The organism is Geobacter argillaceus (assembly GCF_007830735.1).
Classification (GTDB): Bacteria; Desulfobacterota; Desulfuromonadia; order Geobacterales; family DSM-12255; genus Geomobilibacter; species Geomobilibacter argillaceus.
The window spans coordinates 1-57,671 of record NZ_VLLN01000022.1 but is presented as its reverse complement, the minus strand read 5'-3'; the positions used below and the strand labels follow the sequence as shown (position 1 = coordinate 57,671).

Sequence of the window (57,671 nt, the reverse complement as noted above, 5' to 3'; positions counted from 1 at the left end):
GCCGGTGCCGCTCCACTGCAAATGGCCGAATGACTCCGAGCAGCACTGCCCGAGGAGGTCCACCTGGATGGTGGCGTTGATAGCGACCATGTTGTCGATCTGGCCGATGACGTACGGGTCGTTTACGTAGTCCACCGGGTGCATCTCTATCATCGGGTTTTCGTTCATGAATTCGAACACGCGCTTGGTTCCGAGGGCAAAGGTGCCCAGGCTTTTGCCGCGGTTGATCGTCTTGCGGGAGTTGTTCACGGCCCCGGCAATCATCAGGTCGACGATGCCGTTGGAGATCAGCTCGGTGTGGATACCCAGATCCTTTTTCCTGAGCAGCGCCTTGCAGACCGCGTTCGGGACGCCACCCCAGCCGAGCTGCAGGGTGGAGCCGTCGGGGATCATTTCCGCCAGGTAGCCGCCAATCGCCTCTTCCACCGGCGAGATTTCCGGTATTTTTAGCTCCTGGAGCGGCTCGTCGCACTCTATAATATGGTCGACCTCGGAGATATGGATATGGCAGTTGCCGTGGGTGCGTGGTGCCTGGGGGTTCACCTGCACTACCACCTTGCCCGCCTTCTTGACCGCTTCCATGGTGTAGCCGACCGAAAGGCTGCAGGTGAAGAAGCCGTGCTCGTCCATGGGGGAAACCACCGTGCCGGCCACGTCGACGGGCCAGTATTCCCGCAGCAGCCTGGGGACCTCGCTGAAATGGTTGGGGACGAAATCCGCCCAACCCTTTTGGACCGCCTCCCGTGATACGTGGCTGGTGAACCAGGCGTTGACCTTGATGTGCGGCACCGAATCCTCGGTGAAATAGTCCGGGGTGATGTGATGCTGCTGGTTGACGACAACCCCTTCCAGTTCGCGCTTGCGGGCTGCCAATGCCCTTACCAGCAGGGTCGGCTCGCCGACGCCCAGGGGAAAGCAGAGATGGTCGCCGGACTTTACGACTGATGCCGCTTCCCGGGGCGAGCACAACTTCCCTTGATATTCCTTTTCGTAATTGCGAGTGGAGAGCACAACATTCATCGTATAACCTCCTTTTGATGTATTGTTTCGTTCTGTTGTTTTCATTTGATGAAATTCCCGTTCGAGAGGTTGCCTAATGAGCGATAAAGCAATTGGAATACCAAACAATGTTTTTGTATGAAACGAATGCAATGTGAAGATAAATTATGTGTAAATACGCACGAATAGGGTCTGAACGCTGTGCGGTTTAGTACGTTGACGGAAGGGTCTTGGTGTCAACATCTGTTTACGGTTTGAAGGAGGGCGCGCGTCGTTGCTGATCGTAATGGCGCTTGCAAACTGCGCGACAGGGTGGTTTACAGTTGATCTCAAACTGTAAACTAACGTTTACGGTTTGTGTGTTTCAGGTGATGCAAGGGTCTAATAGGTGATATCTGCATTTAAGTGGTATTGCGGTACTTTAATGCCGTTTATAACAACATTTCCTTATTCTACGTAAAATCTGTTTTATTTGTGGCTTGAGAAAGGGGAGGGGGACTGATTCGGTGTGGTGATCACAGGTGGCAGGGGTCACTCCTGCTGCAGATCTTCGCTGGCATGCTTGTTCAGCTTCTTGTAGAGCCCCTGCCTGGATATCCCCAGCAGGTGCGCGGCCTGGAGCTTGTTGCCGGCGCATGCTTCGATGGCCTTCTGGAGGAGCACTCTTTCGAAGTCATCCATGATTTGGCCGATATCTTTCCTGCCGAGGCTGGCGCGAATGAATTCCTCGGTTCCCCGGGCAGAGTCAATGGCTGCATGTTCACCTGTGGGGGGGAACAGCCGGGCAAGCTGGTCGGGCAGATGCGATCTCATGATCAGCGGTCCGATGACCACGTTGAAGGCGCTTTCGATGACGTTGTGCAGTTCGCGGATGTTGCCCGGCCAGTCGTAGCTCTTGAATATCTCCCAGGCCTCGGCAGCGAGCCCCTTCACGTCGAGGCCGAATTCGCCATTGAACTGGTCAATGAAGTTTTTCGTCAGGGCGTTGACGTCCTCCATCCGCTCCCGCAGCGGCGGAATGGTGATGGTGACAACGTTGAGGCGGTAGTACAGGTCTTCGCGGAATTTCCCGTCTCTGACCAACTGTTCCAGGTTGCTGTTGGTGGCCGCCACAACCCTGACGTCCACCGTTTTCGGAGAGCTGCCCCCCAGGAGCGTCAGTTCCTTCTCCTGGAGCACGCGCAGCATCTTGGCCTGCATGTACAGCGGCATGTCGCCGATCTCGTCGAGGAAGATCGTCCCGGTGTGGGCCTGCTCGAACTTGCCGATCTGCCCCCCTTTTTTTGCCCCGGTAAAGGCCCCCTCGGTGTAGCCGAAAAGCTCCGACTCCAGCAGGTGCTCCGGGATGGCTGCGCAGTTGACCTTGACAAACGGGGCATAGCGTCGGCTGCTGGCGGCGTGGATGGCATGGGCGCAGAGCTCCTTGCCGGTCCCGCTCTCCCCCCGCAGGAGCACGTTGGAGTTCTTCTGGGCCACCCGCAGCAGGGTCTCCTTCAACTCGGTCATTTTTCTGCTCTGGCCGATGATACTGTTGACGTCGTACTTGAACAGAGTTTCCTTGCCGGTCAGATTGCGATGCTGGTTCCTCGTCTCATCTGCGGACTGCAGCTGCCTGGCGATAAGGGGGATTTCCCGGATATCCTTGAAGATGATCTTCCCCATGGAGCCGATGACCCTGCCGTCCTTTATGAGCGGGAAGCGGTTGGCGTATACTTGTTTGCCGTTGAAGTAGTGGACGATGCCGATCTCGGGTTTGCCGGTCTCCATGAGGGACGGCATGTGGGAGGGCTGCGAATTCAGATAGGCCTGGTCGACATGTTTGCCGATCATTGCCTGGGGGGTGGTGCCCAGGATCTTGGCAAAGGACTGGTTGACCATGACCACGATGCCGTTACGGTCGACAATGATGATGCCGTCATGATCAAAGTTCATGAAGGCGCTGGTGGAGCGCAGGATTTCGTTCAACTCGTCCGCAGGGAGGTCGGCATTATCGGGGAGCAGCCTGATGAGCGACAGCACGCCACCGACGATCCAGTCCTCTTCCACGATCGGCACGTAGTCGCACGCTATTTTTCTCGTGCCGGCCACGACAACCTGGTTGCTGAAGCTGATGCCGCCCTTCATCAGGTTGGCCAGGTTGCCGAGGTCGAAAAGTTCGCCGATCTTCCGGCCAAGGAGCCCTGCCGGAGGAGTTCCCATCAGGCGGCCGGCCGTTTCGTCCAGGGAAACGATGTCGAGTTCAGTGCCCAGCCGGATAATGCCTGAGCCGCTTGTCTCTTCTTTGGTTGCCATCCGGCCTATCCGGTTATCGCGCGTATCGAGGCGTCGATGCCATCCATCAGGAAGGCGAGTTCTTCCAGGGAGATGGACAGGGGGGGGAAGACGACAATGATGTTGCCCAGCGGCCGGAGAAAGAGGCCGTGCTTCTGTGCCTCCAGGCAGACCCTGACGCCGATCCGCTCCTCCCAGTCGTACGGCTCCCTGGTTTCGCGACTGCGCACCAGCTCGATCCCGCCGACCATGCCGCACATCCTGATATTGCCCACGTGGTCCAGTTCCCGCAGCGGTTCGAGTCTCTGCCGCAGGTAGTCGATCTTGGCTGGGAGCTGCTCCAGGAGCCGGTCGGAGGCAAACAGGTCGAGGCTGGCCAGGGCCGTGGCGCAGGCAATGGGGTTGCCGGTGAAGGTGTGGCCGTGGAAAAAGGTCTTCAGTTCCCGGTACTCACCCAGAAAGGCGTTGTACACCTTTTCGGTCGTCATGGTAGCAGCCAGGGGAAGGTAGCCGGCCGTGATCCCCTTGGACAGGGCCATGATGTCGGGCGTGACCCCCTCCTGCTGGCAGGCGAACATCGTGCCGGTCCGGCCGAAGCCGACCGCCACCTCGTCGGCGATCATCAGGATGTCGTAGCGGTCGCACAGCTCCCGCACTTTCCTTACGAACCCTTCCGGCTGGACGATCATGCCGCCGGCACCCTGAACCAGCGGCTCGATGACCAGGCCGGCGGTCTCGTGGGTGTGGGCTGCCATGAGGCGCTCCAGTTCCTGCAGGCACTGGCGGCCGCAGCGGTCGGCGTCACGCTCGGCGCAGAGCTCGCAGCGGTAGCAGTAGGGGGAGGGGGCCTGGATGGTGGGGAAGAGGAGCGGTCGAAACACTTCGTGATAGATGTCGATGCCGCCGACGCTCATGCAGCCGACCGTGTCGCCGTGGTAGGCGTTCCGGAAGGAGATGTACCGCTGCTTTTCCGGCCGTCCCAGGTGCTGCCAGTACTGGAACGCCATCTTGACCCCGATCTCCACCGCCGTGGAGCCGTTGTCCGAATAGAAGACCCTGGCCAGACCAGGCGGCGCGATATCCACCAGCCGCTTGGCCAGGAGCGCTGCCTTGTCGTTGGTGAGCCCCAGGAGGGTGGAGTGCTCCAACCGGTCCACCTGCTCCTTGATCGCCTCATTGATTTCGCGCCGGCAGTGGCCGTGGACGTTGGTCCAGATGGCTGCCACCCCGTCCAGGTAGCGGTTGCCGTCCGTATCGATGAGCCAGGAGCCTTCTCCTCGTTCGATCACGATCGGGTCGGTTTTTTCCCATTCCTTCATCTGGGTGAACGGGTGCCAGAGGTAGCGGCGGTCGTATTCCTGCAACGTGCGTGTGGTGTCAGACAAGGCCGATCTCCCGTAACAGTATTGGAGTGGTGGGCAGGGCGTCCAGCAGATCGGCCAGGTGGGTGACGATCACCCGCTGATCATCCGCCTCAACCCTTGGCAGCAGGCCGAGCAGCGGCGCGCCACAGAGGGAATCGATCTGATGGGGCGCCGTCGACTCAGCCAGGTCCGGGGCTGCGGGGTAGCCGTTGACCATGACGCCGGCAACCGTGAGGCCCAGCTGACGGGCAACGAAACAGGTGAGGACGGTGTGGTTCACGGTGCCAAGGTTCGGCCTTGCCACCACCAGGAGCGGCAGGGAAAGGCGGTTTGCCAGGTCGGCCACCATCAGGCCGCCGGAAATGGGGGCCATCAGCCCGCCGGCCCCCTCGACGATGACGAAGTCGTGACGTTCGCTAAGGCGTCCGTAGGCCTCGGCAATGACGTTGAAATCGACCCGCACTCCTTCCCGTTCCGCCGCTATTGCCGGGGAGATGGGGGCGCGCAACAAATAGGGCGCGTTATCGCTCTTCACCTCGTCAAGCTCAGCGGCCCAGGCGAGCAGTTCGGCATCGTCGGAGCAGAGCAGGCCGTCCTTTTCGGAACAGCCGCTGGTCACCGGTTTCATGATGCCGACGTTCACCCCGCGCAGGCGCAGAAGCCTGGCCAGGGCTGCAACGACGATGGTCTTTCCTACGCCGGTGTCGGTGCCGGTAATGAAGATTCCCTTGGCCATGTCAGTGGCTGCACCGTTCGATTTCGAGGCCGAGATCCTTCAGCATCTGCCAGTCCGCCTCGGGCGGCCGCCCCGTGGTGGTGAGGTAGTTGCCGATCATGGTGCCGCTGGCGCCGGCCAGGAAGATCCACGACTGGAGGTCCCGCAGGTTGTGCTCGCGGCCGCCGCAGACCGTGATCATCTTGCCCGGCAGGATCAGCCGGTACAGGGCGATGGTGATCAGGCACTCCATGGGGGTGATGTTGCTGGTGCCGGCAAGGCGCGTTCCCTCGATGGGGTTCAGGAAGTTCAGCGGGATCGATTCGGCATCCAGCTCCTTCAGGGTGAAGGCCATTTCAATCCGTTGGCTGGCAGTCTCGCCGAGGCCGAAGATGCCGCCGCAGCAGACGGACATGCCGGCCTGTTTGGCCACCCGCACGGTTTCCACGTCCTGGTTGTACTCGTGGGTGGAGCAGATCTGCGGGAAGAAGCTCCGGGCCGTCTCCAGATTGTGGTGGTAGGTGCCTGCCCCTGCTTCTTTCAATGCTTGGGCGGTTTCCAGGTCGATGATCCCCAGGGAGCAGGAGGGGGTAATGCCGGTTTCGCTCCGGATACGTCTGAGCGCCCGGCAGATCCGCTCAAGTTCCTCACCCTTGCTGATGCTGGTGCCGCTGGTGATGATGCCGTAGCAGGATGAGCCCTCCTCCTCGGCGGCCTTGGCGCAGGCGACGATCTTTTCCTCGTCCACCAGAGGATAGACCGGCGCAGCGGTCTTGTGATGGGCAGACTGGGCGCAGAAGGCGCAGTTTTCCGGACAGCGGCCGGATTTGGCGTTGATAATGGAGCAGAGGTGGACGCTGTTCCCCACAAAATGCTCCTTCACCCTGCTGGCGGCCAGGAACAGGCTGTAGGCGTCCAGTCCGCTGGCGCTGCTCTGGGTAACGGCCTCGGCTTCGCTGATGCTGCCGCCGCCAATGATCCTGTCGGCTATCTCGGTCTGTTGTTTGGTCATAGGTCTCTATTCTCCCGCGTTTTCTTTATCATAGCGGGCAATAGCTTGTCAACTGATGTTGTGCTTATGGTTAACGAGTGATCCACTTCATAGAGTCTTGTTGTTGGTGAACAAGCCGATTATCTTGACAGTATTTTCAGGTGCATGATATACAATCGAGCTTTATCTGCCCCACAAGGCTCTTAAGGAGCCGGGGCGGTGACCATTCAGTCGAGGAGAGAGAGATGCAGGTAAACGTCGAAGAGCTCAGCAGTATCAAGAAGCGGCTTAATTTTGAAATTCCGGCAGACCGCGTGTCTGCGGAGATCGAGAAGGTTTTTGAGAACATCAGAAAGCGTACGGCCATCAAGGGGTTCCGGAAAGGCAAGGCACCGAAGGACCTGGTGGAGAAGAACTTCCGTGAGCAAATGGAAGGGGATGTGGTCAAGAACCTCTTCAACGATGCCTATTTCAAGTACCTGCAGGAGAACAAGATCTATCCTGTTGCCTACCCGGATGTTGATACAGATCAGATTATAGCTGGCCAGCCGTTCAAGTTTTCCGCCACCATTGAAACCTATCCCGAAGTCACGGTGGAGCAGTTCGAGGGACTGGAGATCACCCGGGAGCGCCTGGCCGTCACCGATGAGATGGTTGACAAGCGCATTGCCGAGGTCCAGGAGAACATGGCGCAGCTGAAGCCGCTGGATACGGAGCGGCCGGCAGAGCTGAAAGACTTCGCGACCATTGATTTCGTGGGCTACCTGGATGGCACCCCCTTCGAAAACGGTGCTGCCGAAAACCACCAGTTGCAGCTCGGTTCCGGCAACTTCATTCCCGGGTTCGAGGAGCAGGTTGTCGGGATGGCCGTGAACGAGGAGAAGGAGATTGTCGTCACCTTCCCCGAGGAGTACCACAGCAAGGATCTGGCAGGAAAAGAGGTGACCTTCAAGGTGACCCTGAAGGATATCAAGGTGAAAGAGGTACCGGCCCTGGATGACGAGTTCGCCAGGGAGGTTGGCGAATTCGAGACCATGACCCAGCTCAGGGACAAGGTCTACGAGGTGTTCCTCAAGCAGGAGCAGGACAGGATCGAGGCCGATGTCCGCGACCGGCTGATCAAGGCGTTGATCGAGAAGAACGATTTCGAGATTCCCCAGTCGTTTGTGGACAAGCAGCTGGACAACATGCTGGAGAATTCCAAGCAGCGCCTGGCGGCCCAGCGGATGTCCCTGGAGATGATGGGGATGAACGAGGAGCTGTACCGGATCCAGTTCCGCAGCGTTGCAGAGTCGCAGGTGAAGGGCTCCCTGCTGCTGGACGCCCTGGCCGACAAGCAGGGGATCACCACTGACGAGGCTGAAATAGACGCCAAGCTGCGCGAGATCTCCGGCGGCAACGAGCAGACCTACGAGCGGATGAGCACCTTCTACAAAACCAATAAGCAGGCCATGGACAATCTAACCCACCAACTCAGGGAGGACAAGGCGCTTGAGCTGTTGAAGGGTGCTGCCGTCGTTACCGAAGTTGACCGTCAGGAACCCCGGAAAGAGGAATAACCATGTCAATACTGGTACCGATAGTTGTCGAGCAGACCGGCCGCGGGGAGCGGTCCTACGATATATACTCCCGGCTCCTCAAGGACCGGATCATCTTCTTGAGTGGCGGAATAGACGACCATCTTGCCAATCTGGTGATTGCCCAGATGCTCTTTCTTGAATCAGAAGACCCCGACAAGGATATTCATCTGTACATCAATTCGCCGGGCGGCGTGGTCACGGCCGGCATGGCGATCTACGACACCATGCAGTACATAAAGCCGCACGTGTCAACCATCTGCATCGGCCAGGCCGCTTCCATGGGGGCAATGCTTCTGGCCAGCGGGGAAAAGGGGAAGCGGTTCTCCCTGACCCATTCCCGGATCATGATCCACCAGCCTCTCGGCGGCTTCCAGGGGCAGGCTACGGACATCCATATCCACGCCCAGGAGATTCTTAAGCTGAAGAAAACTCTGAATGGACTCCTGGCGCATCACTCGGGACAACCGGTGGAAAAGGTTGAGGCCGACACTGAGCGCGATTACTTTATGTCTGGCGAAGAAGCCTGCAAGTATGGTATCGTTGACTCAATTGTTTCCCGCAACAACCTGACAGTGACAGGAGGTTCCCGTTGAGCAGACGTGACGACAGATCTGACACCTTGATCTGTTCTTTCTGCGGCAAGAGCCAGGACGAGGTGAAGAAGCTGATTGCCGGGCCGACCGTCTATATTTGTGACGAGTGCATCGAGCTCTGCAACGACATCATCGCCGAGGAGTCCAAGCTGGAAGAGGCTCTGGGGCCGGATGTCCGGCGGCTTCCCAAGCCGAGGGAGATCAAGGAAGTCCTGGATGAATACGTAATAGGCCAGGACCGTGCCAAGAAGACCCTTGCAGTGGCGGTGTACAACCACTACAAGCGTATCGAATTCATGGGCAAGCCGACCGATGTGGAGATGCACAAAAGCAACATCCTCCTGCTCGGTCCGACCGGTTCCGGCAAGACGCTCCTGGCCCAGACCCTGGCGCGCATCCTCAAGGTGCCGTTTGCCATGGCCGATGCCACCAACCTTACCGAAGCCGGCTATGTGGGCGAGGATGTGGAGAATATCATCCTGAACCTGCTGCAGGCATCGGATTATGATGTGGAGCGTGCCCAGAAGGGGATTATCTATATCGACGAGATCGATAAGATCGCCCGCAAGTCCGATTCCCCCTCCATCACCCGCGATGTGTCGGGCGAAGGGGTGCAGCAGGCGCTCCTGAAGATCATCGAGGGGACCGTTGCCAGCGTACCGCCCAAGGGGGGACGCAAACATCCGCAACAGGAATTCCTGAAGGTCGACACTACCAATATCCTCTTCATCTGCGGCGGGGCCTTTGCCGGACTGGACAACCTCATCCAGCAGCGCATCGGCGTCAAGACCCTTGGTTTCGGTGCCGACGTGAAGAAGAAGACGGAAAAGAAAGCCGGCGAACTCCTGACGGAAGTGACCCCGGAGGACCTGCTCAGATTCGGCTTCATTCCCGAGTTCATCGGCCGCCTTCCGGTTCTGGCCACCCTCGAAGAGCTTAACGAAGAGGCGATGGTCCAGATCCTCAAGGAGCCGAAGAACGCACTGGTCAAGCAGTATCAGAAGCTGTTCGATATGGAGCATGTCAAGCTTAAGTTCACGGACGGTTCCCTGGTAGCCATTGCCAAGGAAGCGCTGAAGCGCAAGACCGGCGCCCGCGGACTGCGCTCCATACTGGAAAATACCATGCTCGACATCATGTACGAAGTTCCTTCCCAGACCATGGTCAAGGAAGTTGTCATCAATGAGGACGTGATCGTCCGCAAGGAAAAGCCGATCATCGTTTATGAGCAAATGGCGGAGTCTGCATGAGTAACAAGCCTGTCGTTGAATCAACCACCATAGCAGAAAATCGGAAGGGGGAACCGATCAGGTTCCCTCTTCTGCCATTACGGGACCTGGTTTTGTTCCCCTCCATGGTCGTTCCGCTCTTTGTCGGTCGCGAGCGTTCCGTGCAGGCGATCGAAGCGGCGATGGGGAGCAGCAAGCTGATCTTCATGGCGACCCAGAAGAGCGCCAAGACCGAGGAGCCGAGCGAGGACGATATCTATCGTCATGGCACGATCTGCCAGATCATTCAGGTCCTGAAGCTCCCTGACGGCACGGTGAAGATCCTGGTGGAGGGGAAGTCCCGGGGCAAGATCGACGCCTTCGTGCCCCACCCGGACTATTTTCTGGTAGAGGCCGAGGAGACCGAGGAAAACAACCAGGTAACCCCCACGGTGCGGGCTCTCATGCGTGAACTGCTGTCCGTGTATGAAAACTATGCCTCCCTGACCAAGGCTTCCAACCCGGATCTGCAGACCGCCCTGGCGGCCATGCCCACGCCCGGGGCGCTGGCGGATACCCTGGCGGCCCAGTTGACCATAAAGCTGCCGGACAAACAGAAACTACTCGCTACCGCCGAACCGGCGCGGCGCCTTGAGCGGTTGATCTCCTTTATGACCGCGGAGATCGAAATCCTGGAATTGGAGAAAAAGATACGGGGTCGCGTCAAGAAGCAGATGGAGAAGAACCAGCGAGAGTATTACCTGAATGAGCAGTTGAAGGCCATTCAGAAGGAGCTGGGGAAGAAGGACGAGAGTGCCGAGGAGTACAGGGAACTGGAAGAGCGTATCTCCCGGTTGAACCTCTCCAAGGAGGCCCTTCAGAAGGCGCAGGCAGAGCTGAAAAAACTGCGTCTGATGTCACCTGTTTCCGCTGAGGCGGCAGTTGTTCGCAATTACCTGGATTGGCTCACCTCACTGCCGTGGGGGACCCTGACCGAGGAAAAGAACGATATCCGCCTGGCGAGCCGGGTGCTGGACGAAGACCATTACGGTCTGGACAAGGTGAAGCAGAGGATTCTCGAATACCTGTCGGTCAATACCCTGGTCAAGCGGATCAAGGGGCCGATTCTTTGCCTCGTGGGACCTCCGGGCGTTGGCAAGACCTCTCTGGCGCGTTCCATAGCCCGCTCGACCGGCCGCACGTTCGTCAAGATGTCCCTCGGTGGCATGAGGGACGAGGCCGAAATCCGCGGCCATAGGCGTACTTATGTCGGCGCCATGCCGGGCAAGATCATCCAGAACCTGAAGCGGGCCGGCAGTGACAACCCGGTATTCCTGCTGGACGAGATCGACAAGATGAGCTCCGATTTCCGGGGCGATCCGGCTTCCGCCCTCCTGGAGGTGTTGGACCCGGAGCAGAACGCCACGTTCAGCGATCTGTTCCTGGATACGGACTATAACCTTTCCCAGGTCATGTTCGTCACCACGGCCAACACCCTGCACACCATTCCCCGGCCCCTTTTGGACCGCCTTGAGGTCATTCGCCTGGCCGGGTACACGGAGCTGGAAAAACTGGCCATCGCCAAGCAGTACCTGCTCAAGAAGCAGCTTGAGGCCCATGGGCTTGCCGACCGTGAGATCTCGGTTTCCGACCGGGCCGTGATGGAGATCATCCGCTACTACACCCGGGAGGCCGGGGTGCGCAATCTTGAGCGGGAGATTGCCGGCGTCTGCCGGAAGCTGGCCCATCGGGCGGTGGAAGGCAAGAAGCTGCCAAAACTGCTGCAGCCGCACCATGTGGCCGAGTCCCTCGGTGCCAGGAAGTTCCGTATCGACTCGGTGGAGCAGGGGCAGGCAGTGGGTCTGGTAACCGGCCTGGCCTGGACGGAAACCGGAGGGGAGCTCCTTATCATCGAGGTCTCCGTCCTCCATGGCAAAGGCCAGCTGACCATCACGGGCAAACTCGGCGAGGTGATGCGCGAATCGGTGCAGGCAGCAGTGACCTATGTGCGTTCCCGTGCCCATCTGCTCGGGCTGGACAAGGAGTTTTACCAGAACTCCGATATCCATATCCATGTGCCGGAAGGGGCGATTCCAAAGGACGGCCCATCCGCCGGGATCACCATCGCTTCCGCCATCATCTCCGCCCTGACCGGCTCCCCGGTGTCCCAGGGGATCGCCATGACCGGGGAGATAACGCTTCGCGGCCGGGTGCTGGCGATTGGCGGTCTGAAGGAAAAGCTGATGGCTGCCCGTCGGGGTGGCATCAAGCTGGTGCTCATACCCGAGGAGAACCGCAAGGATCTGGACGAGGTCCCCAAGGAGGTCATGGCCGGTCTCACGGTCACCTGCGTCTCCCACATGGATGAGGTACTGCACAATGCCTTTGGCGGGGTGCCGGTCTGTTCCGGTTCCGTCCGGACCATTACCGGTATCGTTACTGATCATGAACCGGTTACGGCGCATTGATCACTGTTTTCTTGGAAAATAGCTTGACAGCAAGGGAAGACCTTTGATACATAAAGGGTCCTTTTGTTGAACGGATTTATTTCGGTTGACGATAGAGGGGTAGTAGCTCAGTCGGTTAGAGTGCCGGCCTGTCACGCCGGAGGTCGCGGGTTCGAGCCCCGTCTGCCCCGCCATTTAGTTTTAGTAATGGGCGAATAGCTCAGCTGGGAGAGCGCCAGCCTTACAAGCTGGATGTCACAGGTTCGATCCCTGTTTCGCCCACCAAATAATCTCAGCAAAAGAAGGGGGTTAGCCGATCACGGTTAACCTCCTTTCTTTTATACACCCCTCCACGCATACGTTGGTGCAACCTCCGATTCTCGATTTAGGCTGTTCTGCAATACTGAGGTCGGTCTGTCGTGTCCCTTTTTTATTGTCTTCGTACTTTGAATCACTGCAGTCTGTTAATTGTTTTAGGTTAATAAGTATGGTACTGTTTGTACCATGTTTTACGTAGCGTTGCGCATTCTGCTCTACGACAAGGTCCGTTCCCTCATCACACTTCTGGGGGTGGTTTTTGCCGTTGGGCTGATCTTCAATCAACTCGGTATATTTCTCGGGCTGATGGAGACCTCGTCGGTTATAGTTGATCATACTCCCGGTGACATTTGGGTCACCTCCAAGAACAGTAAAAACTTCGATTTTTCCCAGCCGTTTCCGGACTATGTCTACCATCAAACTATTTCCGATGCCGGCATTCAGTCGGCGGAAAAGTTGATTGTTGCCTGGGGGATCATTCGACAGAAGGAGGGGGGGACCGAGCAGGTCGAGGTCGTCGGTTTTAATCCCGATTCGGGCGTTGGAGGCCCGTGGGAACTGGTGTCCGGCGATCTGAAACACCTCAAGAATGGCAATTATGCCATCGTTGACGAATCAGCCATGAAGCGACTTGGCAGAATCCAGGTGGGAGAATATCGTGATGTTCTCTCGCACCGGCTGCAGATTGTCGGCATCTCCCGTGGGGCAAAATCGTTTACCACCGCCCCGATACTCTTCACTTCATTTGAATTGGCACAGCGTTTGGTGACTTATGTCGGGTCGGACAGCACGGTCTTCGTGGTGGCGAAAGTCAAACCGGGTGTTAGTGTCAAGGATGTGGTTACGCGCCTTAAGGCGCGTTTCAAAGGGGTAGATGTATTCGTGGCTGACGATTTCAGCATGAAGACCCGCCGTTACTGGGCCGTTGAAACCGGGGTGGGATTCTCGTTCCTGCTGACCATTATCATCAGTTTCCTGGTGGGGATGCTGATCGTGGGGCAGACCATCTACAATTCCACAATGGAGCATATCAAGGAGTTTGGAACACTCAAGGCGCTGGGCGCCACAAACCGCGAAATCTACAAGATCATTTTTTCACAGGCGATGATCAATGCCTTGGCCGGATATATTGTCAGTCTCATCATTACCCTTGCGTCGGTTAAGATATACGAGGCCGGCGGGATGGTCATGGTTGTAAGGGGTTGGGTGAATTTCCTGGTACTCGGTCTGACGCTCCTCATGTGCTTTGCATCGGCGTTCGTGTCTGTCCGGCGGATCAAGCGTATTGATCCTGCCATTCTGTTCCGGGGTTAGTGATGGCAGACCCAATAATTGTCAGAGATCTGAAAAAGATCTACCGCGAGGGACAGATCGAGGTCATGGCCGTAGATAATATCAGCTTCTCGTTGCGGGAGGGGGAGGTTGTGGGGCTTTTCGGGCCGTCGGGAAGCGGCAAGACGACTCTGCTTTCCATTCTGGGATGCATCCTTCGCGCGACCTCCGGTTCGCTCAAGCTTTACGGTAGCGAGGTGGCCGATCTTCCCGAGGAGAAGCTTCCGGCCATCCGCAAACGCCATATTTCGTTCATTTTCCAGGGGTTCAACCTGTTTCCCGCCCTGACAGCCCATGAAAATGTGCTGCTGGGGCTGAAAATGAAAGGGATGACCGGGGAGGATGCGGACAAACGGGCCAGGGAGATGTTGACCAGGGTGGGGTTGGAACAGCGTATGGGGTTCTTGCCGCGGGACCTGAGCGGTGGGCAGCGGCAACGGGTGGCGGTAGCCAGGGCGCTTGCGGCCGATTCGCCGATTATTCTCGCTGATGAGCCAACCGGAAATTTGGATCAGACAAACGGCCGCAAGGTCATGGAACTGCTGAAAGAGCTGGCGGTCGACAGGAGGCGGTGCGTGGTCGTGGCGACCCACGACAACCGGATCGAGGATCTCTTTGACCGCATACTTTTTATGGAAGATGGTGTAATACACCGGGAACAAGGGCATGGCATGAACCGGTGACTGGTTATTCGCGACCGGGAGGACCGAACGGCGAGCCGGTTATTGCTTTGCCTGATACTCCTCTGTGAGGCTTTATGAAGAACGGACGACTTGGTATAGGTATTATCGGTGCATTGATCTGTGTGGCGGTGCTTATCGCACTTGTAGGCCCAAAATTTTTGGAGAGGAAGCCGGAACCTGTGTCGGTTGGTACCTCCTCTACCGGGCAGACAGTGGGGGTGACCGCCAAGGGGGTTGTGGAGAGCGGCACAGATATCGAACTGAGCAGTCAGGTTAAAGGAACGATCAGGCGCGTTCTGGTGGAAGATGGTGCCACAGTGAAGGCTGGGCAACTTCTTCTGGAGTTCGATACGACGAAGATTGAAGCTCAGCGCCGACAGATGATGGCTGCCCTGGCTGCTGCCGAGGCCAGATATCGTGAAATGAAGGATGGTTACCGCACTGAGGATGTGGCAATGGCCAAAAGCGGCCGGGAGCGGTCGCAGGCGGTTGTGACACAGGCGAAGGACGAGTTTGACCGGCAGCGGCGGCTCTATGACAAAGGGGCCACCACCCTGGTGGAATTGAATAGGGCTGAAGAGCGGCTTCGAGTCGCCGAGGGAGAGCTGGGGAGCGCCGATGCCAACCTGGCAAAATTTCGCTACGGGACCAGGAATGAGGACCGTGGTCAGGCTCGTGCCGAGGTTGAACGTGCCAGGGCAGAACTCAGCTTTGTCGATGGTGTTCTGAAAGACTATCGGGTGTATGCGCCTATTTCGGGTCTGGTTGCCGGGCGCTTCAGGGATGCCGGAGAAGGAGCGGATATCGGCACTCCCTTGCTGCATCTGATCAATCCGGAGACGCTACGTATCCGCGCAGAGCTGGAAGAGACCGATGTGGGACGGGTCAAGGAGGGGCAGAAGGCCGAAGTGACCATGGACGCCTATCGGGGAAAGGTCTTTGCCGGCACGGTCGCCAAGGTTTTTCCGGTTGTCCTCAAAAAGACGCAAAAGAGCTTCGACCCGATGGCGTCGTTTGACATCAACACCCAGAAGATCCATGTGCGGCTGGATAACTACTCGGGGCTCAAGAACGGCATGACTGTTACGGTACGGTTCAAATAGGGCTATGCGGAACAAATTTCTCTCCATACTGTTGTTCTTTGCCATGGCGTTGCCCGCGGAGGGAAGAGTCGTCACCGTGGAGGAGTGTATTCGTCTGGCTTCTGGACAGAGCAGCAGCCTTAAGGCGTATGATGCCCTCTCCAGAGTTGCCGGTGAAGATCTTAAAATATCCCGCACCGGCTTCCTGCCGTCGTTGACGTTCAAGGGCTCCTACTCTCTCTTCGATAAGGCAGACCGGCTGATCATCAACGGCAACACCTTTGCTCCCGGTATACCGGCAAGTGACGTAACTGTTTCCACTGGCGACCGGTATGCCTATTCTTTCGGACTTATTCTGAAGCAACCCCTTTACACTGGCGGCAATCTGATCCACGGCTATCGGCGGGCTGAGCACCATTCCAGGGCCGCTGAGTTTGACACTGCCCGCCAGCGGCGGCTCCTGACACTCCAGGTGCGGCAGAGCTTTAACGAAGTGCTCATAACCGAGAGCCAGGTCAGGGCTGCTGAAAAGGGGATTCGTGCCAGGGAGGAACGGCTCAGGGTGGTGCGTGAAAGGCTGGCTGAGGGGTACGCCGACCGGGAAGAGGTCTTGAGGCAGGAAGCTGAGCTGGCCATGGCCCAAACCAGGTTGATCAGGGCGAAAAGCCGCGGCGAGATCGCCATGAGCCGGTTACGGAAGCTGATCCAGGCCGGGCCGGGCGAAGAGCTTTCGGTTGTTGGATCACCGGTAAAGGTTACCCTTGGTGCCAGCCTCAACGAACTGATGACCTCAGGGTTGGAACAAAGGGAGGACCTGAAAGTTTTGCAGGAACGGGTGGAAACGGCGGATGAGGGGGTGGGAGCGGCCAGGAGCGGTTTTCTGCCTCAGGTATATCTGGAGGGGGGGTATTACCGCCAGAAAGAGACGAACGTTGCCCGGCCGGAACTCTGGCAGGCAACCGTGCAGGCTGAATGGTCGCTCTTCGAATGGGGCCGGACCGCTGCCACGGTACGCAGGGCAACGGCACAGCGCCAGCAGTTGTCGTATTCCCGCGAGGAACTGGCCAGAAACGTACGGCTGGAGATAGAGGAGAGCTGGCGGGAGGTGGCAGAGCAGCAGAGCCTGGTCCTGGCCCAGGAAAAACAGGTCAGGGCCGTTGAGGCTGCCCTGGGAAAATCTGTTGACCGTTTCGGCACCGGTGCGGCCCGTTATGACGAAGCCCTGGCCAACGAAGCAGGCCTCTGGGATGCCTTTGACAGTTACTATCAGGGTGTCGTGTCATTGGGGAATGCGTTGGCGCTCCTTGAGGCAAACACGGCAACCGAGTTGGGGACGTGGACGGTATCGTCACCGCTTTATCAACCCGACTTCGATTATTATGAGAAGCTGATGCAGAAGGAGCTCGACAGTCGGCGACCGGCTCCCCCTGCCGTGGATCCACTGCCGACCTCGCAACACGGTGACAACGCTGAAGATGTATGGTCAGAGCTGGAAACGCGGCTGTTGATGCAGAACCGGCGGGGCGAAGGATTTCTCGTGAGGAGCAGCCATGGACCGTGAACAGTTCCTGCGGGAGGCATTTTCCCGCAACCTGGGGCTACTGAGTGAAGACGACCAGCAGCGACTGCTGGAGGCCCGGGTTGCAGTTGCCGGCGCTGGTGGGGTGGGTGGGCTGCATCTGCTGACCCTGGCGCGGCTCGGTGTCGGAAAATTTAATATCGCCGATTTCGACACCTTTGACACGGTGAATATCAACCGCCAGTACGGCGCCTTTGTCAGCACCCTGGAGAGGCACAAGGGGGAAGTGTTGCAGGGGATGGTCCGGGACATCAACCCCTATGCCGATATCCGTCTCTTTCCTGACGGTGTCTCTCTGGAGAATCTCGATACCTTTCTGGACGACGTGGATGTTTACGTGGACGGGATAGATTTCTTCGAGATCGACATCCGTCGGGCGATTTTCAATCGCTGTCGGGAAATGGGGATTTACGCACTCACTGCCGCTCCGCTAGGATTTGGTGCTACATTGCAGGTTTTTGCCCCGAACGGCATGTCGTTTGACGACTACTTTGCTATCCGCGACGGCATGGATCAGAATGAAAAGGTAGCGGCTTTTGCCGCTGGCCTTGCCCCCCATCCCTATCATCTCAAGTACCTGGATCTGTCCAAGGTTAGCCTGGCCAAAAAGAGGGGCCCGGCCCTGGCACTGGCCATCACGCAGGCCACCACCCTGATTGCTACGGAAGTCGTAAAGATCCTCACCGTCAAGGGGACGGTTCGGCCGGTCCCAGCCTATCTGCAGATTGATCTGTTGAGAAACAAATATACGCAAGGGTATTTATGGCTGGGTGGCAGGAATCCTATCCAGGCCCTGAAGCGGTGGATTATTCTGAAGAAGGTCCGGGCCGCTTCTTGAACCCTTTTTCTGTATTCCTATTTATGAGGGTGCCGCGCTTGTGACACCCTCTTTTTGCAGTGATGTTGCAGAGAGTTGTAAGTGAATTATAATGTGCACAAGGTGAAAATAATGGGATCCACACATCAGTATGACCAGTTCATCAAGCTGATCGGCCTCTCCACCTTTCTGGAAGAACAGGCAAACATGGACGAGAGTCTGGATGAGTTGGTCGCCATGGCAGCCAATATACTCCAATCAACCACCTGTTCCATCATGCTGTTCAAGGAGGACGAGGAGTCTGACGATTTCCGTCTCCGGCTCTTTGCCAAGCACGGTGATCTGCCGCCAAAGGCCTACACGGAGGCGGTAAAGGTGAATGAGGGGATTGCCGGCCGGGTGGCGGCAACGGGACAGGCCTTGCTGGTGCAGGACATCGATCAGACGGAATTCCTTCCGCTGGCGCGCCGGCCGGAGTCAGCCAACAAAAGCTTCATCTGTGTGCCGATCGTCATCAACCGCAAGGTGATAGGCGTACTCAACGTCAGCAATCCGGTCGATGGTCGCTCCTTCGACTACAGCGACCTGAACCTGTCGGTCTTTGTGGCGCTTCTTGTCGGTAAGTCAGTCCAGGTAAATCAGCTTCAGGGACTACTCAAGTCCCGCTTTGCCCAGTTGGCCGTAGCCAGCGAGACTCAGGGCCTGTTGACCGGGGCATTTAATGCCGATTCGCTGGATACGGGCAAGGTGGTGAAGATGGTTGCGAAGACATTCTACCGGGAGATGACCAAGGCCGGGTTCCGTCGGGAACATATCGTTAGTGCGGCGACCGAGATTATTTCTCTGCTGAGCGAGAGCCTTGATCGTCATGAGTTGAGGAATAGGCGAGAGGAGCGGAGGGATATGACGTCGTCTTGATGCCGACGTTCAGTGAGCCGTTTTCGGAATAAACTGCACCGAGGACAACCCATTGAAGTGGTCGTCCTGGGTCCACACGGTTGCTTTCTTTGCGCGTGCACAGGCGAGGATCAGAGCATCGGCCATGGGAAGGCGGTGGTCCAGGCTCAATTTCGCACCGTTCAGTGCCAGTTCCTCGCTGATATCCACTATAAGCCCCTCGCGCATGGCTGCCACGGCAAGAAGTCCGGAGCTTTCACCTCGTTCGCGGGCAATCAGCTTGAAAACCTCGTATAAGACTATTGTTGGAACAATCAGTTGTGCCGTATCGAGGATCGGCTCTTTGAAGGCGTCGGCGTTGGGGCCTCGGGAGAAATATTCAATCCATCCGGAAGAATCCACCAGGTTCACAGCCGGTCCTCTTCCCGATCAAAAGAGGTATCGATTCCCTCGACAAAGCCGATCATATCTGCCAGAGGGCAAACAGGGATCATCTCGATACGGTTGTCGTAGGCAATAATCTGGATTTTCTGGCCGGCAACCAGTGAGAGGGACTCTCGTACCTTTTTCGGGATGACCACCTGGAATTTGCTCGATAACGCAACTGCTTGCATATGTCCTCCATTTGATTATGTGTTTTTACCATAGCATGATCGATGGTTGATATCAACTACAGTGGATGTGTACATGGATGTATTTTGAGGTGCCAGGAGGAACCCTGCTTGTGAATGGCGTAACGCGCTGCACGTTGTTGTGAGTTATCCGTTGAATGTTTGTAGCACGTCACTAACAGGTCGGCGCAGGGAGCGCTGGGTGGGCGGGTCGGCATAGCCGAAGCGGAACAGGATGATCAATGCGTTTGCAGGTGTGATCGGAATAATTTCCTGAAGACGTGCATAGGTATTCTTGAGAAGGCGGTATTGTTGATCAGAAAACCCTTCCTTCCCTCCACGGAGCATCCGGGTCAAAATAAACGGCAGGCCTCCAAACGGGTGTACCGCAACTCCTTGTGCGGTTGCAGTCAGCCAGATACGCTCCATGCAGCGCCCCCCAGCGAAATAATGCTGATTAGACGAGCCATCCATGACCAGGATGCCGAGGGCGGCCGATTTCATCAGCAGGCTGCTGTTCAGTAAGCCGACAAGACGGTTAATGCCGATCAGGTTGAGCGTGCGGAGAAGCGGCCATGAGGACATAAGCCGGAAGAAGAGGCGCTGAAACGGATCGAGTTCCAGGCTGCCAATCGGCAGACCATCGCGGGTTTCCTGCACGTCCCCGTCATTCCAGCGCAGCCAGCGAAAGAGGTTTGCATGGAGTTGTGGGTGGTTGAAGATGATACTGTCGATCTTTGCTGCCAGGAGGAAGAGCTGTTTCATTGAGGTATGATCATCAAACAGATGAAGGGTCGCTCCGGGGACTGTTACTGCCTGCTTAAGCGCCACTGCCGTCGGTTCGTCCAGCTTTTCGTTCCGATAGGGACGTCGGTTGGTACATCGTTGTAAAATTGCATTAAAAAGCTGATCCGTAGTAGTAAGACTTGGGCGGAAGGTGATGCGGGCAACCGGCTTTTCCGGAGAAGGAAATGAGGTAACCTCACACGCAAGGTTAAGGTTGCTTGCAGCGATAACCATATTCTGAACGGCGGCGCCGATGGTGGCGTATGCTGCGGTGTAGCAATAGTCGCCGAAAAACTCGGCCCGCTGTCGGTCGAGATGAATATCGAGCCCGTCATCACGGGTGATGAATTGCCAGGGCTGGCAGTTGTCGACGGTTGGAGCCGTGGTTGCTGCGGTTATGAGTGTATCGATGATTTGTGAAGAGATCATGGGAAGAGTTTAACCCACGAATTGATTTCAGCAATGAAAAAAGGGCACCAGCTGCAGCTGATGCCCTTTTTTGTGAAGAATCGTCGGGTTATGCTTTGCGAGAGCGCTTTCTGCCGAAAAAGCCGAGGCCGATCAGGCCGGCGCCGAGAAGGGCGAAGGTGCCAGGCTCGGGGGTGGCGACTGCGTCAATAGGGTCGCTGCTGACCACATCCCAACCTTTGTAAGTATTGACTAGAGGAGAAGTTCCGTTGTTGATGATTGCAAACGTGTTTTCCATAGACAAATCAGCAAATTGTCCAGAACCATCGAAACGAGTAAAAGAGTTAGTATTAAAGGTGCTGAACATTGTACCGCCAGTAACATCTAGTAACGAAGTTCCACGGCCTTTGATAGCAGGGTAATTGGGGGTAGTTCCAGAATTCCCTCCACCTGTGATAGTTGCTACGAGTGTACTTGCAGGTTGTGTGAAATCACCGCCCGCAACAAAATCTGCGGAGAGCCATAGAGTTCCGGCAGCAGCCAAATCCGAAAAAATGGTGGCAGTCTTGGTCAGATCAAATACAGAAGTTGTTTCAAAAACATAGAGTTTCCCACCGCTGAACGTGGTTTGGGATCCGACTTTTTCACCTACAGCAGATGTTGTAAGCAGGCTATCGAAATAGCCGTAAAGATATTGGCCACCATTTCCTTGAGCCCAAGTGGGAGAGCCGCCCTTTGGAGAGATTGTGTCAAGACTAAATACGCCGGACAATGTTTGGGGAGATGTTGCAGTCGTGGATAGATGGTTCTCATAATTTGTCCAATGGAAGGTTGTCGCGCCAACGGGGACGGGTACAGCCATTGCCGTAGCCGCAGTGGCCATGAGCATGCATGAGGCGAGAAGTGCAATCAGTTTCGTTTTCATTTTTGTCTCCTTTTTTAGTCAATGCTATTTAGGCATTGTTGCCGTAAATGTTGAAGTCAGACTTGTTGTAGCACGAGATATGCCAATGCGTAACGTTTTGAAATGAAAAGAAAAAACTCGGCAGTGCTAACGAGTGCATGGCTAGTGTAAAGAACACCGACACTGATTTGTCAGTTACCAGAATCGCCACTGCTGCGTCTGCAGCACAAAGATTCCTAGGAGCGCATTGGTAATACCGTGACTAACCACACAGAGGGCAATACTCTTGGTCCGGTAGAGGAGCAGGCTGTAGGCCACGCCGGCCATGATTCCGGCGTAGAACTGGTGGTGTTCAAGTCCGAAGAGAAGGGCGCTGATGAGAAAGGATGTCCAGGTAAAGGTCCCGACCGGAACCCTTGTAATGTTGGGATTGATGACGTAGCGCAGGAGAAACGACCGCCAGAAGAGCTCTTCCATGATTGGTGCAACGATTGAGGCGCTTAGCAAACGAATTGCGATCAGGCAATGACGTGTAAAGAAATCCGACAGCACTGTCGGATCGTACCCTGCCGGAGATCCGGAAAGGCCGAGCACCCACGGCATGTTTATCCAGAGAACAAAGACGATAATGCCGACGCCGACACTCAAAAAGGTTTCACTGTACCGCAGGAAATCGCGAAGTCGGATTTCTTCGTATCGTTTCCAGTAACAAGCCAGGAGGAGGCCGACTGTCACGGCCCTGAAAGAGTAGAGGTAGAGAAAGGTTGTGGTCGGGATGTTTAACAACCCTTTGTTCATCAGAAAGCGGAGAGCCTCTTCGCCGCCGATGAAAGTCATGAAAAGGGCAAAGGGGGTGACACGGTATCGTGCGTAGTGGGCCATGATCGCTCGTGGTGTGCATAGGTATTTAATAATTAACAATTGGTAATTATGTGTTCTTGCTTGAGTGTACCAGTAAATAATTTATATCCTGTTTACAAGCCATTTTTTCATTGGTATAATTTTTTACCTGCATTCTGTAGATGCTTTTTTTGTTGCGCGAATCCTCCCGACGCTGTCAATTCAGCAGAAACGGAGTCATGCAGATGTACTTCGATTTCATGAGAATTTCGAAGGACTCCCCGCTTATCGAGGATGTCTATAAACTTCGTTACAAAGTTTATTGCGATGAATGGGGCTTCGAGCGCCCGGAGGATCATTCGGGAAGGCGCGAAGTTGATAAGTACGACCCGTTTTCTTCGCATTTCGGGGCAATTCGCAAGGACTCGGGACAGCTGATCGGCACCATTCGGGTGATCGGCTTCTCTGATCAAGGTTTTCCAATCGAAGAACACAGTACGTTTTCTGTTGATCTCTCGTATCTGGACCGGGCCAAGGTTGGTGAGATATCCCGCCTGGCAGTAAGCAAAGAGTATCGCCGGCGTCTGGCGGACAAGATCATGCTCGACGGACAGGAGTATACGCCGGACCTAGAGCGACGGTTCCAGGAGGAGCGGCGCCGGACCGACCACGATATTGTTCTCGGCTTGTACAGCTGTATTTATCAGGAGTGTCTGGAGACAGGTCTGACTCATTTGTATGCCGTAATGGCAGATGGTCTTCAGTTTCTCCTCCGGCGTGCCGGGGTACTGTTTCAACGAATTGGCCCAACCGTTGAATACCATGGCAAAAGAACCCCTTACCTGTTAACGGTGGATGAAACGATGGACCATATGGCGGGGAAAAATCCTGAACTATACAAGTTATTCCTGGCACGGGCCGCTGAACGCGTATCCGATGGTGCCTCAGGGAGGTCACTGCGTGGTTAAGAAAATTGTTATGGCAATATTGATTGGCTGTCTGCTGGCGGCCTGTTCCGGCAAGACCAAGGAGGATCTGTACGCGGAAGCTCAAAAACAGCTCACCGGTGGGAATCCCAACGGCGCTGTCGTGCTGCTGAAGAACGCCTTGGAGAAGGACCAAAACTATCTGGACGCTCGTTTCCAACTGGCCAAGACTTATGCGGTATTAGGGAAATTTGAGCAGGCGGCGAAAGAACTGAAGAAGGTGCTTGCTCAGAGTCCGGCAAAGAATGAAGCGCGGCTCGAACTGGCCAGGACATATAATTCGTTTGGGAAGCCGGATGACGCTCTCCGGGAAGTTTTGGAGTACCTGAAGACGGCGCCCAATTCCGCGGAAGGGGTGGAAGTCCAGGGGATTGCCCAGTTCCAGAAAAAGAACTACGCCGAGGCTGAGGCGCTGTTCAGGCAGGCTATTGCCGCAGACCCGTCAAGGGTCCAGGCCAAGCTGGAACTGGCATCGGTCAACGCTGTCCAGGGAAAGAGCGATGCGGCGCGGGAACTGCTGACCGAGGCGATTGCCAAGGATTCCCAGAACACTCGTCCCTATTACATGCTGGCTGCAATCGAGGCAGGTAGCGGGAACCCGGACAAAGCCCTTGATGTTTACGGGAAGATCGCTGCCATTAAGCCGTCCGACCCGGTGGCACCGTACAAGGCCGGGCTGATTCGTGTCGAACGGAAGGAACTGGGCAAGGCCGATCAGATAGCGGACCAGTTGTTGAAGCAGTTCCCTAAAAGGGGTGAAGGCCCCCGGCTGAAGGGGATTGTCCTCTATCAAAAGAAGAGCTTCAGCGAGGCGATTACATTCTTGCAGAATTCTGTCAAGTTGCAGCCGACCCTGGAAGGATACTACTATCTGGGACTCAGCCTTTATAACAAAGGCGATCTGGAGACCGCGCTCAGTCAGTTCAGGACCATCCTGGACCGTAGTCCGGAATTTGCCCAGGCCCGCCTGTTGACCGGCATGATTCTGCTCAATCAGAAACGGGTGGATGACTCCATCAAGGAGATCAAACGCGTTATCGAGGCTGATGATCGGAATGCTCTGGCGCATAACCTTCTCGGCAGTGCCTACATGGCCAAGGGGATGTACGATGAGGGGATGCGGGAGCTGAATCGGGCCACGCAGATCGATCCCAGGATCATCGATGCCCATCTGAAGAAGGGCGTTTTCTATCTTAGCAAAGGGAATCAGCAGGCGGGTGAGACGGAACTGGCCACGGCTGTCAAGGTTGCCCCGGAGGTTCTCAATACCCGTTTCCTTCTCGCTTCCTACTACCAGCGACGAGGCGAGCCGGCCAAAGCCCTGTCCACGCTGAAGAGCGGGTTGACCGGTAAACAGGGCGATGCGCCCATTTATAACAGCCTTGCCGGACTCATGTTCAGCCAGCGAAAAACCAAAGAGGGGTTGGAGTATCTCCAGAAGGCCAAGCAGGTCGATCCGGGGCTGTTTGCCACCTACTTCAATCTGGCAACCTATTACGCCGCAACCGGTGAGCATGACAAGGCGCTTGCAGAGTACCAGACGGTACTGCAGAAAGAACCCGCCAATGTCAAGGCCCTGATTGGCACTGCGGCCCTGCTTGAACTGAAGGGGAGAGACAAGGAGGCGCTCGATTATTACACCAAGGCCAAGGAGACACGAAACCCGGTCGGGTTCCTCATACTGGCTAGCTATTATGTTAATAAAAAGGATGTGAAGAAGGCTTTGAACGTGCTTGACGAGGCAATCAAGGCTGACTCTAAAAATGTTGCTGTCCTTGAGATGAAGGGGACATTGCTGGCCAGCGAGAAGAAATTCAGTGATGCGCTCAAGGTGTTCGACGATCTGGACGCTATTGCCCCGGACCGCGGACTGGCGTTGAAGATCAAGACCTATGTGGCGATGAAAGATATACCGAAGGCGATCGAACAGGCGCGCCGGATTGTTACCCTCAAGCCCAATGCGGCTGCCGGCTACCTGGTCATGGCTTCCATCTACGCAAGCCAGAAGGATTATCCGCGGGCCATCACGGAAGTGAAGAACGGCATCCGGGTCGACGGCAAGAACCCCCAGGCGCATCTGGAACTCGGCAACCTGCTGTCAGCTATTCGGAACAATGATGCGGCCATGGCCGCCTATGGCGAGGCGATCAAGGTGCAGCCGAATTTCGTTCCGGCCATTTTCGCCCAGGGGGCCCTCCTCGATTCTGTCGGGAAAAAGAAGGAGGCCGCACAAAAATACCGTGAGACCCTGACAAAGGCAGACAACTACGTGCCGGCGCTTAATAACCTCGCTTTTCTGTACGCCGATGGCTACGGAAGCAAAGACGAAGCGCTGCGTTTGGCCATTACCGCCTATAAGCTCGAGCCGGGCAATGCAGGAATAATGGATACACTTGGCTATGCTTTGTTGAAGTCCGGAAAGAAGGATGACGCGAAGAAGGTACTGGATAAGGCGGTGTCGTTGCTTCCGGACAACCCGACCGTGCGTTATCATCTTGCTCTTGCCCAAAAGGAGACGAATGACCGAGCGGCAGCTTTGAAGAGCGTTCAGAAGGCCCTTACTCTGGGCGATTTCCCCGAAGCCTCTCAGGCGAAGGGGCTGTCTGCCGAATTGAAGCGGTAAACAAGTAGCCATATGAAGTTGATGTTATCGATTCTTATCGGTGGTGATATTTTGCTGGCCTTAGCAGCCATGTATACCTCCCTGTTTGTCAGGTTCGGTTACCATGCGAACGTAGGCAAATATTTTATTTCGAACTATCATATTCCCTTCATTTTGCTCACAACGGTATTGGCGGTTTCCTATCTCATTGAGATCTACACCCCTGGCAAAAATATTAAGAAGAGAGAGCTTTTTGTAAATGTTGTTATTGTTGGAGCCGGATCGTTCATTGGTCTTTCTATTCTCTATTACCTCTTTCCAACAATAATGTTCGACAGAGGTCTGCAAATCCTGACAATATTGTTTTTCGCCGTTTACCAATACACTTGGCACAGTGTTTTCTTTTACAGTCGTAAGCAACAGCGGTTTGCGCAGAAGGTTCTAGTGCTTGGCACGGGCGAACTGGCAGCGAAGCTTCGGGAAATTATTCAAGAATCACGCGGTTATTTTCAGTTGGTCGGATTTGTCCGTTGCGGTAACTTGCTCATCGGCGAGCAAGAGATTCCGGCTGAGCAGATACTTGGTGAAGCTGACTCCTTGCGCGATATTGCGCTTCGGGAGGATGCGGGTATCATCGTCATTGCGCTTTCCGAACGAAGAGGAGTGTTCCCGTTAAGGGATGCACTGAGCTGCAAGCTAAACGGCTCCGAAGTGCTCGATACCCCATCATTCTATGAACTTTCTTGCGGTAAACTGATGCTTGAGCAGATCACACCAAGTTGGTTCATTTTTTCAACGGGGTTCCGTCGCCCCTTATTCATAAATATTATAAAGCGGTTAATCGATCTGTTCCTCGCATTTTGGGGACTGATACTCTCGATTCCGATTTTTCTGATAGTCTCGGTGCTCATCAAACTCGATTCTCCAGGGCCCTTATTCTTTACTCAGATACGTGTCGGCAACAAGGAACACCCGTTCAAGCTGATCAAGTTTCGGACCATGCGCCAAGACGCAGAGTCTGCTTCCGGAGCTGTCTGGGCGACAGAAAATGATCCCAGGGTAACGAAAATTGGTCGGTTTATGCGTAAGACACGGATCGATGAAATCCCTCAGCTTATCAATGTGTTGAAAGGGGAGATGAGTTTTGTCGGTCCCCGCCCGGAGCGACCTGAATTTGTCGAAAAGCTGAAGGCGATCATCCCTTATTACTCCCGCCGTCATTTCATTAAGCCGGGGGTGACCGGATGGGCTCAGGTGCGCTATCCATATGGATCGTCAATCGAGGATGCGGTCGAAAAGCTACGGTATGACCTTTATTATCTGAAAAACTTGTCACCGTTTCTTGATACACTCATTTTTTTTGAAACGATCAAGGTAGTGTTATTTGGGCGGGGGGCGAGGTAAGGAACTAACTGGCTCGGGGTCCGGTAAAACCTGCATAGGGAGTTAAGATGAGACTTAAATTGTTGTTGCTGGCGGTGATGTTGCTTGTTACGTCGGTTCCTGTTTTTGCCGGTGACTACGTCATCGGCGAAGGTGACGGACTGGATGTCTCCGTCTGGGGGATAAAGGAACTTAGTTTTTCGGTAAAGGTCCGCCCTGACGGTAAAATAACGGTGCCTGGCCTTGGTGATGTCATTGCCAGCGGTTTTACGCCGACTGCACTCCAGGCGTCACTTGGAGAAAAACTTAAGGAGCTGGTGAAAAACCCGATAGTGACGGTAACGGTCCGTGAGATTACCAACAGCAAGGTCTATATCTTCGGCGGCGGAATAAAGTCGGGGGTATACGATCTGGCGCGGCGGACCTCTCTTCTTCAACTCCTGTGTTCCATTGGCGAGGTCCGGTCGGCAGACCTGAAACGGGCATATGTGCTGCGCAGTGGCAAGAAGGTCAAGGAGGATTTTCATCGCCTCTTCATTCAGGGGGATGTTGCTGAGGACCTGCTTTTAGAGAACAACGACTCGCTTTTTATCCCCTTGCTCCTTGACAAAAGCGTGTATGTGCTCGGAGCAGTGAATGCCCCAAAGTCAATAGAGTATCGCGAGGGGATGGTTGTCCTTGAGGCGATACTGGAGGCAGGTGGATTCACCAAGTTCGCCAGCCAAAACGAGACCATTATTCGGCGAAAGGAAAAGAATGATGAGGTTTCTCTGCCGGTCAAGGCGAAGGATCTGATCAAAAACGGTGACCTGAGCCAGAACATCAAATTGCGGCCGGGTGATTATATCATTGTTAGTGAAGGTTTGTTTTAATAGTTTGATCATATTGAGGAATTTGCATGAATACTTCTGAAGTTGATTATAAGCGCTATATAAATCTTTTTTTTCGATTCAAACGGCTATTCTTCATAACAGCTCTTCTCATCATGACCGGGGCAGTGGTCGTGTCGTATTTCTGGCCTAAGAAGTTCGAGGCCAAGAGTACCGTATTTATCGAAAAGAATGTGATCAGCGAGTTGGTCAAAGGTATTGCGGTTACCCCTTCCATGGACCAGACCATCAAGGTACTGACCTACGCCATAACCAGCAGACCCCTTCTGGTCAAGGTCATCAATGAACTTGATCTGCTGACCAAGAAAAACAGCGACGCAGAACTGGAAAATTTGTTAAATAAAATTCAGGAAAATATTTTGGTCAAGGTAAAAGATAATAACCTGTTCATTATTTCATTTAACGATAAAAATCCCCGCATTGCCCGGGATTTTGTCAATACACTTGTGCGACTCTATATCGAAGAGAACATTTCATCAAAGCGTGAAGAGTCATACGGCGCCACCAAATTTCTTTCCGAACAGATCGGTGATTTCAAGGCAAAGCTCGAAAAGGCCGATAGCGAGCTCTCAAAATATAAGGTTGAGAAAGGGGGAGTTATTGCCATTGATGAGGCAAAACTCTTCCAGGAGATTAATGTGGCTCAGCAGAAACTGTATGACATACAACTGCGCCGCAAGCATCTGGAAGGACTTAAACCCGTTACGCAGAGGACCTCTGATCCACTTCAGGGGAATCTCATTTCTTTACAGAAGCGTCTGGAGGAGTTGCGTACTCAGTTCACCGACAGCTATCCCGAAATCCTCAAGGTGAAAGGGGAGATCGAGATCCTGAAGGAGCAGCTCAAGTCCCGCAAAGATAACGGAGCTGCTGTCAGCGACCCTCAGGAACTTGGCAAGATTGAAGCCGAACTGGCAGCACTGAGATCAAGCGAAGAGAGCTTAAGGAGGTATGTTGCAACAAATCAGTCTCTGCTGAAGAACATACCATCGGCAAAGGCAAACCTGGAAAAACTTGAGACTGAAAAAAGGAAGCAAAAAGAGTTGTATGATCAACTGATGACCCGTCATGGTCAGTCCGAGATGTCCAAGCAGATGGAAGTTCAGGACAAGTCTACCACATTCCGCATTGTCGATCCTGCCGTAATGCCGATCAAGCCGGCCAGTCCAAACCGTGTGAAGATTATGTTCCTGGGTATCATTGCCGGGATAGCCGGCGGATTGGGTGTTCTACTTCTGCGCGATGTAATTAGTAATACTGTTAAATCGGTAGATGCGATAAAATCGTTTGGTTTTCAGGTGCTGGCGGTCATCCCACGGATGGAGGACCCTGTGGTCATACAGTTGCAGAGGCGAAAAGATTTGCGTTTCTATGTGGTGGTAGCAGGATATTTTTCTTTTCTTCTATGTTTTCTCGCCATAGAGGCTCTCGAACTGGGCTATGTGGATAAAGTGCTCGAAAAAGCAGGTATTGTAGAGCGCGTACGTTGACTTTTTCCGCCTTAAACCATCTAAAAAGGATTACCTAAACTATGAGCAGAATCGAACGGGCGCTTGAAAAAGCATCCCAGATGCGTGGCTCTGGAGGGGTTGCTCCTTCAAATTCACAGCAGCAGCGACAAGGGGCTCCGTCGAATATTATTGAGACCCTGCCGCCCCCCAATCTGCAGATCAAGCTGTCAAATCCGCTTCTTGTCGCCGGCAGCGATCCCTCTTCACCGGCAGCGGAAGAGTACCGTAAACTGAAGTCCATCCTGGTCAAGCTTACTAAGAGTGATGAGTTTCACAACACTATCATGGTGACGAGTTCCGTGGCAGGTGAGGGGAAAACGATAACGTCACTCAACCTGGCCCTCAGCTTGGCGCAGCAGTTTGACCATACCGTATTGCTCATTGACGCCGACCTCCGCAGACCCTCAGTGCACAGGTATCTGGGAATAACCGCCGAGCGTGGGCTTGCCGACTGCCTGAGCGGAGATGCAGAGCTTGGAGATGTGCTGATCAATACCGGCATCGGCAAACTGGTAGTCTTGCCGGCAGGCAAGGATCTGCGAAATCCGGTGGAGCTTTTTACGTCGCAGAAAATGTCGGATCTCCTTATGGAGATAAAGTACCGTTACCCTGATCGCTATATCGTGATCGACACGCCACCAATCCTTCCCTTTGCCGAAACTCGTCACTTAAGCCATTTGGTTGACGGAACAATTTTTGTCGTTAAGGAGGATGGGGCTTCGCTCCAGGGAATCAAAGAGGCACTGGAATCGCTGGGCGGATCCAATGTTTTGGGCATAGTCTATAATGAAGCACGGATCGACCGAATGGACGATCGCTATTATTACTATCGTTCTTACGCTTCTTCCAATAAGCATTGACGAACTGACAGGATATGTACGAGACCTTTTTCAATCTGACCACGAAGCCGTTTGATCTGGTACCAAACCCGGATTTTATCTATTTGAGCAGGGTACACAAGAAGGCCCTGACCTACCTTGATTATGGCGTACGCGAGCGTGCCGGGTTTATCCTTCTGACCGGAGAGGTCGGTTGCGGCAAAACCACACTTATTCGCGAACTGCTGAACATGCATCACGAACACACGGTGATATCCAAGATATTCAATACCAAGGTCGATTCAGAACAGCTGATTGCGATGATCAACGACGACTTCGGTCTGTCGGTGCAGGGGAAAGATCGGATTACCCTATTGCGTGAACTGAACGATTTTCTTATTGATCAGTATGCAGTCGGCAACAGGCCGGTCCTCATTATCGATGAGGCGCAGAATCTTTCCCCCGAACTGCTTGAGGAAGTGCGCATGCTTTCCAACCTGGAGACGGCGCATTTCAAACTTCTTCAGATCATCCTCGTCGGGCAGCCTGAGTTGCGTACGTTTCTTGCCGCTCCAGAACTGCGCCAGCTTCGGCAGCGGATCAGCATCAACTGTCATCTTTCACCGTTGACTCGCATGGAAACTGAACAGTACATCCTCCACCGCCTTGAAGTTGCCGGCAATCGTGATGCTGTAAAGTTCTCACCGGCCACCTTCGATATCATTTATCATTACTGCCGGGGTGTTCCGCGACTGACCAATATTATCTGTGACTTCCTGATGCTTTCCGCCTTTGCCGAAGAGCGCCGGGACATAGATGATGCGATGGCGCAGGAGATAGTCGGTGACCTTGACTTTGACAACTATTACTGGGCACATGGCCAACAAGTGGATCAACAAACTTTAAATACTTCAGCCTGTTTCATTGAGGATGGTACCATCCCGGCGAATTCAGTTACAGGCCTTTTTATGGAAATATCAGAGAAAATCAACCGGTTGGAACAGGATGTCTTTGCTGAACAAAAGAATCAGGCTAAGGAGTTCAATGAACGCCTCACAACCATGCAGAATGCGTTGAAAAGTGTCGTTGTGAAGACTGACGAGGCGTTGAATGTGCTTCTGAAAAAGGTTAACCAGCTAGGAGTTGACGCGGATGCCTCCAAGACTGGTGAACAGTCACCCATTGATGATAAACAGGCAAAGAGCGGTCTGGTGCGCCGTATCTTCGGGAGTTGACTACTATGTTGGTGAAGAACAGTTTTCTGCCGGTTGTCTGGGCTGCATTTTTAGTGGCTGTTCCGAACGTTCATTGTGCCGAATACGAGGTTAGTCCATCAATCGCAGTAACCCAGGAATACACCGACAACCTGTTTGAGACGCCAACTAACCGCGTAACTGAGTCTATCACCCGTATCCAGCCAGGTTTGTCGATTCTGTACAAGGCCCCTCTCTGGGATTGGCAGAGTTCCTATAACTTCGATTACCGTATCTACGACCGCGGAAAAAAGGGTGATGAGACAACCCACGCACTGGCTGCCAACGGCAGTATCCGCTTAATTGAAGAGCTGCTTTTCCTTGATGTCAGCGATACATACAGCAGGGTATCGCTTGATGCCACTCGCGACACGTCACGGGAGAGTCTGTTTGTCAACCAGACGGACCGCAACGTCGCCACGATCTCTCCGCACTTGATTTTGCGTCCCGCAACGGGAGTGTCGATCCGGACCGGCTACCGCTATATCAACACCTGGTATCGTGACCCGGCTGCAAGCCCCAAACAGGATCATGTCGCATTTATTGACACTTCGTACGAGATAACGCCAAAACTCAGCGTGTCGGCTAGTTATGAGTTCACCCGCGAAATCGCCGATCAGTATGAATTCAACCGTCAGGTCGCTTCTGCCGGGCCTAGCTATGAATATGCCGAAAAGTCATTCATTTTTGTCCGGGGAGGCGCTTCCATAATCAAATACGATGCCCGTCCCTCGACCATCGGCCCCTACTGGTCAGCAGGTCTTACCCACACCTTTGACACGGTAATTGCTACCCTCTCCACCGGGGTCAGCTACACCGATGACCCTCTTGGGAATGCCTTTCAAGAAGAATATTATACGGTTTCATTGAAAAAGCAGTTACGAGAACGGGCTTCTGTTGAGCTGACGGGAGACTATACTCAGTTTACCAATACTGTGACTGACATAGCGCAAAACAAACGTTATTCCGGCGCTATCAAAGGTACGTATGAAATTATTCACAATCTACAGGGGAATTTAGGTTTAACCTATGTGCGCTACCACGACCTGCTGCGCGATGGTTTTACCGATAAGTATTTCGTGGATAGTGGCCTAAGTTACACATTTGGCAAGGGATGGTCTACGAGAGCGGCCTACAGTTATCTGGACTATTCATCACAACAGATCGCAACCGATAACAAGTGGGTCAATCGGGTTATCATCGAACTCAAGAAAACGTTCTGAAATGAAGCTGCTCTTCTGGCTCAGCGTAACCATAATAGCCTATGCATATGCAGGATATCCGCTCATGTTGGCACTGTTGCGGATGGTCCGTACGCGACCAGTAAACAAGAGCGACTGGGAGCCAACGGTAACGGTTGTCATTGCTGCACGCAACGAAGAGCAAATCATCGAGAACCGGATCAAGAATATCCTGGGACAAGAGTATCCTGCCGAAAAGATAGAAGTCGTCGTGGTGTCTGACGGCTCGACCGACCGAACCGTTGAAGTCCTCGACTCGCTGGAGTTTGGGAGTGTGAAAGTTGTGGCGCTGGCAAACAGTCAGGGGAAGGCCATGGCTGTCAATGAAGGGGTCCTTCAGGCTGGCGGGGAGATCATCGTCTTTACCGATGTGCGTCAGAAATTTGCCCCCGATGCCATCCGGCAGTTGGTCGCCAACTTCACGGATCAGGAAGTCGGGTGCGTCAGCGGTGAACTTTTTTTCCTGCAGGATGGGGAGAGCTCAGTTGCTGCCGAGATGGGGGCATACTGGAAATACGAAAAGTGGATCCGCAAGGCAGAGGGCCAGACCGGTTCCGTGGTCGGCGCCACCGGCGCAATTTACGCCATCAGACGTGCGCTATACCGGCCCCTTTCCCCCGGGACGCTATTGGATGACGTCATGACGCCGCTTGTCATTGCCCAGAGCCATTTTCGAGTCGTATTCGAAGGAGGATCGCATGCCTTTGATATCGTTTCCAAGGATGTTTCCCAGGAGTGGAAGCGTAAAGTCCGAACACTTGCAGGTAACTGGCAGCTCCTCAGCCTAAGACCGTCGCTCCTGTTCCCGTGGTGTAATCCGCTTTGGTGGCGTTTCCTGAGCCATAAAATCGCCCGGTTGCTGGTTCCGTTCGCCATGATCGGTGCATTGGCAGCGAGTTGTGTACTTGATGGTTTGCTATATCGTATGGCGCTGACAGGCCAGCTTCTGCTGTATGTCGCTGCCGCAGCAGCCGGTACGATGCCACAAATCAGGAAGGTGAAATTGCTCAACCTCTGCTACTTTCTGGTGGTCATGAACCTGGCTGCACTGGTCGGTTTCTGGCGATGGGTTACCGGGCAATCTGCGACCGCATGGAAGGCGGCTCATGCGGGGGGAGCAGTAAAGTGACGGCCATTCCCGTTCTCATGTATCACGCACTGGAGGATGTCGGGCATCCGGCCGGCGCGAAGGACCCTGGCGAACAGCTTTATGTTTTGCAGGTCGTGCAGTTCCGGGAACAGATGGAATACCTTCACGGTGAGGGGTACCGGACTGTCTTGTTGGATGAACTGCGCGAGCTTGCTGAATGGCCGGAAAAGAGGGTGGTTCTGACTTTTGATGACGGGCATGAGTCAAACTACACTTTGGCGCTCCCCATATTGCAGGAGTTCGGCTTCACGGCGCATTTTTTCATTACCACCGACTGGATCGGTACAACGCACTATATGACCGAAGAACAGGTTCGACTGGTGCATACAGCCGGGATGGGGGTCGGAAGTCATGGCGTGACGCATGCTTTTATCAGTGATCTGAGTGAGGTAGATGTCAACTTTGAACTCGATGAATCGCAAAGTGAGTTGACTAGACTTACCGGTCAGTTGATCGAAAGTTTCTCAGCCCCCGGTGGACGGATGAATGATCGTGCCATCGCGGCGGCCAAACAGTGTGGCTATTCGATACTCTGCACTTCGCAGGTCGGACTGCTCAAGTTCGGACGATCAATGGTGAATATCCCGCGTATTACTATCCGTGCGGAAACGTCTTTAAGAGAGTTTGCTGGGCTCGTTGCCGGAGATGCTGCGTTTACTGCTCGCATGGCGCGAAAGGCTCGGTTGCTGGCTGCAGCCAAATCAGTTCTTGGCAACCGCTTGTATGAAAAAATGAGAGCGGTGGTGCTCGGGTGACAGGTTGTTCCCATGATGCTTACAACATCAGGTGATGGGAGTGTGAATGATGGCTGTAAATTTTGGAAATAGATGTGTATTTACACGTTCAGAGGAGCAAGTTTGATCCGCTCGCTTTTTTTAATTGCTGCAGTTGTCCTGATCCTCTTCGTCTTTGTCTTTGATGTCAGGCTTCCATCCATAATCCTCCAGCTTATCGGTGTTGGCGGAGCAATTTTTTACCTGCGTTGCCTGGCCACAGATAATAAGTTCTATATCCTTGCTATAACATTACTTTATCTGCCCATGGCCAAGATCGCCCCTTTTGCAGTGGCAAAAGGAGTAAATTTGACCAATATTTTGGTTCTCTCGCTATTCTACCGTTACTACCTGACGAGCCCAGAAGGAAGGCTTAACGGGGATCGGCGCATGCGGAACATTGTCTATCTCATTTTTGTGTTCATCATCATCGGCCTCGTCCAGGGGCTTATCCGTGCCTATTCACCCTCGAAAGCAGAATTGTTTACCTATACAGTAGAACTGGTTGTCCCCTGGTTGCTCTATCTGGGACTGACCGGTTGCTTTTCGTCCCTGCAGGATGTCAGGCATGCCCTTTTCTTTTCCTGGTGTGGGAGTACTCTTTCTATCCTGAATGGTTTCAATGAGTATCGGGAAAAGCGATGGGCTTCATCTATAGAGAAGAGTAGAGTAAACGGACCATTGCAACAACCGAACATGTATGGCGCCTTTATAGCTTCTCTGCTACCGGTCATGTTTGCCTTTATGCTTTTTTTCGGGGGAAGACTACGAATGGCCTTGCTGGTGGTCATGTTGCTGGCAGTGAAGGTGATGATCGGGACTTTTTCCCGCGGTGCCTATCTCTCCTTTGGCGCGGCAATTTTGACCCAACTTTACTTTAAAGGGAAGATCTTCTTTGTTACTTCACTTTTGATAGGGGGAATGGCCCTGTTTTTTTTCCCGGAAATAATACCTGAATCGGTCACTACCCGTTTGTTTGGTCACACCTTTCAAGGCGGAGATGTAAGTCTAACGGATACCGACAATATTGACCGGTCAGCGGCAAACAGGCTTATTCTGTGGGAAGCTGCTGGCGCAATGATCAAGGAATCTCCTATCTTTGGCAAGGGACTCCTCTCATTTCCAAACATTGTTACCCATTATCTCTCAGATGAGTCAGTTCCTGAACGGGATACCCATAATATGTTCATGAAAATCATGGTCTATATGGGTATACCTGCTCTGTTGGCTTATCTCTACTTTTTCTGGCGAACCTGCCAGAATGCGTACCATATTCTGAAAAATGCAGTGGATCCTCTTCGAAAGAGTATTGCTCTAGGGGCGATCGGTATGTGTGTCTCGCTCCTGGTCTCCAGCATGTTCGGTTCACGTTTGGAAAATACCGAAATGCTCTGTTACTTCATGACCTGCAGCGCGATTATCAGCTTCCTGTCGCAGCACCCGGAGCTAAGCGAATGAAGGTAATGTATCTGATCTGGTCGCTGGGGTACGGCGGCGCCGAGAAAATGCTACTGTCTCTGGCAAGTGAGCACGGCCCTGGTGTCGAGCCACTGGTCTGTTGTCTGGATGACGTGGGGTGCCATGCTCACCACCTTGTTGATCGCGGGATCAAGGTGATTCCTCTGAACAAAAAGCGTGGGTTTGATATTTCAGTACTGGGGAAACTGCGCAACATCGTGCGAGATGAGAGGGTCGATATCATCAACTCCCACCTCTGGTCGGCCAATCTCTATGCCCGGTTATTGAAATGTTTTGTCAGCGTACCGGTTGTGGTGGATGAGCACAACGTCGATCTCTGGAAGAAGTGGTACCATTTTGCTATCGATCGCCTGCTCGCACCCAAAGCAGACGGCTATATTTTTGTTTCCCAAGCGGTACGGGAATTTTACCGGATGAATGTGCCCGGTGCACTGCGCAAACATAAAGTCATCTATAACGGGATTGATCTGACCCCATTCCGGCAGGGGGGTGACATCAGAGGAGATCTTCTGGCGCATTTTTCGGCGCTTGCAGACGCCCGACTGTTGGTAAATGTCGGCAGACTGGTAGAGGCCAAAGATCAGGCTGAACTGGTTCGTATTACGCGAACACTTGTTGATAAAGGCTATAACGTCTATACGCTCATTGTTGGTGACGGTCCACTGCGGGGTGAACTGGAGCGCGAGGTGGCGGCAACCGGAATGCAGAGTCGTGTTTGGCTCACTGGCAGTCGTGATGATGTGCCGCTCATTCTCAAGAGCTGCGATCTGTTTGTCCTCCCCTCACGGTGGGAAGGGTTACCGCTGGTTATTCTTGAAACAATGTGCGCGGGTACACCACCGGTTTTCTATGATGTAGGCGGGACTGCCGAATTTGTCAGAGATGGTGAAGACGGAATCAAGGTTCCGGCTGGCAACACCGAAGCGATACTGGCTGCCTTGGAGCGACTGCTCTCGTCGCAGGGGGAGATCGACCGGTTGGCCGATAATTTTCGCCAGCGGGGGATGGAAGGGTGCGACACAGTTCAGATGGTTCGGGCATACGAAAGGTTGTTTTTCGATATGTTGGAGAGCAATAAGACGGGAGCGAGATGACCACGATAAACAGACAATCACCTGAACCGACAGGCACGAAACATAAAATTGCCTTTATCCTTTCTCGTTTCCCAAGTTACGATGAAACCTTTATCCTGCGTGAACTGCATGCTCTGGCTGATAAACTCGATTTTGTCATCTTTTCCCTGCGCTATGCCGTAACGGGCCAGATTGTTCATGCTCAGGCCAAGGATCTGCTTGGCAATACCCTGTATCTTCCTTATCTGTTTTCGCTGCAGATATTCATTGCCAACCTTGTTATGCTGTTGACCCGACCGTTGCGTTACGTTGCTGCACTGGTTAAGATCATTGCCCGTGACTTGCCGTGCCCGGAGTTTCTGGTTAAGGCCCTGGTGTTTTTCCCCAAGTCCGTAGCTTTTGCCCGTTGGGCAGAGAAGAATCAGATCACCTATCTTCATGCACTCTGGGCCACATACCCTGCCTCCGTTGCCCAAGTTGTCAAAGACCTTACCGGGATTCCGTTCAGCTTCATGGGGCATGCCCATGATATTTACCAGGATACCACCGGACTGGCCGAGAAAATCATGGCCGCTGAATTTGTCAGCACCTGTACCCGGCAAAACAAAGATCACCTTCTGGCCATAGCCCCCAAGGCACCACCTGAAAAGATAGAAATCATTCACCATGGTCTTGATCTGGCCCTGTTTCAATCGCCACCGGGAAAAGGGAATGCGGTGTATCAGATTCTTTCTGTCGGTACTTTGCAAGACTACAAAGGCGTCAACTATCTCGTTGATGCCTTGGCACTACTTAAAACTCGCGGCATTACCTTTCATGGCACCATCATTGGTGATGGCCCGATGGAGCAGGCAATCAAAGCGCAAATTGCCAGACTCGGTCTTACTGACTGTATCACCATGACCGGACCTTTAACCCAGGCAGAGGTTGTGCCCTACTACAGAAAGTCTGATGTTTCAGTCCTTATGGCACAGGCAGAAAAGCACTGGGGGATTCCCAACGTCCTGATAGAATCGCTCGCTGCCCGCACGGCGGTTATTACGACCCGGTTTGGTTCGGTGGAGGAATTGATACGGGACGGTGAAACCGGCATTATTGTCGAGGGGGGAAATGCTGCAGCCCTAGCCGACGCCCTTGCCTGTTATTATAACGATCCGTCGCTGCGGCAGGCGCATGCCGAAACCGGTTGTCAGTTGGTTATGGAAGAATTCGACCTCTCGCGGAATATAGAAGCGTACCGTAAGAGGTTTTGCACGTGAGACGCCAACTCACCCGCACTCTGGCAAAGTTGGTCTATCCGGTTGTCAAATGCGGCAGTGAAATACGGATTCTGTGTTATCACGGAGTTACCGATGATCGCACGTATCTCAATGTGACGCCCGCGGATTTCAATGCGCAAATGTCTTTTCTGGCTGAACATGGGTACCGGACAATCAGTATCTCTGACTTCTTGGGGGCAGTCCACCAGCGTTTTAGTGCCAAGAGCATCATCATCACCTTTGATGACGGGTATGTGGACAATTATGTTTCAGCCTTCCCGATCATGCGAGCCTACGGGTTCACCGGAACGGTATTCTGCACGACTGGCAGCATTGCAAAGCATAACTACTTGACTCATCAACAGATTCTAGAGATGTACTCGCATGGCTGGGAGTTTGGCTCCCACACGGTCAGTCACCCTCATCTTCCGCAAGTGGCAACAGAGCTGAAGCGCTTAGAGCTTGCCGAATCTCGGCAAGCTCTTGCCACCATTATTGACGGTTCAGTTGACTTTTTCTGCTACCCCTATGGTGAGTATGATCAGGAGACGATCAAGCAGTTGGCAGAACTTGGTTATCGCGCTGCCTGTTCGAACCGCCCCGGTGCCAACGGCCTTGCCGCCGTCGAGAATCCATATCTGCTTCGCCGTACCGAAATTGGCGGTTTCGATACACTGGAAGATTTTAGATTGAAACTGGGCGGGGCGTTCGATCTTTTTCACCAGATTCTTCATACGGTGCGGGGGAGACCTTAAGGGAGTTGCTATGAATGTTGCCTTCATAATCGATAAGTTTGATGTCGGAGGAACTCAGCGCCAGCTTATTCTTCTAGCCAACAGTCTTGCAACTCGAAAAGTAGGTAAAGTTATGATGGTCTGCCTGCAACGGGAAGGGGCACTGGCAGTCGAATTATCTCCGGATATTCAGATGGTAAATCTTGGGTTAAAGCGGATCTACGGGACAGAAGCATTTAGCCAGATGCTTTCTTTGCGTAAGCGATTAAAGGAATGGCAGTGTGATGTCATTCATGCTTTTCTGCCGAGCGCCAACATCTTTGGCAGCTTACTTGGTAAATTGAGTGATATCCCGGTCATAGTCTCGCGACGTGATATCGGTATTTATCACAGCAGGCTTTGGCAGTACCTCGAAGAAAAGGTAGCTTATCGTCTGGCAAAATCAATTGTCTGTGTGTCGAATGAAGTAAAGGATATTCTGCTGGCACGTGAGCCCGCACTGAAAAGCAAGACATCGGTTATTCCCAATGCCATAGACATAAACTGTGCAGACGGTTACGCCCAATCAGTGGCTGTGACTCTCCCTGTCAAGGATTACATGGTGGCCGTCGGAAATATCAAACCGGTGAAAGGATATGATTTTTTGATGGAGGCTCTCTCGGGCATGGAAGGTAATGTTGTTGTTATTGGTACCGGCGAGCACCGGAATGCGGGAAAAGAACTTGAACTAATGAGAGAGCTTGCTGAAAAAAATGGTGTAGGAGGCAAAATATATTTCGTTGGGCATAAAGATCCGCCAGAGATTGCAGCGATTGTAAAGAATGCTCGTTTTGCAATTCATCCTTCCTATTCTGAAGGGATGTCCAATGCCATTCTCGAATATATGGTTCACGGTAACACGGTTGTCTGTCGTGATATTCTCGCAAACCGGGAACTGGTAACAGAGGGTGAGAATGGCTACCTGTTTAGAGAATTAGCTGATTTTAAAGATAAAGTTAACCTGCTCTGGCGTAATTCAGAAAAAAGGCTGGAAATGGCAGAAAAAGCACGACGGTTCGTCAGTAATAACCACGGAATAGATAATATTATGAATATGAGTCTGAACAAATATAATGAAGTGGTTGCAGTATAGTTGATGGTTTGAACGGCGGAGGGAATATGGAAGCTAATGAAAGGTCTGTTGATGTAGTAGGGTTACTGCAAAAAGACTATGCGCGACTTACCGAATCAAGCGAAACTTCAAGTTTGTTTAAGATTTATCTCTATACCCTTAGAAACAGTACATTCGGAACGGTATTCATTTATCGTTTTTTGTCGTGCTCGTTAGGCAATAAGCCAAAATTTCATCTGCTACGGCTAGTGTTGAGCATGCTGGTCCCACACCGCAAAGATATAGAATTGAATGTCCAGGCCAGGATCGGTGAAGGCCTTGTTGTCTATCATGGGTCGGGATTGGTGGTAGGTTCTGGAATCAAAGCTGGGAAAAACCTTACTCTGGAACATGGCGTTACCTTAGGGAACCGGATTGGCAGTTCGATAGATGAAGCATTTTCCTGGCCAGTTCTAGGTGATAATTGTTTTATTGGCTGTGGCGCAGCAGTTCTCGGACCTGTACGCCTCGGAAGTAATGCCAAGGTAGGGGCCAATGCAGTGGTCTTGTGTGATGTCCCGGAAAATTGCAGCGCAGTTGGTATACCCGCAAAAATACTGTACCCCAAATAATAGTTCGAAATACAATATGGATACGCATTTACAAAATTTCTTAGGATTTGATTCATTGGTTATGTATCCATGACTGCTTTCAACAAGAAAAAATTTTTTCTGAATTTTTCATCATATGCCTTTGGCAATGGTTTAATTCTAGCGGCGGGTTTATTCTCATTCCCACTGTTTACAAGGACATTGTCGGTATCGGAGTATGGTGCCTTCAGCCTTCTAAATGCCGCTTTGAGTCTTCTTGTATGCCTGTCTAAAGGGGGATTGCAAAACACAATAAACCGGTTCTGGAAGAGCGGAGAAAACAATTCAGATCTGGTTGCAACTTCGTACAGCGGGGCTGTTATCTGTTTCCTTCTGATAACGGTAATTACTCTTCCCGCCTTTTATTTGGGTTGGTTTGGCGCCGAGTATTCTAAATTTACGTTACCAGTTCTGATTGCATGCTATTTGATTGTACTGTTTGAGGTTATTCGTTCTATCAGCAATAATGTATCAATTATTCAGAAAAAGGCTTTTCAGTATTCATGTGTCAATGTGGCACATAAATATTTAAGAATTATATTGCCATTTATTGGAATACTTATCTTTAGTAATAAAATATTTGGCATAGCTGTCGGTTTTTTAATGGGAAGTTTTATAACAATGTCGATCCTGCTCTACCGGCAAGAATTTGGTTTTAGGTTGCGCTACGACAAAAAGCTTCTTACCTCGATTTTTATTTTCGGTTTCCCCTTGATGCTGAATGAGCTTATCGATCAATTATTAAGCTTCTGTGACCGATTCTTTCTTGCGCATTACCTAAATGCCAGCGCCGTCGGCATGTATTCCGCTGCCTATAACCTGTCCAATAATGTTCAGGTTTTACTAATCACATCAATGGGTATGACAACCGCTCCGATTCTTCTGGAGAGATTCAATACTAATGGTTTTGAGGATATGAAGCGCCTTCTGCGACGCTGCATTACTTGGTATTGCCTTTTGGGTGGGGCTGTGATCGCTCTTTTTGCCTCAATCGGCCCTGACCTGCTCGTACTATTGGCATCATCTAAATATCGAGAGGCTGGATCAGTTATGTTGCCGGTTCTGTTAGGTGTCTTCTTTTACGGTATGTATAGCTTGTCGACAAGCACGCTCTTTTTTCGTAATCAAACAAAACTCATACTTTTTATTTGTTTTATTGCAAGCATTATTAATATCTTTTCAAACTGGATACTCGTACCCCGCCACGGAATATTTGGAGCTGCTCTTGCGGCTCTTGTTTCATATCTTTTTTTGGGAGTTGTGGGTATATGGCTTGTCTACAATGGAGAGTGGCGTGAATTTTTCACTTCTGTAACTCGTCTTATACCAGCAGTAATCATGGCATGTGTTCTTAACATGATTTCTATCCCAGGCACACTTTCAAGCATCCTGATCAAAACGGCGCTTGGAGTAATTATTTGGAGCGTAGCAAGTTATCTACAGATATCAGAAATAAGTCAAATGCTTAGTTCTGCTACGACTGTTATCAGAAACAAATGGTTGAATGCAGAGTAAAAGAGCGTTTATACAATACAGAACTTATGGCAGGCTTATAGTCAAATAAATTATAAAATCATTTTAGAATTATATGTGTAGAACCATGGGAAAGTACATTGACTTACAACTAAGGAGAATATTATTTTGGAACAAGATAAGTTCATACAAATAGACTTCAATGAAAAGCAAATTGTACAGGAAAATGAATACGAGTTGCCATGTCATTGGTTACTAACAAGGTGTATAAAGGAAAGATATGAACGTGTCAGTGATATTATTGCCAATATTATATCCAATAATGTGCCTTCAGGTAAGATATTAGAAATAGGATGTGGTGATGGGAAAAGTTTGTATGATTTGTATACTAGATTAGGTAATTCATATAACTATACTGGAATAGATTTTAGCATGAGAGCTGTTATGTTCGCCAAGGCGTTTAATTTAGGAAACGGTTTATCATTTAAACAAGCAATAGCCTCTGAAGCCGAGGCTGCCTTTGAGAGCGAAAAATATGACGTAGTGCTAATGAGAGATGTTATTGAGCATATTAATGATGACGATTTGAAAACAACTATTAATGGCATAAAAAATATGATGAACAATAATAGTATCTTTATTGTAGTTGTCCCAACAACCAATGACCCTATTACACCAAAACATTATATGCACTATACAAAAGATATTTTAAAACAGTCTCTGGAAGGACAAGGATTAAAGTCATTAAAAATAATTGGATTTGTATATCAGCCATTTGCTATTGGTTTTATTTTAAGAAATTTATTCAGGTTTCCTATTTTATGGCGCTTTTATAGATTGTTTTTAAAAGAAGTTGAACCTGGTAAAGCAAAAATGTTAATTGCTTTTTTTAAACTGGCACAAGCATAAGCTAACTACGTATTTATGGTGTCTTGTGAATTATTATAATTGCAGGATTCATGAGGACATAATAGTTCATGAATAATTATTTAAATATTTTAAAGTTATCAATATTAGTGGCATTTGTAATTTGCTTCTGTAATTGTATTCACGCAGATGCAGCAATTATTAAATTGCACGTTGACTCCGGTAACGCCCAACATGTAGATGGGTTTCCCATATCATTTGGAATACCTTTCCCTTTCTCTGCTATTTCTTCTCCAAATAGTTTGCAACTAATCGATGATGCTGGATCAGGCGTCCCTGCCCAATTCAGTGTGCTTAGCAAGTGGACTGATAATTCACTTAAATCGGCACTTATTACTTTCTTTCCCCAAAAATCAGGCAAAACATATAAGGATTACCGTCTTGTTTATGGAAATGACGTTAATTCAGTTAAGTCCAAGCTAAATGATGTAATCAAGGTTGTAGAAAACTATAATCAGATTGTCGTCGACACAGGATTCGCAAAGTTTGTCATAAACAAGGAGCATTTTACATTATTTGAGCAGGTATATACCGCGGCAGGACCGGTACTGGAAGGTCCTGGGGATCTTGTTGTCAAGGACAACAAGACAGGAGGACTATTCCGTTCTTCTCTGCTTGGCCGTAAAGATGGATATAAAGTTACAATTGTTGAAAACGGTCCGCTTCGTTTAGTAGCTAAAATAGAAGGTAAGCTGCGTGGTGAATCTGGGCATAAAACATCAGATGGTGACTCTGACCTATTGTCATACAAAATCTGGCTTTCATTCTACGTTAATACCGGTTTAGTCAATATCAAGTACACTTTTATTGATTCTAAAGCTCGTTCCGGGGATCCAAAGGGGTTCCCGAAGCCTGTTTTATCAATAAAGGACAACCGGTTCATTTTGCCTCTCGCTGCTAAGGACTTGTCATATACCGCAGGAGGCGAAGCAGATGTAAAATATCAAGGGAAAGTTACCGGGAACACGTTTTTGCTGCAAGATGCGGTTAGAACGAAACCTGAGTCGCTGAAAGGGTATGCATATGCTTTTGCCTATGAAGGAGTTGGGAGTGGTGAGCGGGCACAGGGATGGATGGATGTTTCATGGAATAACGGTGGGATAACGGCCGCAATAAAATATTTTTGGCAAAATTATCCGGGGAAAATAGCCATCGATGAAAACGGAAAATTCAGCATTTGCTTGCAACCAGAAGAGTCTGACAATATTTTTTCGTCTGATTATCCGGGTGTAGCAAAGACTCATGACATACTCCTCAATTTTCATGATGGTGGATACAGTGATGATATTAAAAAGAAAGCAGAAATATTTCTGGCCAACCCTGTCATAACGGCACCATCAGAATGGTATGCCCAGACGGAGGTTTTTGGTCCTATTGCTCCAACATCCAATAAAACCGAGGCATGGGAGCGTAAGGTGGATCGGCAGTATGAATGTTCCGCGCTTGTCAAAGGCTGCTCCAAATATCCGCAACTTTTTGGTAAAGAGGATTTCGGTGATTACCAGCTTGGTTACAATACCAATAAGAAAGGTGGATGGTCTGTTAACAAGGGATTTGGCCATTACGAAGATGCACACGGATGGATTCTGGAATTCCTTCGTCAGGGGCAAAAGAAATATTTTGATTATGCAGCACCATTTGCGATCTATAACTATGACATCGGAGTTATGCATGTAGAGAATCCTTTCTATTATCCAGACTTTCCTGCCGGAATGATTCATTGGCATGGTGACGATGCAAAAGTTGAAGCCGGACATATCGTACCAGGCGGAATCGCCGAATATTATCTTTTGACTGGTGATCAGCGGGCGTTGGACGTGATAAAAGAACAGGCGGACTGGATTGCTTACAACGCTATTAACGGCGGGCTAAGGATTGCACCAGAGAGGCCTGGTGAGAAAGTTGGACTTGAAGAATACGAACGTCCCCATGCCTGGCCGCTCTATACACTCATCAAGGCGTATGAGGCGACCGGAGAAAAGAAATACTGGAATGCTGCGACAGTTGTCATGCAAAACATCATTGACTGGTGGAAAATGCCCCAAGCCATTATCCTGTTTCAATATGGTAAAAAGCTTGACCCCAAAATAACTGCGAAAGACCAGGCACTTTATTATGAGACAACAGATTGGACTAAAGGGAACGGTTATTGGATATCTACGCTAAGAACAGATAATTGTTCGTCTACCAACCTTCCTTTGCATAACTATGAGTATCAGAACCATGCACCAATAGCATGGATGGCGGCCTTTCTCGAAAGCGCCATCATAAGATATTATGAAAATTTGAAAAAGATGGGCGGGAGGTATTCGGAAACCATAAGTTATCGGGGTAAGCCGCGGTCATTCAACATTGATTCCACAACAATTCGTGAAATGATTATTCAAACAATCAATGTAATTGTTGAACACAATTATGTCAGCACGAAGTATCCGTCCGTTTTTCCGTGGCTTTCTAAATTAGGGTATGATCACTTTGTCTATTCAGCCTGTCCCGAACGGGATCCGAAAGTTGCAGATGGTGACGTTCAGATGCCTTTTGTCCTGCTTTATGCCAGCAACTTTCAGAAAAGTGAAGTGTCAGACAGGTGGAAACCTCAATGGGAATTTATGCAGTATAAGTGGCATGACATAGCCAATTCTTTATATGTTAAAACCGTTAAAAAACACCCTGAACCATTGACCGGCTATAATGGTGCTCAGTTGTTATGGAACATGCCTTTTGCTGTTAACCTGCTGTTCAAGGACTAAACTATTTTCCATAAATGCGAGAGCCAACGTGAAGGTAAAAGTAATTTTCTTTGAAGCTGGGATCGGTGGCGGCTCTGTCAACCGTCTCCTCAATATACTCAGGCAATGGGATTATACAGATATCCCCTGTTCTTTAATTACATTTTTCAATAAGAGCCAGTCGGCGCAATTCAAGGACCTTATTGGCCCTGCCTGGGTGAAGTCCTTTGCTTTACCAGGAGAAAAACAACCTGACTCGTTTGTCAAGATCTCGGCATTTTTTTCCCCAACGTTGCATGGGATACATTATTTTTTGAAATCATTATTTGTTTTCACATCTAATCCCAAAGCTCTCGCCTATATCAACAATACTCCTTATGCACACCTTCCTGTGATTATCGCAGCAACACTGACGAGAAATAAGGTTATTTGTCACCTTCGCAGTATGAATGTTTTGACACGGCTTGAAAAGGTTATGATATTTGCAGTTGACAAGTTTATTGTACTTACCTGTGCTGCGAAAGATCATTACATGAGGCAGGGAATACCTGAACATAAGATCGAAGTTATATACGACAGCATCGACCTTTCGCGTTTTGCCAGAGCTGAATCTCGCCGCGAAGGTGAGGATGCGTCAACAGCGATAGTGGTTGGATCGCTTTTCTTCTTGAAGGGCCAGGATGTTTGCCTAAAAGCTCTTCCGTTGGTTAGAGAGAAGCATCCCCATGTGCGGCTAACATTGGTTGGCGAGGGATATTACGAAAACGATCTGAGACTCCTTGCTCGCTCATTAGGCATTGAAGATAGTGTTGCATTTAAAGGGTATTCTGATCGAATTTCTGAGCTTCTCCAAAAACATGGCATCGGAATTCTAACATCGAGAAAAGAGGGCATGCCTAATTGCGTACAGGAATACATGGCCACTGGGTTGCCAGTAATAGTCGCAGATTTGCCGGGGATTCGTGAATTAGTTGCTGAAGGAGAATCGGGTTTCATCGTATCTCAAGAATCACCGGAAGAGCTTGCCAGGGCATGGATAACCTTGCTGGAGGATGATTATTTGAGACATCGTATGGGGAAACGAGGAAGGATGATTATGGAAGAGCAGCGATTTACTCCAGAACAGGAGATAAAACGGATTGTAGAAACCATTAAATCATGCCAATAAATAACGGCTTGGAGAGGGATTGGACACAGACTAACCACAATGCCTAATATTTGATGAGCATTGCAATTTTAAATTATTATTCAGCATTGTCCGGTTAGAAAGTTGCATTAATCGGTTTGTTCTTTAAAAAGTGAAAATAATCAGCGGGTTGCCGCATTTTCTGCTTGACATTTAGTAAAAAGTGACGCGGACGGCCTTCGTAACTATCCGATTTTAAAGGAGTTGCGAATGCCATCCCATGTACAACCCTTCGTCAGGCGAAAAACCAAGCTTTTGTTTTCGCGTCTGGTCAAGCCGGCTCATACTGCGCTATCCTTGGTTCCCCCATTAAAATCAAGGAGCAACAGACCATTGACCTTTACCTTTGAGCACCAGTTGAACTCTTTGATCTGGTTCCACCTACATGAGCACTCGTCAGGTCGCGAGCTTTTGCAGGTGCTGGATCAGGATGCTTTTGCCAGTGAGCACTCGCCCCGCCGGAAGGGGTCAGCAGGAGCGCCTTCTTCGAGGCGATGAACTCTCGCGGTGTTGATCATTTGCTGGAGATCTATCACAGCCTGCAGCGCCAGGCGAAAGGGCAACTGCCTAACCGGCATCCTGACCTGGGTGAACTGATTGCTATCGATGGCACGCTGATTGACGCGGTTGCCTCCATGTCCTGGGCCGATTACCGGGATGGCTCCAAGAAGCCACGGTCCATCTCGGGTTCGACCTGAACCGGGCGATTCCCGAGAAGCTCTTTCTTTCCGCCGGCAAAGCGGATGAGCGCCCCTTTGTGGGAAAGATCCTTGTGCCGGGCCAGACCGGGGTGATGGATCGTTACTACCAGTGCCACAAGAACTTTGACGAGTGGCAGGCCGAAGAAAAGCACTTTGTCTGCCGCATCAGAAAGAGCACCAGAAAGACCATCGTCGAGCAGTATGCCGTCTCTGAAGGGAGTTATGTCTTTCTTGATGTCCTGGCTCTTCTTGGGACCCCGAACCAAAACCAGACCGAGAAACCGGTCCGGGTGGTTGGTTACCGGGTCGACAACAAGGAGTTCTTTGTTGCTACAGACCGTTTTGATCTCACGGCAGAGCAGGTGGCTCTTGTCTACAAACTCCGCTGGGACGTGGAAATCTTCTTTGGCTGGTGGAAGCAGCACCTCAAGGTCTACCACCTGATAGCCCGCAGTGCTCATGGCCTGATGGCACAGACCCTCGGTGGTCTCATCACCTATCTGCTTCTGGCCATCTACTGCCAGGAAGAGCACCAGGAGAAGGTCAGCATCAATCGTGTCAGAGAACTGAGAATCAAAATCCGCAACGAGCATGCCCGGCTTATGGGCGAGCTTGATGCAACTGAAGATGACGGGGTCGCTTCAGGCCCACACTCACACGCAAGTCCTTAACCGGACACTGCTGCCTATTATTCGACAAAATTGTGATTTATATCACACATAACTATGTCGTCTTGCTGTATTGTAAGCATCATTACAGACTAAAGATAAACGATAATACTAAACCATCTGTAAAGATGGGACGGAAAGCCTAAGGGTCTTACTGAGACAGCCGGGTCGCCGAAATATCTAACGATATTCTGCCCCGGCTTTTTTGCGTTTAAATTTTATAATGATGCTGTCATAAGTAACGTGATGAAAGGTGGTAACCGAATGAAACTTCTTTTTTTCGTACAAAAAGGTTTAGTCGGCTCTTGGCTAGACGTGATAATTCCCCCTTCAATGATTTTATGGTTATCAAATAAGGTAATGAGGTCATTTGTGTTGTTCCTATTTGTATTTCTACTTGCTGGCAATGTAGAAGCACATCCAGGGCACGGGCAGTTCGAAGCTTTTCAAAAAGAGATGAATGAAAAGAGGATGAAAATTGAAAAAATATCTTCAAATTGCACATCCCCATTTGATGTTTGCTCACAGATTAAAGCAAATCACACTCAGTTCACTTTATATTTAAGCGATGCAAAGACGGCTTGGAAGAAGTATGAAATATCAGCTAGTTTTGAAGATGATAGAGCATTTGATCAACTACACGAGAAACTTAATATGTTGTATGAAAATACCAGTAAGATAGCAGTTTATAGTAAGGAATAATGATGAGATACTTTCTAAATGTACTATTCATTCTTATGTTAGTCGTAACACCGGCCCTTGCCACACCGGGAGAAGTTCCTTTGACTGTAGATATTGGAACTGCAACCTCATCAGCTGGAATCGTTGTAACTTCTGGCATTCCTTTTCCAATAGGGGCTGTCAGTGACCCAACGACATTACGTATCCTGGACAGCAACAATAATCCAGTCGCTGCTCAGTTTACATCCATTGTAAACTGGCCGGACGGTTCTGCTAAGTCTGTCCTGACCTCCTTCGAGCCCGCTGTTTCTGGAAATGCTTATGCAACATATAAGCTGCGCTATACCAACACTGGATCAATTACCAATCCAACACCGACCAATGCGATCAGTGTATCACAAATGGCAGGCCAGATTATTGTCAACACAGGCGTAGCAAAGTTCTATCTCAATAAAGATCATTTTACGGTCTTTGATCAGGTGTCTGTTGATGTCAATAATAATGGAACCTTTGTGAATCAAATGCAGACCGCTGGAGACTTGATTTTTAAAGACAGCCAATCTGGGAACACGTTCAAATCATCTCTCTATACCGCGGCCAACGGCTACACAATTTCCATTGTTGACCAAGGACCAATTAAAACCACCATTAAGGCAGCAGGGAAGGCTCGTGGAGTTGGCAGTACTGTAACTATTAATGGAGATAGAGACTTGCTTTCCTATGAAGTCTGGATGACGTTTTATGCCAACTCAGGGAAAGTGGATTTTAAAAATGTTTGGATTGACAATGCCAGCACTGCTCCGGTTGTTTTCTATACTAACAAGTTCACGCTGTCAGGCTACCATGTAGAACTTCCCCTTGTGAGCAAACTCCGCACTTATGCCTTTGGTAGTGACAGTTCCACAACCTACCAAGGGACGGTAGCCGGAGAGAAATATTTGCTCCAGGATGCCGTCAAGGTCTTTAATGCAACCAGCGTTGGTGGAAACATCTACACATTCAATTACTCAGGTGTGGGAAGTGCCACAGGCAACCCCACCACATCAAAGGTGAATGGATCAATAGTGCCGGACAATACAACAGTTGGAAGGGCGCTTGGATGGATGGATGCTGCTGATGGGACAAGCGGGGTTAGTGCGGCAATTAAATACTTCTGGGAGAAATACCCTGCCAAATTGTCAATCAACGATCAAGGCGTATTGCGTGTTTCCCTGCAACCTGAAGAATCAACCAACACGTATCTGGTCACTCGCCCGGGCGATGCAATGTCTGATGACTTCATGATTGATTTTCACCGGGGTACGGACGTAAGTGCATCAAGGGTGAAAGGAAATATTTTCGTAACCACACCCATTTTGCGTGCTCCAGCACAATGGTACACAGACTCCGGGGTGTTTGGACCACTGGCGCCGCCCAACTCATTGACGACAAAATGGGAGAATTCTGTTTCAGCACAGTATGAGTGCAGTGCAAATCTTCTTGGCTGCCAGAAGGCGCCACGTCTTTGGGGCAGGGACGATTTTGGTGATTTCCAGCTTGGCATCAATACCAAGCCAGATGGAACCCAGTACGTCAATAGAGGGATGAATCACTATGAAGATGCACATGGCTGGTTGTTGGAATTTGTCAGAAAGGCTGATGAACCTAATGCTCGTAAATACTTTGATTTTGCAGTTCCTTATGCAATAAATCGTTATAACCAAGGTACCATGCATATCCCAAACCCCAATGACCAGTTTGCACCTACTTCCGCTGGTATGATTCATTGGCATGGCGATGACGCACAAATTGAAACTGGACACATAGTTCCAGGTGGTTTGACGGAGCTATATTACCTGACTGGTGACCCTAGAGCTTTTGAAGTAGGAAAAGAACAGGGGGACTGGATAGCAAAAGCCCTGCAGAATGGCCACTTTCGTGTTGCACCGGAAGTAACAGGTGATTTGCTCGGCCCAGAGGAATATGAGCGTTCACAGGCATGGCCTTTATACACTGCTATCCGAGCCTATGAAATGACAGGTCTACAGAAATACTGGGATGCTGCTACTGTTCTGATGCAATACACCGTTAATTGGTGGAAGATGCCAAATCAGAGCATATTAGTATTTGATGCTAAGGAATGTTATGCGGACATTACGACGGGGTCAAATATTACTACAAATTTCGTAAGTGAGATAAATGGTCAGCCAGAAACTACAACACATATCCAACCTGGGATGCTCATTACAAATAATGAGGGGATGGATGGTCAAAACGGCATACCAACGGGGACTACTGTTGTTTCGGTTAGTCCGACCCAGGTTGTTATGTCAAATGCTGCAACTCAAACTTTAACTAGACACGATATTACTTTCAGACAAAAATTAAACACCAATCTTTCTCCTGGTTCACAAGCCCTTTATTATGAACCTGTTGATTGGACACGTGGCAATGGGTATTTTCTTTCCACACTCAAAACTGATAACAGTTTGCTAACTGTCAATAGTCCATTACAATATGCATTAGCACAGGACCAATCAGCTTCTTGGGCTTGGGCTAACCATATTCCTGTAGGATGGATGGCAGCTTATCTCAATTCTGATGTCATATATTACTATGAGAACCTTAAAAAATTTGGGGGTAGTTACACAACCTCAGTTGATCATGGTCATGGTCCCGCATCAGTAAGTGTAGATGCTGACACTATTAGGGAAATGCTAATTCAAACCACCAATATTCTGGTAAATCACAACTGGGCTAGTACCACTTATGCGTCAATGTTTCCCTGGTTAAATAACACTGGATACAATCATTGGGTATATTCTGCTGCTCCTGAACGTGGAACGGCAGCATCTGATGGCGACACTCAAATGCCTTTTGTGTTGAACTATATCAGTAATTTCACACAGTCTGAACTTAGCAATTCGTCACTTTCCAATAGATGGGTAACACAGTGGCCTACTCTCCAAGCAAAATTTCGTGATATTGCTTATTCTTCATACCATCAGATATACGAAGGGGCTTATTTTTCTCCTTTTACCGGGTATAATGGCGCACCACCTCTATGGAATGGGGCGAATGCGGTTAGTTTGATGTTTAACACCTCGGCAGACACTACACCACCTGTTGTTACTGGCTTTATCGTTCCACCAACATCAAATTCACTAACCGTAGCCTTAGCTCCATATAGTTTTTCAGCTACAGATAATCTGGGTGTCACAGGCTACATGATAACGGAAAGCAGTACTCCTCCATTGTCAACTGCTAGTGGATGGAGTGCAAATCCTCCTACGTCATATGATGTCACAACAAAGGGTAGCCATACACTGTACCCTTGGGCCAAAGATTACGCAGGTAATGTATCTACAGTATTTGGATCTCCAGGGACTGTGATTGTCACTGATACAACTCCCGCAGTGATAAGTGAGGGGTTCCCTACCGGTGTAATTGCCGCAGGTTATTCGTCAACTACATTGCACTTTAAAACCAATGAAGCTGCCACATGCAAATGGAATACAATCGGAGGTCTTGATTATACTAATCCAGCAAATACGATTATGACGAATACTGGAGGTACTTACCACTACAGAACAGTCACTGGTATGGCAGAAGGTTTAACGTATAGCAATTTTATTAGATGTGTTGATACTAATGGCAACGTCAACACTTACGATTATGTTCTTACCTGGTCAATTGGAACGAGTGTTGCCGATACCACCCCACCAGTAGTCACCATATTCACAATACCAACAACTTCAACATCTTTAACCATACCAGTATCCTCATTTGCTGCCACCGATAATATTGGTGTAGCCGGTTACATAATAACCGAGAGTAGCACACCTCCTCCTCCTAATATGCCAGGTTGGGTTACTTCTTTACCAACTACTTACACTTCTTTATCCAGTGGCAGTCACACGTTATATCCTTGGGCTAAAGATGTTGCTGGAAATGTTTCACCTGTTTTTGGATCACCTAAAACAATAGTCATTAATCTGTCACTTGACACGTCTGCCCCTACCATTAACTTGACCTCCCCAGGAAATAATTCTACTGTCAGTGCAATAACAACCATTTCCGCTAATGCTACTGATAATGTTGGTGTGACCAGAGTTGATTATTACGTGAATGGTATACTAAGGGCAGCAATAAATGCATTGCCGTATAATTTTAGCTGGAATACAACTACAGAATCCAATGGGTCCTATATGTTATTCGCCAAGGCATACGATGCAGCCAACAACGTTGGCCAGTCTTCGCCAATAACGGTTACGGTGAATAACCCGGTTCCTGACACAATTGCCCCGACCATAACGGCTTTTACAATCCCGGTGACTTCAGCTTCTCTGACCATCGCTATATCAAGTTTTACTGCAACTGATAACCTCGGTGTAACCGGCTACCTCATAACCGAACGCTCATCGGCACCGACAGCCGGTACAGCCGGCTGGTCAGCTACCGCTCCGACTTCATTCACCTTCTCAGGCGACGGCATCAAGACCGCCTATGCCTGGGCAAAGGACGCAGCGGGCAATGTTTCCACAAGCCAGAGTGCATCGGTGACAATAGACTCGACACCCCCAACAGTGACTATCGCTCCTGTCACCAGCCCGACTACCCAGACTTCCCAAACCTTGACCGGCACGGTTACAGACAACCTCCAAATTAGTTCGGTGATGGTAAAGGTCGGCACTTCTGCACCCCTCGTCGCCACGATAGTTGGAACGACCTGGAGTTGTGCCGTTTCCAATTTGGCTCTGGGAAGCAACCTTATCACTGTGACAGCGCGGGATAATGCCGGCAACACCGTCACAACTAACCCCGTGACGATTACACGTGTCAATACCGGTTCCACCCCCGATGAACGTGCCATCACGATTGCCGATTCTATACATTTGTTCAGGCTTGTTCTCGGTTTTGAAAAACCTACACCTGAGCAAATGATTCGTTTCGACGTGGCCCCGATCGATATGACTACGAATCCTCCTCAATCTAAGCCTGACGGCAAACTTGACATTGATGATGTAATCGTCATGTTGCGCAGGGCGGTCGGTTTTTCATGGTAAACAAGAAAGGGGAAAGATTTGTGGTGAGAATACGTTGCAGAGTTCTTATGCTTGTTTGCCTATTCCAGGTTACTGGTTGTGGTGGCGGTGGTGCTGGTGTAAATCCCATCGTACCCACGTATACAAAGGCGGTTATATCTTTTTCTCTGTTAAGCAGCCAACGCTTGCCTTTCCGTATGACAGGCGTTCTGATGACTGGTGTGTTGCCAGCTGGCCTTTCAGTTACTACTGGAGCTTCGAGTGATCCTAAAATGATTACCGGTGGGCTGTCGGCAGGGAGTTCCGTGGCAGGAGGGGTGACTTCGCAGTTTCCTGTTTTCGGCAGATACTCCGCCCCTAAGTTCTCGATAACCGTTGCTGATAGCACCCAAGCTCAGGTAGGTTTCGGACCGGGTGAAATTGTTCAGTTGACTTGCGGCCTGACGGATGGAGCGACTATATCCGAAAGTGACAAGTTTATAATTGAAAGATCCATAACGTTTAATGCTTCTGGATACAACCCGACAGCGACGGTAAATCCGTCCTCACTCAACAGCTATCTGAGGCCCAATGTTTCTGTAACACTATTGCCGTGACATGACGCGAATGTGGGGGAGTTTCTTATACTAAATTTGCACCGGCAAGGGGGGGACGACCAGTAGTAGGGGCGTAATGTTTTGCGCTCATCTACTGCGTTTTCATTTTCTTTACTGGCAGGGCTTTTTGCTCTATGCTCACTGTTGGCTAGATGACCCTTTCCAAGAATCGATTCGTAAAAACATGCCCCAGAAAATCGTAACCGCGACAATTTCAAAATTCAGCATGGTGAAACACGCTATACTTTCCTTTGCCGGGATGGCTGCTTTTGTTGGCCTTTGGGCGCTGTTTCTCAAGAAGCAGTTAAACCGAACTGTTAAAGTGATCATGCTAGTCGCTGTTTTGAGCCTTACGGCTTTTTTTTATGCCAGGATGATTGAGCCAAACTGGATTGCGGTTAACCGGGTTGAGATCGATGATCCAGCATTGGCAAAGTCTCTTGCCAGCCTGAAGGTTGTGCAGGTGACAGATATCCATATCAGAAAAGAGCTCCGCTTCAGGGAACGCCAACTCATACAAAAAATCAACTCGCTTCAGCCTGATCTGTTATTCATTACCGGAGATTTTCTGGAAAATGTGGATGAGCTGCATGCCTTGGAAGAGTTGCTGAGGAGTGTAGCGGCACGCTATGGTGTTTATGGAGTTACGGGAAACACGGATCATCACCGGTTTAATGTTGACGGATTGGTCAAGGCGTTGGCACCGAACGGCTTGATAATGCTCAGGAACGAACACCGATGGATTGAACTGGGTAATGGCAAAGGTTTTTGGCTTGCCGGTGTTGATGATCCGGTGACCAAGAGGGACGATCTGGCAAAGGCATTGTCCGGAATTCCTCATGGGGAGCCGGTGCTGCTCTTGGCCCATGGACCAAATATTTTTCCCAAAGCAATTCAGGCCAAGGTGAATCTGGTGCTGGTCGGTCATACGCACGGTGCGCAGGTGGGGATTCCTTTTCTGGTCAGACTCTCCCAGTATGCCAACCGGACGGTCTATGTGAAGGGTTTGTTTGCGGAAGGTGCGACGAAAATGTATGTGAACCGGGGGATTGGGACAAAAACCCTCCCGATCCGTTTTTTCTGTCGACCGGAGATCGCACTGTTTGAATTTACAGCAAGGGGAAAATGATAAGCTGCCGCAGATGGGCATTCCGTCAGTGGCTATCGCTACATCCGTTTTCGTGCCTTATCAATGAACTCCTTCATTAACTCAAGAGGATAGCTGGCCGTGGGGGTCTGCAGGGTTTGGGAGGGGAACGTGGTCCGATTCCCATAAGGGTCGGCAAGTTCGGTGTGTACCGTGTAGATGGTATCCGGCTTCAGCCCAAGCATGGTCACCTCCGGTCGCCGCGAGTAAAGGAAAGATGTCATTACATGCTCCGTTCCTGAAGTATCCTGTAGCGTTACTCTGAGAAGCGCTACTTCTGGTTCTTCCGGGGAGTCGACCAGTTGGCTGGTTGCGCGCAGGGTTACTCCCTGCGCATTCGTGTCGAAACGAATGACAGGCGGTTGGTCGGTGCGAGGCGGTGTCCGGTCGATGATGGTCTGATTAAGATCGGGATGATAGAGCGGGTCACCGAACAGCGAGGTTGACCAATTAACGTAGGTGGTTGCCCGGAGAAAGCATTCACCGAGGTCTCGGCCGCGGAGCAGGTATTTCATGAGGATGGCGTAGTCCCCGAAGGTTGCATTGGTGATGTGTGGTCCTCCGGCATAGGCTGGTGCTCCCGCTGATGTGATGGTCACCCCTTTGGCAACCTGTCGCCAGATATCCGCATCTTTGAAATTTAAGCCGTTCGGGCTGGTGACGGTGTGTTCGGTTCCTCCCGGATAAAAACCGTTTGTCTGCCATTCAGATGGCCCGTCATCGTAGGTGCCTCCGTATTCATCATGTGCCGGGCGCGATAGAAATGTGAATGCCCAAAAATATGTCGTGGGTGGTGGCGGCATGAAACCAAGATATTTCAATTCGTCTTTCCCCCACATATTTTTTTCTGATTAGCACTCCACGCTGCCATGGCGGCGCTTTGTCAAAGAGTAACTTGCTGTTTTCCTATGGATCATTTACGGTTCCTCTGGCAGCCGGGATGAGGAGGCCGCTTTAACACTGGCGCCTTGTGCCCGTTGATTAGCATGGTCCGGGAGCTGGCGATTTTGTCATTGGTGAAGCATCTGCTATCCCGTTCAGAAGAGAGCCGTATCCGACAGTTCCCCTTTCCGGCTTGCTGATCATTATTGCGGAGGCCGGAGTGATGAAGCAGAAGAAGCCGTTCAAGAGAAAGCTCATGAGACTACCCAAGCATCTGGTACACCTCAATGCGTATGCCGCCGGTATCGACATCGGCTCAAAAAGCCACTTCGTCGCTGTT

45 protein-coding genes, 2 tRNA genes, 1 pseudogene and 1 riboswitch (1 of these 49 running past the window's edge) are annotated in these 57,671 nt (G+C 51.0%); of the genes and pseudogenes, 37 read left to right on the top strand and 11 right to left on the bottom strand.

The features are described 5' to 3' along the window. From JN12_RS15665 to bioB, 5 genes are all read right to left on the bottom strand, one after another. A protein-coding gene (locus tag JN12_RS15665) for an acetyl-CoA hydrolase/transferase family protein (RefSeq protein ID WP_145024438.1) crosses the window boundary here: on the bottom strand, window positions 1-1,020 show its 5' portion. 291 nt of this gene lie to the left of the window's left edge; the window shows 1,020 of its 1,311 coding nt (coding positions 1-1,020); its start codon is at window positions 1,018-1,020; its stop codon lies beyond the left edge, outside the window. Window positions 1,021-1,530: 510 nt separating this feature from the next. Further along, window positions 1,531-3,291: a sigma-54 interaction domain-containing protein gene (locus tag JN12_RS15660; protein ID WP_145024436.1), complete on the bottom strand. Its 1,761-nt coding sequence runs from the start codon at window positions 3,289-3,291 to the stop codon at window positions 1,531-1,533. Window positions 3,292-3,296: 5 nt separating this feature from the next. Next, window positions 3,297-4,655 (bottom strand): adenosylmethionine--8-amino-7-oxononanoate transaminase, encoded by a 1,359-nt coding sequence (bioA, locus tag JN12_RS15655; RefSeq protein WP_246125888.1) that lies wholly within the window; start codon window positions 4,653-4,655, stop codon window positions 3,297-3,299. After that, complete coding sequence (gene bioD / locus JN12_RS15650; RefSeq protein WP_145024434.1) at window positions 4,648-5,370, bottom strand: dethiobiotin synthase; 723 nt, start codon at window positions 5,368-5,370, stop codon at window positions 4,648-4,650. The genes bioA and bioD overlap by 8 nt, the downstream gene beginning before the upstream one ends. Window position 5,371: 1 nt before the next feature. Further along, window positions 5,372-6,361: a biotin synthase BioB gene (gene bioB / locus JN12_RS15645; protein WP_145024432.1), complete on the bottom strand. Its 990-nt coding sequence runs from the start codon at window positions 6,359-6,361 to the stop codon at window positions 5,372-5,374. Between the two features lie 224 nt (window positions 6,362-6,585). Here bioB and tig point away from each other — a divergent pair, with 224 nt between their 5' ends. The 12 genes from tig to JN12_RS15585 all read left to right on the top strand — a co-directional run bounded on the left by tig (window position 6,586) and on the right by JN12_RS15585 (window position 18,897). Then, window positions 6,586-7,899 carry a trigger factor gene (gene tig, locus JN12_RS15640; RefSeq protein ID WP_145024430.1) on the top strand — a complete coding sequence of 438 codons (1,314 nt, stop codon included), beginning with the start codon at window positions 6,586-6,588 and terminating at the stop codon, window positions 7,897-7,899. An 8-nt stretch (window positions 7,900-7,907) separates the two neighbouring features. Further along, window positions 7,908-8,513: an ATP-dependent Clp endopeptidase proteolytic subunit ClpP gene (gene clpP / locus JN12_RS15635; RefSeq protein WP_145024461.1), complete on the top strand. Its 606-nt coding sequence runs from the start codon at window positions 7,908-7,910 to the stop codon at window positions 8,511-8,513. Continuing rightward, window positions 8,510-9,763: an ATP-dependent Clp protease ATP-binding subunit ClpX gene (clpX, locus tag JN12_RS15630; protein ID WP_145024428.1), complete on the top strand. Its 1,254-nt coding sequence runs from the start codon at window positions 8,510-8,512 to the stop codon at window positions 9,761-9,763. Before clpP ends, clpX begins: the two co-directional genes overlap by 4 nt. Then, the gene (gene lon, locus JN12_RS15625) at window positions 9,760-12,189 is read left to right on the top strand and encodes an endopeptidase La (RefSeq protein ID WP_145024426.1); all 2,430 of its coding nucleotides are present in this window, start codon (window positions 9,760-9,762) and stop codon (window positions 12,187-12,189) included. The genes clpX and lon overlap by 4 nt, the downstream gene beginning before the upstream one ends. Window positions 12,190-12,285: 96 nt before the next feature. Next, window positions 12,286-12,362, top strand: a tRNA-Asp gene (locus JN12_RS15620). A gap of 15 nt (window positions 12,363-12,377) precedes the next feature. Continuing rightward, window positions 12,378-12,453 (top strand) — tRNA-Val (locus tag JN12_RS15615). A 219-nt stretch (window positions 12,454-12,672) separates the two neighbouring features. Beyond that, window positions 12,673-13,800: an FtsX-like permease family protein gene (locus tag JN12_RS15610; RefSeq protein ID WP_145024424.1), complete on the top strand. Its 1,128-nt coding sequence runs from the start codon at window positions 12,673-12,675 to the stop codon at window positions 13,798-13,800. Between the two features lie 2 nt (window positions 13,801-13,802). Then, window positions 13,803-14,501, top strand: a complete 699-nt coding sequence (locus JN12_RS15605) for an ABC transporter ATP-binding protein (protein ID WP_145024422.1) — start codon at window positions 13,803-13,805, stop codon at window positions 14,499-14,501. Window positions 14,502-14,680: 179 nt separating this feature from the next. Beyond that, the gene (locus JN12_RS15600; RefSeq protein WP_170241955.1) at window positions 14,681-15,604 is read left to right on the top strand and encodes an HlyD family secretion protein; all 924 of its coding nucleotides are present in this window, start codon (window positions 14,681-14,683) and stop codon (window positions 15,602-15,604) included. Between the two features lie 4 nt (window positions 15,605-15,608). Continuing rightward, window positions 15,609-17,144: a TolC family protein gene (locus JN12_RS15595; protein ID WP_145024418.1), complete on the top strand. Its 1,536-nt coding sequence runs from the start codon at window positions 15,609-15,611 to the stop codon at window positions 17,142-17,144. After that, entirely contained in the window at window positions 17,134-18,000 is an 867-nt protein-coding gene (locus JN12_RS15590; RefSeq protein WP_145024416.1) for a ThiF family adenylyltransferase, read from the top strand. The genes JN12_RS15595 and JN12_RS15590 overlap by 11 nt, the downstream gene beginning before the upstream one ends. A gap of 111 nt (window positions 18,001-18,111) precedes the next feature. After that, on the top strand, window positions 18,112-18,897 hold the full coding sequence (locus JN12_RS15585) for a GAF domain-containing protein (RefSeq protein WP_145024414.1): 786 nt from the start codon (window positions 18,112-18,114) through the stop codon (window positions 18,895-18,897). A 9-nt stretch (window positions 18,898-18,906) separates the two neighbouring features. Here JN12_RS15585 and JN12_RS15580 read toward each other — a convergent pair whose 3' ends face one another. From JN12_RS15580 to JN12_RS15560, 5 genes are all read right to left on the bottom strand, one after another. After that, the gene (locus JN12_RS15580) at window positions 18,907-19,287 is read right to left on the bottom strand and encodes a type II toxin-antitoxin system VapC family toxin (protein WP_145024412.1); all 381 of its coding nucleotides are present in this window, start codon (window positions 19,285-19,287) and stop codon (window positions 18,907-18,909) included. After that, on the bottom strand, window positions 19,284-19,490 hold the full coding sequence (locus tag JN12_RS15575; protein ID WP_145024410.1) for an AbrB/MazE/SpoVT family DNA-binding domain-containing protein: 207 nt from the start codon (window positions 19,488-19,490) through the stop codon (window positions 19,284-19,286). The genes JN12_RS15580 and JN12_RS15575 overlap by 4 nt, the downstream gene beginning before the upstream one ends. A 144-nt stretch (window positions 19,491-19,634) precedes the next feature. After that, entirely contained in the window at window positions 19,635-20,702 is a 1,068-nt protein-coding gene (locus tag JN12_RS15570; protein WP_145024408.1) for a nitroreductase family protein, read from the bottom strand. An 88-nt stretch (window positions 20,703-20,790) separates the two neighbouring features. Beyond that, entirely contained in the window at window positions 20,791-21,606 is an 816-nt protein-coding gene (locus JN12_RS15565; protein ID WP_145024406.1) for a PEP-CTERM sorting domain-containing protein, read from the bottom strand. Between the two features lie 174 nt (window positions 21,607-21,780). After that, window positions 21,781-22,467, bottom strand: coding sequence for a CAAX prenyl protease-related protein (locus JN12_RS15560; protein ID WP_145024404.1), 687 nt, complete (start codon window positions 22,465-22,467; stop codon window positions 21,781-21,783). Between the two features lie 203 nt (window positions 22,468-22,670). Between JN12_RS15560 and JN12_RS15555 the strand changes: the two genes are divergently transcribed. The 25 genes and pseudogenes from JN12_RS15555 to JN12_RS15440 all read left to right on the top strand — a co-directional run bounded on the left by JN12_RS15555 (window position 22,671) and on the right by JN12_RS15440 (window position 56,431). Beyond that, window positions 22,671-23,393, top strand: coding sequence for a PEP-CTERM/exosortase system-associated acyltransferase (locus JN12_RS15555; protein ID WP_170241953.1), 723 nt, complete (start codon window positions 22,671-22,673; stop codon window positions 23,391-23,393). A gap of 10 nt (window positions 23,394-23,403) precedes the next feature. After that, window positions 23,404-26,034 carry an XrtA/PEP-CTERM system TPR-repeat protein PrsT gene (prsT, locus tag JN12_RS15550; protein WP_246125887.1) on the top strand — a complete coding sequence of 877 codons (2,631 nt, stop codon included), beginning with the start codon at window positions 23,404-23,406 and terminating at the stop codon, window positions 26,032-26,034. Window positions 26,035-26,046: 12 nt separating this feature from the next. After that, the gene (locus JN12_RS15545; RefSeq protein ID WP_145024397.1) at window positions 26,047-27,417 is read left to right on the top strand and encodes a TIGR03013 family XrtA/PEP-CTERM system glycosyltransferase; all 1,371 of its coding nucleotides are present in this window, start codon (window positions 26,047-26,049) and stop codon (window positions 27,415-27,417) included. 47 nt (window positions 27,418-27,464) lie between these two features. After that, window positions 27,465-28,268 carry an XrtA/PEP-CTERM system exopolysaccharide export protein gene (locus tag JN12_RS15540; protein WP_145024395.1) on the top strand — a complete coding sequence of 268 codons (804 nt, stop codon included), beginning with the start codon at window positions 27,465-27,467 and terminating at the stop codon, window positions 28,266-28,268. Between the two features lie 26 nt (window positions 28,269-28,294). Further along, window positions 28,295-29,776 (top strand): XrtA system polysaccharide chain length determinant, encoded by a 1,482-nt coding sequence (locus tag JN12_RS15535; RefSeq protein WP_145024393.1) that lies wholly within the window; start codon window positions 28,295-28,297, stop codon window positions 29,774-29,776. Window positions 29,777-29,817: 41 nt separating this feature from the next. Beyond that, window positions 29,818-30,657, top strand: coding sequence for an XrtA-associated tyrosine autokinase (locus JN12_RS15530; protein WP_145024391.1), 840 nt, complete (start codon window positions 29,818-29,820; stop codon window positions 30,655-30,657). 14 nt (window positions 30,658-30,671) lie between these two features. Then, entirely contained in the window at window positions 30,672-31,850 is a 1,179-nt protein-coding gene (locus tag JN12_RS15525) for an XrtA/PEP-CTERM system-associated ATPase (RefSeq protein ID WP_145024389.1), read from the top strand. Window positions 31,851-31,855: 5 nt separating this feature from the next. Beyond that, window positions 31,856-33,091, top strand: coding sequence for a TIGR03016 family PEP-CTERM system-associated outer membrane protein (locus JN12_RS15520; RefSeq protein WP_145024387.1), 1,236 nt, complete (start codon window positions 31,856-31,858; stop codon window positions 33,089-33,091). Window position 33,092: 1 nt separating this feature from the next. Beyond that, window positions 33,093-34,238: a glycosyltransferase family 2 protein gene (locus JN12_RS15515; protein ID WP_145024385.1), complete on the top strand. Its 1,146-nt coding sequence runs from the start codon at window positions 33,093-33,095 to the stop codon at window positions 34,236-34,238. Next, the gene (locus JN12_RS15510) at window positions 34,235-35,014 is read left to right on the top strand and encodes a polysaccharide deacetylase family protein (RefSeq protein WP_170241951.1); all 780 of its coding nucleotides are present in this window, start codon (window positions 34,235-34,237) and stop codon (window positions 35,012-35,014) included. Before JN12_RS15515 ends, JN12_RS15510 begins: the two co-directional genes overlap by 4 nt. Before the next feature lie 102 nt (window positions 35,015-35,116). After that, window positions 35,117-36,490, top strand: coding sequence for an O-antigen ligase family protein (locus JN12_RS15505; RefSeq protein WP_170241949.1), 1,374 nt, complete (start codon window positions 35,117-35,119; stop codon window positions 36,488-36,490). Beyond that, complete coding sequence (locus tag JN12_RS15500) at window positions 36,487-37,605, top strand: glycosyltransferase (RefSeq protein ID WP_145024379.1); 1,119 nt, start codon at window positions 36,487-36,489, stop codon at window positions 37,603-37,605. The genes JN12_RS15505 and JN12_RS15500 overlap by 4 nt, the downstream gene beginning before the upstream one ends. Next, the gene (locus tag JN12_RS15495; RefSeq protein WP_145024377.1) at window positions 37,602-38,843 is read left to right on the top strand and encodes a glycosyltransferase; all 1,242 of its coding nucleotides are present in this window, start codon (window positions 37,602-37,604) and stop codon (window positions 38,841-38,843) included. The genes JN12_RS15500 and JN12_RS15495 overlap by 4 nt, the downstream gene beginning before the upstream one ends. After that, entirely contained in the window at window positions 38,840-39,598 is a 759-nt protein-coding gene (locus JN12_RS15490; RefSeq protein ID WP_145024375.1) for a polysaccharide deacetylase family protein, read from the top strand. The genes JN12_RS15495 and JN12_RS15490 overlap by 4 nt, the downstream gene beginning before the upstream one ends. Window positions 39,599-39,608: 10 nt before the next feature. After that, window positions 39,609-40,709 (top strand): glycosyltransferase family 4 protein, encoded by a 1,101-nt coding sequence (locus tag JN12_RS15485; protein WP_145024373.1) that lies wholly within the window; start codon window positions 39,609-39,611, stop codon window positions 40,707-40,709. 26 nt (window positions 40,710-40,735) lie between these two features. Further along, window positions 40,736-41,299, top strand: coding sequence for a serine O-acetyltransferase (locus tag JN12_RS15480; protein WP_145024371.1), 564 nt, complete (start codon window positions 40,736-40,738; stop codon window positions 41,297-41,299). A gap of 69 nt (window positions 41,300-41,368) precedes the next feature. Then, window positions 41,369-42,832 (top strand): oligosaccharide flippase family protein, encoded by a 1,464-nt coding sequence (locus JN12_RS15475; protein ID WP_145024369.1) that lies wholly within the window; start codon window positions 41,369-41,371, stop codon window positions 42,830-42,832. Window positions 42,833-42,958: 126 nt separating this feature from the next. Further along, the gene (locus tag JN12_RS15470; RefSeq protein ID WP_170241947.1) at window positions 42,959-43,699 is read left to right on the top strand and encodes a class I SAM-dependent methyltransferase; all 741 of its coding nucleotides are present in this window, start codon (window positions 42,959-42,961) and stop codon (window positions 43,697-43,699) included. A 68-nt stretch (window positions 43,700-43,767) separates the two neighbouring features. Beyond that, entirely contained in the window at window positions 43,768-46,467 is a 2,700-nt protein-coding gene (locus JN12_RS15465) for an exo-rhamnogalacturonan lyase family protein (protein ID WP_145024365.1), read from the top strand. 28 nt (window positions 46,468-46,495) lie between these two features. Next, entirely contained in the window at window positions 46,496-47,614 is a 1,119-nt protein-coding gene (locus JN12_RS15460; protein ID WP_170241945.1) for a glycosyltransferase family 4 protein, read from the top strand. Window positions 47,615-48,126: 512 nt separating this feature from the next. Beyond that, window positions 48,127-48,330 (top strand): hypothetical protein, encoded by a 204-nt coding sequence (locus JN12_RS21230; RefSeq protein ID WP_407925389.1) that lies wholly within the window; start codon window positions 48,127-48,129, stop codon window positions 48,328-48,330. Continuing rightward, window positions 48,273-48,929 (top strand): annotated as a pseudogene (locus tag JN12_RS15455) (IS4 family transposase); the annotation flags it as partial. The gene JN12_RS21230 and the pseudogene JN12_RS15455, both read left to right, overlap by 58 nt. A gap of 172 nt (window positions 48,930-49,101) precedes the next feature. Further along, window positions 49,102-49,177: riboswitch (cyclic di-GMP riboswitch) on the top strand. Window positions 49,178-49,265: 88 nt separating this feature from the next. Continuing rightward, the gene (locus tag JN12_RS15450; RefSeq protein WP_145024361.1) at window positions 49,266-49,703 is read left to right on the top strand and encodes a hypothetical protein; all 438 of its coding nucleotides are present in this window, start codon (window positions 49,266-49,268) and stop codon (window positions 49,701-49,703) included. An 80-nt stretch (window positions 49,704-49,783) separates the two neighbouring features. Then, complete coding sequence (locus JN12_RS15445) at window positions 49,784-54,727, top strand: Ig-like domain-containing protein (protein ID WP_145024359.1); 4,944 nt, start codon at window positions 49,784-49,786, stop codon at window positions 54,725-54,727. 759 nt (window positions 54,728-55,486) lie between these two features. Further along, window positions 55,487-56,431 (top strand): metallophosphoesterase, encoded by a 945-nt coding sequence (locus JN12_RS15440; RefSeq protein WP_170241943.1) that lies wholly within the window; start codon window positions 55,487-55,489, stop codon window positions 56,429-56,431. Between the two features lie 38 nt (window positions 56,432-56,469). On the opposite strand, the gene JN12_RS15435 is transcribed toward JN12_RS15440, so the two are convergent. Continuing rightward, window positions 56,470-57,288 carry a hypothetical protein gene (locus JN12_RS15435; protein ID WP_145024355.1) on the bottom strand — a complete coding sequence of 273 codons (819 nt, stop codon included), beginning with the start codon at window positions 57,286-57,288 and terminating at the stop codon, window positions 56,470-56,472. Window positions 57,289-57,671 lie beyond the last annotated feature (383 nt).

Excerpts from the sequence above, each read along its gene's own strand:
- JN12_RS15660 (WP_145024436.1), bottom strand. The coding sequence starts at position 3,291 with ATGGCAACCAAAGAAGAGACAAGCGGCTCAGGCATTATCCGGCTGGGC.
- bioD (WP_145024434.1), bottom strand. The coding sequence starts at position 5,370 with ATGGCCAAGGGAATCTTCATTACCGGCACCGACACCGGCGTAGGAAAG.
- bioB (WP_145024432.1), bottom strand. The coding sequence starts at position 6,361 with ATGACCAAACAACAGACCGAGATAGCCGACAGGATCATTGGCGGCGGC.
- tig (WP_145024430.1), top strand. The coding sequence starts at position 6,586 with ATGCAGGTAAACGTCGAAGAGCTCAGCAGTATCAAGAAGCGGCTTAAT.
- lon (WP_145024426.1), top strand. The coding sequence starts at position 9,760 with ATGAGTAACAAGCCTGTCGTTGAATCAACCACCATAGCAGAAAATCGG.
- JN12_RS15610 (WP_145024424.1), top strand. The coding sequence starts at position 12,673 with ATGTTTTACGTAGCGTTGCGCATTCTGCTCTACGACAAGGTCCGTTCC.
- JN12_RS15605 (WP_145024422.1), top strand. The coding sequence starts at position 13,803 with ATGGCAGACCCAATAATTGTCAGAGATCTGAAAAAGATCTACCGCGAG.
- JN12_RS15595 (WP_145024418.1), top strand. The coding sequence starts at position 15,609 with ATGCGGAACAAATTTCTCTCCATACTGTTGTTCTTTGCCATGGCGTTG.
- JN12_RS15590 (WP_145024416.1), top strand. The coding sequence starts at position 17,134 with ATGGACCGTGAACAGTTCCTGCGGGAGGCATTTTCCCGCAACCTGGGG.
- JN12_RS15585 (WP_145024414.1), top strand. The coding sequence starts at position 18,112 with ATGGGATCCACACATCAGTATGACCAGTTCATCAAGCTGATCGGCCTC.
- JN12_RS15575 (WP_145024410.1), bottom strand. The coding sequence starts at position 19,490 with ATGCAAGCAGTTGCGTTATCGAGCAAATTCCAGGTGGTCATCCCGAAA.
- JN12_RS15570 (WP_145024408.1), bottom strand. The coding sequence starts at position 20,702 with ATGATCTCTTCACAAATCATCGATACACTCATAACCGCAGCAACCACG.
- JN12_RS15565 (WP_145024406.1), bottom strand. The coding sequence starts at position 21,606 with ATGAAAACGAAACTGATTGCACTTCTCGCCTCATGCATGCTCATGGCC.
- JN12_RS15560 (WP_145024404.1), bottom strand. The coding sequence starts at position 22,467 with ATGGCCCACTACGCACGATACCGTGTCACCCCCTTTGCCCTTTTCATG.
- JN12_RS15555 (WP_170241953.1), top strand. The coding sequence starts at position 22,671 with ATGTACTTCGATTTCATGAGAATTTCGAAGGACTCCCCGCTTATCGAG.
- prsT (WP_246125887.1), top strand. The coding sequence starts at position 23,404 with ATGGCAATATTGATTGGCTGTCTGCTGGCGGCCTGTTCCGGCAAGACC.
- JN12_RS15545 (WP_145024397.1), top strand. The coding sequence starts at position 26,047 with ATGAAGTTGATGTTATCGATTCTTATCGGTGGTGATATTTTGCTGGCC.
- JN12_RS15540 (WP_145024395.1), top strand. The coding sequence starts at position 27,465 with ATGAGACTTAAATTGTTGTTGCTGGCGGTGATGTTGCTTGTTACGTCG.
- JN12_RS15535 (WP_145024393.1), top strand. The coding sequence starts at position 28,295 with ATGAATACTTCTGAAGTTGATTATAAGCGCTATATAAATCTTTTTTTT.
- JN12_RS15530 (WP_145024391.1), top strand. The coding sequence starts at position 29,818 with ATGAGCAGAATCGAACGGGCGCTTGAAAAAGCATCCCAGATGCGTGGC.
- JN12_RS15525 (WP_145024389.1), top strand. The coding sequence starts at position 30,672 with ATGTACGAGACCTTTTTCAATCTGACCACGAAGCCGTTTGATCTGGTA.
- JN12_RS15520 (WP_145024387.1), top strand. The coding sequence starts at position 31,856 with ATGTTGGTGAAGAACAGTTTTCTGCCGGTTGTCTGGGCTGCATTTTTA.
- JN12_RS15515 (WP_145024385.1), top strand. The coding sequence starts at position 33,093 with ATGAAGCTGCTCTTCTGGCTCAGCGTAACCATAATAGCCTATGCATAT.
- JN12_RS15500 (WP_145024379.1), top strand. The coding sequence starts at position 36,487 with ATGAAGGTAATGTATCTGATCTGGTCGCTGGGGTACGGCGGCGCCGAG.
- JN12_RS15495 (WP_145024377.1), top strand. The coding sequence starts at position 37,602 with ATGACCACGATAAACAGACAATCACCTGAACCGACAGGCACGAAACAT.
- JN12_RS15485 (WP_145024373.1), top strand. The coding sequence starts at position 39,609 with ATGAATGTTGCCTTCATAATCGATAAGTTTGATGTCGGAGGAACTCAG.
- JN12_RS15480 (WP_145024371.1), top strand. The coding sequence starts at position 40,736 with ATGGAAGCTAATGAAAGGTCTGTTGATGTAGTAGGGTTACTGCAAAAA.
- JN12_RS15475 (WP_145024369.1), top strand. The coding sequence starts at position 41,369 with ATGACTGCTTTCAACAAGAAAAAATTTTTTCTGAATTTTTCATCATAT.
- JN12_RS15465 (WP_145024365.1), top strand. The coding sequence starts at position 43,768 with ATGAATAATTATTTAAATATTTTAAAGTTATCAATATTAGTGGCATTT.
- JN12_RS21230 (WP_407925389.1), top strand. The coding sequence starts at position 48,127 with ATGAACTCTCGCGGTGTTGATCATTTGCTGGAGATCTATCACAGCCTG.
- JN12_RS15450 (WP_145024361.1), top strand. The coding sequence starts at position 49,266 with ATGAAACTTCTTTTTTTCGTACAAAAAGGTTTAGTCGGCTCTTGGCTA.
- JN12_RS15440 (WP_170241943.1), top strand. The coding sequence starts at position 55,487 with ATGCCCCAGAAAATCGTAACCGCGACAATTTCAAAATTCAGCATGGTG.
- JN12_RS15435 (WP_145024355.1), bottom strand. The coding sequence starts at position 57,288 with ATGTGGGGGAAAGACGAATTGAAATATCTTGGTTTCATGCCGCCACCA.